Annotated in this window: 58 protein-coding genes, 5 tRNA genes and 1 pseudogene (1 of these 64 cut by a window edge); 57 read left to right on the top strand and 7 right to left on the bottom strand. The window is 52.9% G+C overall.

Features of this window, described 5'->3' with window-relative positions; genetic code table 11:
- Window positions 1-78: 78 nt before the first annotated feature.
- The gene (locus Pr1d_RS04900) at window positions 79-2,457 is read left to right on the top strand and encodes a hypothetical protein (protein ID WP_148072479.1); all 2,379 of its coding nucleotides are present in this window, start codon (window positions 79-81) and stop codon (window positions 2,455-2,457) included.
- 15 nt (window positions 2,458-2,472) lie between these two features.
- Here the strand turns inward: Pr1d_RS04900 and Pr1d_RS04895 are convergent, their stop codons facing one another.
- A complete protein-coding gene (locus tag Pr1d_RS04895; protein ID WP_148072478.1) occupies window positions 2,473-3,270 on the bottom strand; it encodes an IS5 family transposase in 798 nt (265 codons plus the stop codon).
- Window positions 3,271-3,548: 278 nt separating this feature from the next.
- Between Pr1d_RS04895 and Pr1d_RS04890 the strand changes: the two genes are divergently transcribed.
- The 20 genes and pseudogenes from Pr1d_RS04890 to fusA all read left to right on the top strand — a co-directional run bounded on the left by Pr1d_RS04890 (window position 3,549) and on the right by fusA (window position 25,671).
- A complete protein-coding gene (locus tag Pr1d_RS04890; protein ID WP_148072477.1) occupies window positions 3,549-5,276 on the top strand; it encodes a peroxidase family protein in 1,728 nt (575 codons plus the stop codon).
- Between the two features lie 107 nt (window positions 5,277-5,383).
- Window positions 5,384-6,082 carry a CHRD domain-containing protein gene (locus Pr1d_RS04885; protein WP_148072476.1) on the top strand — a complete coding sequence of 233 codons (699 nt, stop codon included), beginning with the start codon at window positions 5,384-5,386 and terminating at the stop codon, window positions 6,080-6,082.
- Complete coding sequence (locus Pr1d_RS04880) at window positions 6,082-7,875, top strand: galactose oxidase early set domain-containing protein (RefSeq protein ID WP_168205052.1); 1,794 nt, start codon at window positions 6,082-6,084, stop codon at window positions 7,873-7,875. The genes Pr1d_RS04885 and Pr1d_RS04880 overlap by 1 nt, the downstream gene beginning before the upstream one ends.
- A 148-nt stretch (window positions 7,876-8,023) precedes the next feature.
- Window positions 8,024-8,096, top strand: a tRNA-Thr gene (locus Pr1d_RS04875).
- A 143-nt stretch (window positions 8,097-8,239) separates the two neighbouring features.
- A tRNA-Tyr gene (locus tag Pr1d_RS04870) sits at window positions 8,240-8,321 on the top strand.
- Between the two features lie 83 nt (window positions 8,322-8,404).
- Window positions 8,405-8,475 (top strand) — tRNA-Gly (locus Pr1d_RS04865).
- 126 nt (window positions 8,476-8,601) lie between these two features.
- Window positions 8,602-8,674, top strand: a tRNA-Thr gene (locus Pr1d_RS04860).
- A gap of 169 nt (window positions 8,675-8,843) precedes the next feature.
- Complete coding sequence (gene tuf / locus Pr1d_RS04855) at window positions 8,844-10,043, top strand: elongation factor Tu (protein WP_148072474.1); 1,200 nt, start codon at window positions 8,844-8,846, stop codon at window positions 10,041-10,043.
- Between the two features lie 104 nt (window positions 10,044-10,147).
- Window positions 10,148-10,220, top strand: a tRNA-Trp gene (locus Pr1d_RS04850).
- Between the two features lie 95 nt (window positions 10,221-10,315).
- A complete protein-coding gene (gene secE / locus Pr1d_RS04845; protein ID WP_238476638.1) occupies window positions 10,316-10,708 on the top strand; it encodes a preprotein translocase subunit SecE in 393 nt (130 codons plus the stop codon).
- 53 nt (window positions 10,709-10,761) lie between these two features.
- Entirely contained in the window at window positions 10,762-11,562 is an 801-nt protein-coding gene (gene nusG / locus Pr1d_RS04840) for a transcription termination/antitermination protein NusG (protein ID WP_238476637.1), read from the top strand.
- A gap of 46 nt (window positions 11,563-11,608) precedes the next feature.
- Window positions 11,609-12,034, top strand: coding sequence for a 50S ribosomal protein L11 (gene rplK / locus Pr1d_RS04835; protein ID WP_148072473.1), 426 nt, complete (start codon window positions 11,609-11,611; stop codon window positions 12,032-12,034).
- A gap of 54 nt (window positions 12,035-12,088) precedes the next feature.
- On the top strand, window positions 12,089-12,766 hold the full coding sequence (gene rplA, locus Pr1d_RS04830) for a 50S ribosomal protein L1 (RefSeq protein WP_148072472.1): 678 nt from the start codon (window positions 12,089-12,091) through the stop codon (window positions 12,764-12,766).
- A gap of 52 nt (window positions 12,767-12,818) precedes the next feature.
- A complete protein-coding gene (gene rplJ / locus Pr1d_RS04825; protein ID WP_148072471.1) occupies window positions 12,819-13,334 on the top strand; it encodes a 50S ribosomal protein L10 in 516 nt (171 codons plus the stop codon).
- A 72-nt stretch (window positions 13,335-13,406) separates the two neighbouring features.
- A complete protein-coding gene (rplL, locus tag Pr1d_RS04820; protein WP_148072470.1) occupies window positions 13,407-13,817 on the top strand; it encodes a 50S ribosomal protein L7/L12 in 411 nt (136 codons plus the stop codon).
- Between the two features lie 293 nt (window positions 13,818-14,110).
- Complete coding sequence (rpoB, locus tag Pr1d_RS04815; protein WP_148076258.1) at window positions 14,111-17,827, top strand: DNA-directed RNA polymerase subunit beta; 3,717 nt, start codon at window positions 14,111-14,113, stop codon at window positions 17,825-17,827.
- A gap of 59 nt (window positions 17,828-17,886) precedes the next feature.
- Window positions 17,887-22,030, top strand: a pseudogene (gene rpoC, locus Pr1d_RS04810) (DNA-directed RNA polymerase subunit beta'); the annotation flags it as partial.
- A gap of 512 nt (window positions 22,031-22,542) precedes the next feature.
- A complete protein-coding gene (gene rpsL / locus Pr1d_RS04805) occupies window positions 22,543-22,911 on the top strand; it encodes a 30S ribosomal protein S12 (RefSeq protein ID WP_148072468.1) in 369 nt (122 codons plus the stop codon).
- A gap of 73 nt (window positions 22,912-22,984) precedes the next feature.
- Complete coding sequence (gene rpsG / locus Pr1d_RS04800; RefSeq protein WP_148072467.1) at window positions 22,985-23,455, top strand: 30S ribosomal protein S7; 471 nt, start codon at window positions 22,985-22,987, stop codon at window positions 23,453-23,455.
- A gap of 98 nt (window positions 23,456-23,553) precedes the next feature.
- On the top strand, window positions 23,554-25,671 hold the full coding sequence (fusA, locus tag Pr1d_RS04795) for an elongation factor G (RefSeq protein WP_148072466.1): 2,118 nt from the start codon (window positions 23,554-23,556) through the stop codon (window positions 25,669-25,671).
- A 17-nt stretch (window positions 25,672-25,688) separates the two neighbouring features.
- Here fusA and Pr1d_RS04790 read toward each other — a convergent pair whose 3' ends face one another.
- The 4 genes from Pr1d_RS04790 to Pr1d_RS04775 are packed head-to-tail and all read right to left on the bottom strand — an operon-like array spanning window position 25,689 to window position 30,326.
- The gene (locus tag Pr1d_RS04790) at window positions 25,689-27,362 is read right to left on the bottom strand and encodes a DUF1668 domain-containing protein (RefSeq protein WP_148072465.1); all 1,674 of its coding nucleotides are present in this window, start codon (window positions 27,360-27,362) and stop codon (window positions 25,689-25,691) included.
- Between the two features lie 56 nt (window positions 27,363-27,418).
- The gene (locus tag Pr1d_RS04785) at window positions 27,419-28,357 is read right to left on the bottom strand and encodes a DUF1559 domain-containing protein (protein WP_148072464.1); all 939 of its coding nucleotides are present in this window, start codon (window positions 28,355-28,357) and stop codon (window positions 27,419-27,421) included.
- Complete coding sequence (locus Pr1d_RS04780; RefSeq protein ID WP_148072463.1) at window positions 28,354-29,613, bottom strand: hypothetical protein; 1,260 nt, start codon at window positions 29,611-29,613, stop codon at window positions 28,354-28,356. Before Pr1d_RS04780 ends, Pr1d_RS04785 begins: the two co-directional genes overlap by 4 nt.
- Window positions 29,610-30,326 carry a PEP-CTERM sorting domain-containing protein gene (locus Pr1d_RS04775; RefSeq protein ID WP_148072462.1) on the bottom strand — a complete coding sequence of 239 codons (717 nt, stop codon included), beginning with the start codon at window positions 30,324-30,326 and terminating at the stop codon, window positions 29,610-29,612. The genes Pr1d_RS04780 and Pr1d_RS04775 overlap by 4 nt, the downstream gene beginning before the upstream one ends.
- A gap of 470 nt (window positions 30,327-30,796) precedes the next feature.
- Here Pr1d_RS04775 and rpsJ point away from each other — a divergent pair, with 470 nt between their 5' ends.
- From rpsJ to Pr1d_RS04610, 33 genes are all read left to right on the top strand, one after another.
- Window positions 30,797-31,120 (top strand): 30S ribosomal protein S10, encoded by a 324-nt coding sequence (gene rpsJ / locus Pr1d_RS04770; protein ID WP_148072461.1) that lies wholly within the window; start codon window positions 30,797-30,799, stop codon window positions 31,118-31,120.
- Window positions 31,121-31,326: 206 nt separating this feature from the next.
- Window positions 31,327-31,980 (top strand): 50S ribosomal protein L3, encoded by a 654-nt coding sequence (gene rplC, locus Pr1d_RS04765; protein WP_210417983.1) that lies wholly within the window; start codon window positions 31,327-31,329, stop codon window positions 31,978-31,980.
- Between the two features lie 47 nt (window positions 31,981-32,027).
- Complete coding sequence (gene rplD / locus Pr1d_RS04760; RefSeq protein WP_148072459.1) at window positions 32,028-32,678, top strand: 50S ribosomal protein L4; 651 nt, start codon at window positions 32,028-32,030, stop codon at window positions 32,676-32,678.
- A gap of 21 nt (window positions 32,679-32,699) precedes the next feature.
- Window positions 32,700-33,014 carry a 50S ribosomal protein L23 gene (gene rplW / locus Pr1d_RS04755; RefSeq protein ID WP_148072458.1) on the top strand — a complete coding sequence of 105 codons (315 nt, stop codon included), beginning with the start codon at window positions 32,700-32,702 and terminating at the stop codon, window positions 33,012-33,014.
- 76 nt (window positions 33,015-33,090) lie between these two features.
- A complete protein-coding gene (gene rplB, locus Pr1d_RS04750; RefSeq protein ID WP_148072457.1) occupies window positions 33,091-33,954 on the top strand; it encodes a 50S ribosomal protein L2 in 864 nt (287 codons plus the stop codon).
- A 93-nt stretch (window positions 33,955-34,047) separates the two neighbouring features.
- Complete coding sequence (rpsS, locus tag Pr1d_RS04745; protein WP_148072456.1) at window positions 34,048-34,320, top strand: 30S ribosomal protein S19; 273 nt, start codon at window positions 34,048-34,050, stop codon at window positions 34,318-34,320.
- Between the two features lie 84 nt (window positions 34,321-34,404).
- The gene (gene rplV / locus Pr1d_RS04740; RefSeq protein WP_148072455.1) at window positions 34,405-34,731 is read left to right on the top strand and encodes a 50S ribosomal protein L22; all 327 of its coding nucleotides are present in this window, start codon (window positions 34,405-34,407) and stop codon (window positions 34,729-34,731) included.
- A gap of 41 nt (window positions 34,732-34,772) precedes the next feature.
- On the top strand, window positions 34,773-35,468 hold the full coding sequence (gene rpsC, locus Pr1d_RS04735; protein WP_148072454.1) for a 30S ribosomal protein S3: 696 nt from the start codon (window positions 34,773-34,775) through the stop codon (window positions 35,466-35,468).
- On the top strand, window positions 35,407-35,817 hold the full coding sequence (gene rplP, locus Pr1d_RS04730; protein ID WP_148072453.1) for a 50S ribosomal protein L16: 411 nt from the start codon (window positions 35,407-35,409) through the stop codon (window positions 35,815-35,817). Before rpsC ends, rplP begins: the two co-directional genes overlap by 62 nt.
- A gap of 72 nt (window positions 35,818-35,889) precedes the next feature.
- Entirely contained in the window at window positions 35,890-36,105 is a 216-nt protein-coding gene (rpmC, locus tag Pr1d_RS04725; protein ID WP_148072452.1) for a 50S ribosomal protein L29, read from the top strand.
- A 50-nt stretch (window positions 36,106-36,155) separates the two neighbouring features.
- The gene (gene rpsQ / locus Pr1d_RS04720; RefSeq protein WP_148072451.1) at window positions 36,156-36,470 is read left to right on the top strand and encodes a 30S ribosomal protein S17; all 315 of its coding nucleotides are present in this window, start codon (window positions 36,156-36,158) and stop codon (window positions 36,468-36,470) included.
- A 60-nt stretch (window positions 36,471-36,530) separates the two neighbouring features.
- Complete coding sequence (gene rplN, locus Pr1d_RS04715) at window positions 36,531-36,899, top strand: 50S ribosomal protein L14 (protein ID WP_148072450.1); 369 nt, start codon at window positions 36,531-36,533, stop codon at window positions 36,897-36,899.
- A 2-nt stretch (window positions 36,900-36,901) separates the two neighbouring features.
- Window positions 36,902-37,249, top strand: coding sequence for a 50S ribosomal protein L24 (rplX, locus tag Pr1d_RS04710; protein WP_148072449.1), 348 nt, complete (start codon window positions 36,902-36,904; stop codon window positions 37,247-37,249).
- Window positions 37,250-37,322: 73 nt separating this feature from the next.
- Window positions 37,323-37,883, top strand: a complete 561-nt coding sequence (gene rplE / locus Pr1d_RS04705; protein ID WP_148072448.1) for a 50S ribosomal protein L5 — start codon at window positions 37,323-37,325, stop codon at window positions 37,881-37,883.
- Between the two features lie 61 nt (window positions 37,884-37,944).
- Window positions 37,945-38,130, top strand: coding sequence for a type Z 30S ribosomal protein S14 (locus Pr1d_RS04700; protein ID WP_148072447.1), 186 nt, complete (start codon window positions 37,945-37,947; stop codon window positions 38,128-38,130).
- Window positions 38,131-38,183: 53 nt separating this feature from the next.
- Complete coding sequence (gene rpsH, locus Pr1d_RS04695; protein WP_148072446.1) at window positions 38,184-38,585, top strand: 30S ribosomal protein S8; 402 nt, start codon at window positions 38,184-38,186, stop codon at window positions 38,583-38,585.
- A 92-nt stretch (window positions 38,586-38,677) separates the two neighbouring features.
- Window positions 38,678-39,220, top strand: coding sequence for a 50S ribosomal protein L6 (gene rplF, locus Pr1d_RS04690; RefSeq protein WP_148072445.1), 543 nt, complete (start codon window positions 38,678-38,680; stop codon window positions 39,218-39,220).
- Window positions 39,221-39,277: 57 nt separating this feature from the next.
- Window positions 39,278-39,646 carry a 50S ribosomal protein L18 gene (gene rplR / locus Pr1d_RS04685; protein ID WP_148072444.1) on the top strand — a complete coding sequence of 123 codons (369 nt, stop codon included), beginning with the start codon at window positions 39,278-39,280 and terminating at the stop codon, window positions 39,644-39,646.
- Window positions 39,647-39,803: 157 nt separating this feature from the next.
- Entirely contained in the window at window positions 39,804-40,259 is a 456-nt protein-coding gene (gene rpsE / locus Pr1d_RS04680; protein WP_148076257.1) for a 30S ribosomal protein S5, read from the top strand.
- Complete coding sequence (rplO, locus tag Pr1d_RS04675; protein ID WP_148072443.1) at window positions 40,256-40,756, top strand: 50S ribosomal protein L15; 501 nt, start codon at window positions 40,256-40,258, stop codon at window positions 40,754-40,756. Before rpsE ends, rplO begins: the two co-directional genes overlap by 4 nt.
- Before the next feature lie 58 nt (window positions 40,757-40,814).
- On the top strand, window positions 40,815-42,191 hold the full coding sequence (gene secY / locus Pr1d_RS04670; protein ID WP_148072442.1) for a preprotein translocase subunit SecY: 1,377 nt from the start codon (window positions 40,815-40,817) through the stop codon (window positions 42,189-42,191).
- A 73-nt stretch (window positions 42,192-42,264) separates the two neighbouring features.
- Window positions 42,265-42,834: an adenylate kinase gene (locus Pr1d_RS04665; protein WP_148072441.1), complete on the top strand. Its 570-nt coding sequence runs from the start codon at window positions 42,265-42,267 to the stop codon at window positions 42,832-42,834.
- Window positions 42,835-42,896: 62 nt separating this feature from the next.
- Entirely contained in the window at window positions 42,897-43,709 is an 813-nt protein-coding gene (map, locus tag Pr1d_RS04660) for a type I methionyl aminopeptidase (protein WP_148072440.1), read from the top strand.
- A gap of 179 nt (window positions 43,710-43,888) precedes the next feature.
- The gene (gene rpmJ, locus Pr1d_RS04655) at window positions 43,889-44,002 is read left to right on the top strand and encodes a 50S ribosomal protein L36 (protein WP_148072439.1); all 114 of its coding nucleotides are present in this window, start codon (window positions 43,889-43,891) and stop codon (window positions 44,000-44,002) included.
- Between the two features lie 99 nt (window positions 44,003-44,101).
- Window positions 44,102-44,485, top strand: coding sequence for a 30S ribosomal protein S13 (rpsM, locus tag Pr1d_RS04650; RefSeq protein ID WP_148072438.1), 384 nt, complete (start codon window positions 44,102-44,104; stop codon window positions 44,483-44,485).
- Window positions 44,486-44,588: 103 nt separating this feature from the next.
- Window positions 44,589-44,987: a 30S ribosomal protein S11 gene (gene rpsK / locus Pr1d_RS04645; protein WP_146447555.1), complete on the top strand. Its 399-nt coding sequence runs from the start codon at window positions 44,589-44,591 to the stop codon at window positions 44,985-44,987.
- A gap of 66 nt (window positions 44,988-45,053) precedes the next feature.
- Window positions 45,054-45,680 carry a 30S ribosomal protein S4 gene (gene rpsD, locus Pr1d_RS04640; protein WP_148072437.1) on the top strand — a complete coding sequence of 209 codons (627 nt, stop codon included), beginning with the start codon at window positions 45,054-45,056 and terminating at the stop codon, window positions 45,678-45,680.
- Between the two features lie 70 nt (window positions 45,681-45,750).
- Complete coding sequence (locus Pr1d_RS04635) at window positions 45,751-46,776, top strand: DNA-directed RNA polymerase subunit alpha (protein ID WP_148072436.1); 1,026 nt, start codon at window positions 45,751-45,753, stop codon at window positions 46,774-46,776.
- Window positions 46,777-46,826: 50 nt separating this feature from the next.
- Window positions 46,827-47,483 carry a bL17 family ribosomal protein gene (locus tag Pr1d_RS04630; protein ID WP_148072435.1) on the top strand — a complete coding sequence of 219 codons (657 nt, stop codon included), beginning with the start codon at window positions 46,827-46,829 and terminating at the stop codon, window positions 47,481-47,483.
- Between the two features lie 76 nt (window positions 47,484-47,559).
- Entirely contained in the window at window positions 47,560-48,141 is a 582-nt protein-coding gene (locus tag Pr1d_RS04625) for a putative metallopeptidase (protein ID WP_148072434.1), read from the top strand.
- 110 nt (window positions 48,142-48,251) lie between these two features.
- A complete protein-coding gene (locus Pr1d_RS04620) occupies window positions 48,252-49,139 on the top strand; it encodes a hypothetical protein (protein WP_148072433.1) in 888 nt (295 codons plus the stop codon).
- Between the two features lie 181 nt (window positions 49,140-49,320).
- Complete coding sequence (gene fba / locus Pr1d_RS04615; protein WP_148072432.1) at window positions 49,321-50,364, top strand: class II fructose-bisphosphate aldolase; 1,044 nt, start codon at window positions 49,321-49,323, stop codon at window positions 50,362-50,364.
- A gap of 81 nt (window positions 50,365-50,445) precedes the next feature.
- Complete coding sequence (locus tag Pr1d_RS04610) at window positions 50,446-51,267, top strand: DUF3891 family protein (RefSeq protein ID WP_148072431.1); 822 nt, start codon at window positions 50,446-50,448, stop codon at window positions 51,265-51,267.
- A 16-nt stretch (window positions 51,268-51,283) separates the two neighbouring features.
- Here the strand turns inward: Pr1d_RS04610 and Pr1d_RS04605 are convergent, their stop codons facing one another.
- Window positions 51,284-53,134, bottom strand: a complete 1,851-nt coding sequence (locus tag Pr1d_RS04605; protein WP_148072430.1) for a cation:proton antiporter — start codon at window positions 53,132-53,134, stop codon at window positions 51,284-51,286.
- Between the two features lie 160 nt (window positions 53,135-53,294).
- On the opposite strand from Pr1d_RS04605, the gene Pr1d_RS04600 reads away from it, so the two are divergent.
- The 3 genes from Pr1d_RS04600 (at window position 53,295) to Pr1d_RS04590 (ending at window position 55,940) form a co-directional block, all read left to right on the top strand.
- Complete coding sequence (locus Pr1d_RS04600) at window positions 53,295-54,155, top strand: EF-hand domain-containing protein (RefSeq protein ID WP_148072429.1); 861 nt, start codon at window positions 53,295-53,297, stop codon at window positions 54,153-54,155.
- Window positions 54,156-54,356: 201 nt separating this feature from the next.
- Window positions 54,357-55,655 carry a flavin-containing monooxygenase gene (locus Pr1d_RS04595; protein WP_148072428.1) on the top strand — a complete coding sequence of 433 codons (1,299 nt, stop codon included), beginning with the start codon at window positions 54,357-54,359 and terminating at the stop codon, window positions 55,653-55,655.
- A 42-nt stretch (window positions 55,656-55,697) separates the two neighbouring features.
- Window positions 55,698-55,940 (top strand): DUF6868 family protein, encoded by a 243-nt coding sequence (locus Pr1d_RS04590; protein WP_148072427.1) that lies wholly within the window; start codon window positions 55,698-55,700, stop codon window positions 55,938-55,940.
- A gap of 27 nt (window positions 55,941-55,967) precedes the next feature.
- On the opposite strand, the gene Pr1d_RS04585 is transcribed toward Pr1d_RS04590, so the two are convergent.
- A protein-coding gene (locus Pr1d_RS04585) for a DUF1552 domain-containing protein (protein WP_210417888.1) crosses the window boundary here: on the bottom strand, window positions 55,968-56,568 show its final stretch. Its footprint extends 758 nt past the window's final position; the window shows 601 of its 1,359 coding nt (coding positions 759-1,359); its start codon lies beyond the right edge, outside the window — the gene reads right to left on this strand; it ends in the stop codon at window positions 55,968-55,970.

The following is a 56,568-nucleotide window of genomic DNA, read 5'->3' as shown; positions in this document are numbered from 1 at the left end:
TGCCAAGTATGACGTCATCGCGCACAATAGTCTCGTAACCATTAGCGACTAGTGCATTCCCATTGATGGAGAGATTCAATGATGCCTCGCCCGCACTGCTCTGAGATTCTGCTCCTCTTCGCTTATCTCGCCTCACTTATATCTTCGCTAGCTCAAGGCCAAACGACTTGGGAGGGAGATGATCTCACGAATCCGGAACTTTGGAGCGCAGCGGAGAATTGGTCCAACGGGATTCCGAACAGTTCCACAGCAACAACCGTGGGAACTCCTGCCCCTACAATCGTCGATGTGGTCTCGGCCAGCGCTCAGACTTTGGAAGTTTTAGCCGGCGGCGAAATTGATATCCTGGGAGGCCACACACTCACAATCCATGGGACCACGTTAACAAATAATGGCCTCATTACTGTCAACAGCGACAACTCTACTGATTTGGCGACACTCACCTTCGGCACCCTAGGGGGCACGATTGATGGCAGTGGTGAAATCGAATTAGGTGCGATCTCCGACGATGCCCGCCTAAATAACATCAACAAAAGTAATCCAGTCACTCATCAGGCTGACCACACCATTCGGGGCGAAGGACAGATTCCTATGAGCCTGATCAACTTTGGCACGATTACCGCTTCGGAAGCCAATGGCGACTCGACAGCCGAACTTTTGATAAGAGACGGCTCCAAGACCAATCATGGCACGATTCAATCATCGCCCACCGCTACGCTGAGATTAGGCGTTAGCCTCACTCAGGGGAGTGCCGGCCTACTCATTGCCGATACCAATACCGTCTTTGTGAACAACATCATCATCACGGGAGGCACGCTGAAATCAGTGAATGGCGGTGCCTTTCAGACGACCGGAAATGCGCTGACTTTCGATAGCGTCGAGGAGCTAGATGGACAATTCATTCTCGTCTCTGGCGGCGGAACGACTGGCAATCTGCTCGTCGAAGGAGGTGGATTTACGAATAATGGCACGATTTTGATCAACCGGGACAATGTGAGTGGCTCGCAATTGAAGTTCGAAGAAACGGGTACGCTCGATGGCACGGGCGAAGTCATCATGAATTCTCCGGGGCTGGGAGCAACAATCACCTCACATGCAAATACAGTCGGCACTTTTGGGCCGAATCAAACGATCCGCGGCGTTGGGCAAATTCAAGGCGCAATCGTCAATGATGGTCTCATTATTGCCGAGCCTCGTAGTGGCGGCACCGAACTACTGTTCAATATACACCCGAAAACCAACAATAGCATGATCCGCGCCGAAGCTGGTGCCACGATTGGGATCCTCGGCTCTACGATCACTCAGGACGATGTAAGTGGCGTCATTCTGGCCAACGGGGGTACGATCAATCTCCAAGGAAGCTCCGTCATTCATGGTGGTCGCTTGGATGCCGTCGGCGGCGGCAAAGTTACTGTCACCAATAGTGCCCGCCTTGAGGACATTACGAATAACGCTCCAATCGAGATTCCGATTGGTAATAATCCGCTTAACTTGGGAGGTGCAACATTTGTCAACAACAATACGATCACCGTTCGAAGTGGCCTTCGAGTGGACGGTAACGTGGACATCAGCGGCACCGGCGAAATAATCCTCGACTCTCCTGGTATTGCGGATGTCACCGTAAACGCTGGCTTTACTGCAACGCTTGGTCAGAGCCATGTTCTGCGCCGCACAGCAGCTGGCAACGTCAGTTCCTCCCGCGTGAATGGACCGGGCACCTTCATCAACAACGGGCGAGTCGAAGGGGCCTCTGCGAGTGTGCGCTTGAATATTAACGGTCCTGTGGGTGGCTCGGGGACAATGAAGGATATCAACATTACGAACATCCATTCCCCTGGCGATCCAGGCGGGACCGCACAAGTTCCGCTTGAAGGGACCTATGAGATCAGCTTTTTCGGTCAATTGAATTTGGAACTCGGGGGCACGACCCCCGGCCTGGAGTACGATCAATTGTTTTCTACCGATCCATCCAATGTGTTCATGATCACCCCTGGTAGTACAAAATTGAACGTCTCATTCCTTCCCGGCTACTTTCCCACCAATGGAGATATTTTCACACTTGTAGACACCGCCGGCACGATCACCGGGAATTTTTCCCAGATTAATCTGCCCCCTCTCCCCTCAGGATTTAACTGGCTCGATATTTCGACTCCGCAGACAATCGCCTATCAATTCATCGCCCCATTGGCAGGTGACTTCGAAGAAGACGGCGATGTCGACGGCGACGACCTCACCCGCTGGCAAGCCAATTACTCCACGGGCAGCACCCACATGCAAGGCGATGCCGACGACGATCAAGATGTTGATGGTCGCGATTTTCTCATCTGGCAGCGGCAATACACGGGCCCCCTGCCGACTCCGGTAGCTGTCGTGCCCGAGCCCACGACTTATTTGCTACTGGTAGGAGCCATCTTTGCCATCGTCGAGATGAGGCTGACCAAGAATCTGAAGTTCTAAGAAGTCCTAACAAAACTACCAATTTAGCGATCTGAAGCAGATCAACGCTTGGGCGATTTTAATGAACGCTTCGTGGATATCTTCTCGGCGATCGTATCTGGTTTTCAGGCGTCGAAACTGATGAAGCCAACTAAGCGTACGCTCCGAAACCCAACGATAGATTCCCAATCCGCTGCCATGATCTGTATTCCGCTTTGCCAAGTGAGGTTCGATGCCACGCTCTCGAAGTTGCTTGCGATGTGGTTGCGAATCGTAAGCACGGTCGGCGTAAACTTGGTCGGGGCGCTGCCGAGGATGTCCAGGCTTCCCAGTCACTGGCGGAATGCCGTCAATCACTGGCAACAGCTGCGTCACATCATGTCGATTCGCTCCGGTAAGCGTCACGTTCAAAGGAATCCCATTGGCATCAGTCACAACGTGATGTTTGCTACCTGGCTTCGTGCGATTCGTAGGGTCTGGTCCAGTCTTTTCGCCACCCCCCATAGCACGAGCCTTGGCGCTGTCGACGGCAGCGCGCGACCAATCAATCTGATTGGCTTCTCGCAATTCATCAAGCAGCAGTTGCACCAACGCCTCCCATACCCCCGCTTCCTGCCAGTCTCGCAAGCGTCTCCAGCATGTCATGCCCGAGCCGCACTGCATCTCTTGCGGCAAGTCTTCCCAGGCAATCCCTGTCTTCAATATGAACAAGATGCCAGTGAGCGCTTTGCGATCTTCAATTGGAGGTCGCCCTCCCTTAGGCTTGGACGGTTGTTTAGGAATAAGCGGTTCAATTCGCTCCCAAAGTTCGTCAGGCACGAGGGGCTTGGCCATGGCAGATACTCCTTTGCATCGAGGTTTAGGTCTCGATGTATTCTGCCCGTCAAAGTAAAAAATACGTGTCGTTTCATGCAACTTGTATTCATTTGATCGTGCTAGCGTACCGCATGAGCAACGGCACTAGCAGACAGTTTTGTTAGGACTTCTAAGCAGAATCATATTCGAAAAGCCATCCAAGCTCACCATATTCTTTCAATCGGGACAAGTCCCGACTACACTGGAACGGAGTCGGGCAGAATCGTGTGCCTTCTTTTCCAGGGTAGAGGTTTTCCGTGAAGCGCGGGACGCAAATTCGAGCAATATCTTCCGCTGTGCTTGTGCTAAGTGCTGGATTTTCTGCGGCAGCGGTCGAGTTCCGCACGATTGATGGGACCCAGAATAATCCAATTTTCCCTGCCCAGGGAGCGGCCAACACGCGTGTAATACGTTTCGGTTATGACGCTGACTACCCTGACGACATTGGCGATGTCATTACCGAACATGATAAACCCAATCCCCGCGATGTGAGTAACTTGGTAATTGCCCAGCAGGCTACTATCTTTAACGATCGCAACCTTTCGGACTGGGTCGTCCAATGGGGCCAGTTCATCACCCACGATATGTCCCTCATCCCTGCTAGTACGGATGCGGACTTGTTGTCGACCGGTGAGGTAGGTGATTTTTCCATCCCAGTTACTGCATTAGACGACCCATTGGGCCCAGGGCCCATCTCATTTCACCGCTCTACTTTTGATCCGTCGACAGGTAACGGCGACAAGCAATCCACTCAGCAGGGAGACGTGCCGATCCCTCGTTGGCAAATCAACCTCAACACTTCTTATCTCGATGCGTCGCATGTCTACGGATCTGACTCCACAACAGCTGCTTCACTGAGAACCTTCGTCGATGGCAAGCTGGCGACTAGTGCTGGTGGGATGCTGCCAGCGGTCAATGGAGAGGGACTGTTCCTCACCGGTGACTCTCGCGCAAATGAGAACACGACTCTCAGTGCGACCCACGCCTTGTTTGTGAGGGAGCACAATCGCCTTGCCGGCCTACTCAAGGCGCGAGACGGAACGCTAAATGACGAAGAAATCTACCAATGGGCGCGAAAAATCGTCGGAGCCGAGGTGCAAGCGATCACCTACCAAGAGTTTCTGCCTGCACTCATGGGATCAAATGCTCCTTCTGCGAACGACTACTACTATGACGAAACCGTGGACGCTACCATTACCACCGCCTTTTCGACTGCGGCGTTTCGTTTTGGGCACAGTATGCAGTCGCCGAAATTGTTGCTTGTCGACAGCAGCGATGTCTTAATCGATGAGATTTCACTAGTCGATGCTACTTCTCGCAATCAGATACTGCAGAACGATCCCGCCCTGTTGGGCCTACTTCTTAAAGGACTTGCAGTCCAGGTGGCTCAGGAGAACGACGCCTACATAGTGGATGAGTTGCGCAACGTCTCCTTTGGCCCCATCGGCGCTGGGGGAACAGACTTGGCTGCCATCGATATTCAGCGCGGCCGTGATCTGGGTCTACTAAACAGCTACAGCCTCTTGCGAATTGCCTACAATCTCATTCCTTTTAGTCAGTTCCAACAGCTTACCAGTGACCCTACTACAGCTGCCGCGCTTTTGGCTAGCTATGGCACTCCCGACAATCTTGACGCCTGGGTTGCCATCATTGCAGAAGACCATCTTCCCGAAAGTAGTCTGGGATCGCTGGCACAGAAAATCATCGATAGCCAATTTCAACGTCTCCGTGACGGGGATCGATTCTTCTTTACAGGTGATTCAGACCTCCAAGACCCCCTGGTGACCGCGATTATTGACTTCAATTCTATTACGCTCAGCCGACTTATCGAACTCAATACCGGTGTGACCGGGTTGCAAGAGAATGTTTTCTTTGCAGACTCTCGGGTGCCCGAACCCGGTTCGAACCTACTACTTGGGAGTGTCGCTCTAGTCTTTTTTACTCGAGTTAATCGAAAATTTGACTCAACTGTTTTTCGCTGTTAAGGTTGAGGCACGTGGAGCTGGAGGGTTTTCGGACAATCGCTTTCTGCTTTCCGCCTCATTGCTTTTCTAGAAGGCGCACATGCTGAGACAATGCTTAGGTAAATCAAATGCAGCGAATCTGGATCTTCCTCTTTCAACTTTCATTGCTCGGACTTCTAGGAAAATCCCAGGCGCATGAGCAAAGCCACCTGGGCAGCGCAAGTGGCGGTCATGGCTACTACGCTTTTCTAGACGATTTTCATACTCATCCTTCCACGACTGAAGCTACCGGAGAGATCTTTCTCTCTCTGAATTCCGATCAAACGAGGTTGACTTACCGGATTGTTCTCGATCACCTTCTCGGTCTCAAGCCCAATGCGATTGACCGTACCGAACCTGATGACATTATTGGCATTCATCTGCACCTCCATGTGCCTGATACAATTGGACCCCACGTATTGAACATCTTTGGACTGGCTACCTATAATCAGCCCGCCGAAGAGGACGCTGACCGTGTGATCGACTACGAGAACCGCACAATCACAGGGGTGTGGGACGATGGAGACGCGACGATAGACCCCACAACTGGTCTTCCCTACTTGCCTTTCTACCCATTGACCAGCAAACCACTCACGAATTGGCTCGACACGCTCAATGAGGGCAGGCTAATGGTGGCTGTCCATACCAATGAGTCCGGTTTTCCATCCATGGCGATCCGAGGTCATATCAGTCCAATCCCTGAACCGTCATCATGGGGTCTCCTAGCGAGTGCCGTCATGCTTTGGATGGGGAGAAGAAGTAGCTTGCGACGCGGAGAAGTATTGTGATGCGAGTATGCGTTTCCAGTCTTGGTGCCCAACTTACCCTCCTCGTCTGTGTTGTGTTTGCAACTCCTCTGTATGGGCAATCATCAGTAAATGGGCAGTGGACAGACGTTTTTACATGGGGTCAGGGGGGAGGAGTTGAGGCGATTCATGTACACATGTTGCCTACGGGCAAAGTCATGTTTTGGCAGACATGGCGCGAAAGTATCGGTTTATGGGATCCCGACACGGATCAGTTTTCCAGCGCTGCTTATCCGAATCCGACTTCCTTCAACCCTTTTTGCTCGGGACATGCTTGGCTTCCCGACGGTCGACTCTTTGTTGGAGGAGGACATATCACGAACGACAACGGCCTGGATAGGGCTAATATTTATGATCCCTTTACCAATACCTGGGCCAACAATGTGCCAAACATGCCTAGCCTTTCCTCTCCGCCGTCTCCTTACACTACTGGACAGCGTGGGCGGTGGTATCCGAGCGCTACCACTCTAGGTAATGGAGATATTCTTATGCTATCGGGGGGGATGAATGGCAACTTCGATCCTGACAGCAATCCACTGCCTCAGATATATGAGTTTGAGACCAACTCCTGGCGTAGCCTGACTACGGCCTACAAGAGTTTGCCTCTTTACCCGCGCACATTCTTGACTCCCGATGGTGGAGTTGTGTCCCTCTCTAATTATGGCGACGATACAGATCTCCTTGACGTTTCAGGCACTGGATCCTGGCAATACTTAGGGGACACTCTTGACTCTAACCTGCATAACTACGGTCCGGCGGTCATGTACGATACCGGAAAAATCGCCTACATCGGCGGAGGGCACGTCCCCACGGCCAACATATCGCTATTGGATTTGACCGACGCGACTCCTTCCTGGACTTACGGCGCGGACACGATGGCTCAACCTCGTCGGCAGAATAACGCCACGATACTGGCTGACGGTACGGTTCTACTCACCGGGGGAACCTACGTTACTGGATGGAACGATCCCAACGGGCTTGTCACAGTAGCAGAAATCTGGGACCCCACTACTCAGCAAGTCACGCAAGTTGCCGAAGCTGATTCATCCATATATCGCGGCTACCATTCTACTGCGCTACTGCTCCCCGATGGCCGGGTTCTTGTGACTGGCGGAGACCACGATACCGGGGGCTTCCAACAAAACCTGAATGCAGAAATCTACTCACCTGCCTATTTATTTGCTCCCGATGGATCGCCGGCGGTTCGGCCAGAGGTTGGTTTGGCACCCTCGTCAGCCGCCCTAGGCGATTCAATTTTCGTGGAGACTCCTGACGCCGCGAGCATTACTAAAGCTCTCTGGGTCATTCCAGGTTCCGTCACGCACGCCCAGAATTGGACTCAGCGTGCCAATAATCTCGATTTCGTCATCACTGATGGCGGGCTCAACATTGATCTTCCCTCGAGCGGAAACGAAGCACCCCCTGGCTATTACATGCTGTTCTTGGTAGATGACAAAGGAGTTCCCTCCATAGCCCACTGGATACAGGCCGAACTTGCATCGACACCGGAGTTTTTCGGTGATGTTGATGGGGACCTCGATGTCGACGGGAATGATTTCCTCAAATGGCAGCGTGGCGAATCACCAAATCCGCTTGACTCGATAGAACTGGCCACTTGGCACTCAAACTACGGATTTAATGGCTCAGTGGAAGCTGTTCTCGTGCCGGAACCTATCTTTTGGGGCCTATACTGCGGGATCTTTTGCGGAGTTGGCCTCCTGAGTAGCAGGGTGCCATACAAGAATAGAACAGCAAAAAATGTCAAAATAGGGTGACTTTACCCTCTTCTGCTGCGGTGAGTGGCTCTGTGAGGGGGAGTCTGACGCCACAAGTATCTTTTTGGCGCGAAATTCGCCCTGATCGGCTTGTCACACATTCCAACACGGTTATATTAGTTGATTCGCGTAAGTTTCAAGCAGCCAGGCTAGCGTAGCTCAATTGGCAGAGCAGCTGATTTGTAATCAGCAGGTTGTGGGTTCAATTCCCTCCGCTAGCTCGTACAGTTGTGTGGGTAATTGTTTGGGAGTGGTTGTGGGCCCCAGTGGAGACTCCGTATTGAGATGCCTTTGTCTAACGATGCGGGCATGTTTTGGGTAGGTTTAGCAGGTGCAGATGGTAAGCCAGTAGGCTAGCAGATCGGGGGAGTTACCGAAGCGGTCAAACGGGGCAGACTGTAAATCTGCTGGCTCTGCCTTCGCAGGTTCGAATCCTGCACTCCCCACTGTTGAATGCGGAATGTGGATTGCGGAATGCGGAATAAAAAATGTATTCCGCAATCCGCATTCTGCACTCCGAATTCAGCTTGCGGGTGTAGCTCAATGGTAGAGCAACAGCCTTCCAAGCTGATGACGAGGGTTCGATTCCCTTCACCCGCTTTGAGTGAAAGCTATTGGCAGTTAGCGATTAGAAGTTAGTAAGGAAATATCGTTCAAGATCAAGAGTGTAAATGAGCTAACGGCACATGGCTAATAGCTAACGGCTAACAGCTAATAGCTCAAAATGCTGCTGTAGCTCAGTTGGTAGAGCACTTCCTTGGTAAGGAAGAGGTCATGAGTTCGAGTCTCATCAGCAGCTCTGTGAGGAAGTAGTTGGCTGTTAGCAGTTAGCTGTTAGTCATTAGCAAGTACAATCGTGTTGCTAGCGACTAACAGCTAATACCTAAAAGCTTTATTTGTAGGAGTTGTTTAAATAGCTCCTTTTTGTCCTAGAAACAAACGACCTAGTATTTTAGTTAGGGAGAAAAATGGCTAAGGATACATTTGAACGTACCAAGCCTCATGTGAACGTTGGTACGATCGGTCACATCGATCACGGCAAGACAACAACAACTGGAGCTATCTTGGCAGTTCAGGCGGCCAAAGGGCTCGCCAAAACAAAGTCGTATGCTGATATCGCCAAGGGTGGTACAGTTCGCGATGAAACTAAGACGGTAACGATCGCTGTTTCGCACGTCGAGTACGAAACACCGAATCGTCACTATGCACATATCGACTGTCCTGGTCACGCCGACTTCATCAAGAACATGATCACTGGTGCCGCCCAGATGGATGGTGCCATCCTGGTTGTGTCAGCTGCTGACGGCCCGATGCCTCAGACTCGTGAGCACATCCTCTTGGCTCGCCAGGTTGGTGTGCCTCGGATCGTGGTGTTCCTGAATAAATGCGATTTGGTCGACGACGAAGAATTGCTCGAGTTGGTCGAATTGGAAGTTCGTGAATTGTTGACGACTTATGGTTTCCCTGGCGACGAAGTGCCTGTTGTTAAGGGTGCCGCCAAGGCTGCCTACGACAATCCTTCGGATCCAGAGGCATCTAAGTGCATCACAGAGTTGATGGAAGCCATCGATTCCTACATTCCCGAACCCACTAGAGAAACTGATAAGCCGTTCCTGATGGCAATCGAAGACGTGTTCTCGATCGAAGGTCGTGGCACGGTAGCTACGGGTCGTATCGAGCGTGGCCAGGTCAAGGTTGGTGAGGAAGTCGAAATCATCGGTTTGACTTCAGCCCCCACCAAGACGACCTGCACCGGAGTCGAGGCATTCAACAAAACGATGGATCACGGAATGGCTGGCGACAACGTCGGTTGCTTGTTGCGTGGCGTCAAGCGTGAAGATATCCAGCGTGGTCAAGTTCTGGCTAAGCCAGGAAGCATTACCCCCCACACCAAGTTCGAGGCCGAAGTCTATGTCTTGAGCAAGGAAGAGGGTGGGCGTCACACGCCGTTCTTTAGCGGTTACCGACCTCAGTTCTACTTCCGGACGACTGACGTCACGGGTGCAGCAAATCTGGTAGGTGATGTTGAGATGTGCATGCCTGGCGACAACGCACGAATTAGTGTTGAGCTTGGTAAGCCGATTGCCATGGACGACGGAGTGCGTTTCGCCATTCGCGAAGGTGGCAAGACGGTTGGTTCCGGCGTAGTAACGAAAATTTTAGAGTAAGAAAAAGTGAGTAGGTGAGTAGGTGAGTAAGTAGTGTGTTGATTGTGTGGATGGCGTTGCTACCTACTCACTTATTCACCTGCTCACCTATCACTCTTACACAAAGGGGTGTAGCTCAATTGGCAGAGCACCGGTCTCCAAAACCGGGGGTTGCGAGTTCGATTCCCGCCGCCCCTGCATACAGGAAGTTGTGAGTTTCGGTCATTGCGGACTGTGGGTCGTGTTGTAGTGGCTCATAACGCAAGTCTCGTGGCTCGTTGGGAAAGCTTAAAGTGGCAGAGTTAATTTCAGGAATGTTCAACGCTTCGCGGTATAAGCGAAGTCAGGGCAGGATCGCCCGGCAGGTCACTTTCGCGGCCATTGCGCTGGCGTTTGCTGCCGGGGCTTGGAAGCTCAATGCGGTAAGCATCACTGATATGGGTCGCTATGTGCTTCCATTGGTGATGTTGGCGGTAGGCTCGTGGATCAGCTTTCGAATAGTCAATTTGCCGAAGTTCGCGGATTTTTTAATTTCCGTGGAAGCGGAGATGAATAAAGTGTCATGGCCGAGCCGCAGTGAATTGTGGCGGGCCTCGATGGTGGTTATTGCGGTGATTTTCTTTCTGGCGGGACTCTTGTTTGTCTATGACGCAGTCTTGAAAATAATCGCTCGACAGATTTTCTAACAGATCGAATCGATTTCAATAGCCGTCATTCTTTATAGCTTCAGGGAAACCTCGTGAGCGACGAAAACGAAAAAATCACCGACTCTCAACTCGCCGAGGAAAATTCCGTCGAGGCAGAGGATACTGTTACGGCTACTGACGACCAAGAGCAGGTGGTGGAAGATTCTTCTGCAGTTCAGCCTGAAGTGGATGAGGTAGAAGTTGAGGAGGTGAAGGAGCCCGCGGTCATAAAGAGCCCGCCCAAGAAGGAGCCTGAGCCTGAAGAGGAGATGGACCCTGTAAAACGCGCCTTGTTGCCCAAGAAGCCGGACACAGGGCCTGTTGTCATGGATTGGTATATTCTCAAGGTGCAAAGCAACCGAGAGAGATCAATCGCTGAAGCACTCAAGCGCAAGATTGCTATTGAGGGATTGGATCGCTACTTCGACGACGTGGTCGTTCCCACCGAGAAAGTTACGGAGTTTAAAGCAGGGAAAAAGAAGGTCGTTGAGCGGAAGCTTTACCCGGGTTACATCGTTGTGCATATGTGCATCAATGACGATACCTGGTTTGCAGTACGCGAGACCTCGGGGATTGGTGATTTTACTGGCTCAGCGGGAAAGCCGTCTCCCATGTTGCCGCACGAAGTGGCTCGGATAATTACAAAAGATGAGGAAGAAGTTGAGGAGTCGCCGAAGCTCAATATCAATTTCAAGATTGGCGATCGTGTGAAGATCAAAGACGGAACTTTCGAGAGCTTCGAAGGGGACGTCAATACAATCGACGAGCAAAATGGTCGCGTCAATGTGATGATCAACATTTTCGGCCGCAGTACTCCCGTCGAGTTGGAATACTGGCAAGTAGAAAACGTATAGGGCTGGTCGCATTAGCGGCCAGTAAATTAGAACCCGAGCAAAAATCATGGCAAAGCAACTAGTAGGTACCGCCAAGTTCCAGATCCCGGGTGGTCAAGCCACTCCTGCCCCTCCTGTTGGTACGTCCTTGGGAAAATATGGTGTGAACTTGGGTCAATTTGTCCAGGCGTTCAACGACAAGACACGCGAAGCTGGCGGAATGATGATCCCGGTAGTCGTCAATGTCTACAATGATCGCTCGTTTGACTTCATCACCAAGAGTCCTCCAGCTGCCGTCCTTTTGAAGAAGGCCGTTGGCTTGGCTAAAGGGTCGGGCGTTCCTCACAAGGTCAAAGTAGGAAAAATCACGCATGCCCAAATGGAAGAAATTGCCAATACGAAGATGAATGACCTAAACGCCAGCGACTTGGACAGCGCGGTTCAAATGATAGCTGGTACAGCCCGCAGCATGGGTCTCGAAATAGAAGGTTAGCCGGCCCAGCCCGCTTCAACGGGCAGTTACAAAACAAAGTAAGCGAAGCATATCATGCCAAAACTAGCAAAACGAATGAAGAGCCTGAGCGAAAAGCGTCCCCAGGCGCCTTTGCCAATTTCAGAAGCTGTCGATGTGTTGAAAACATTCGACGGAACCAAGTTTGTGCAATCAGTAGAGATTGCCATGCGGTTGGGAGTCGATCACACGCAGGCTGATCAAATAGTCCGAGGTTCGATAGTTCTGCCCCATGGAATTGGAAAAGTGCAGCGAGTGATTGTCTTTGCCAAAGGTCCCGCAGCGGATGCAGCTCGTGAAGCGGGAGCAGACGAAGTGGGTGACGAGGATCTGGCAAAGAAAATACTTGGGGGTTGGACCGATTTCGATGTCTGTATTGCGACTCCGGACATGATGAAAGTCGTCGGTCCGCTAGGGCGAGTTCTGGGTCCGAGAGGTTTGATGCCTTCACCGCGCGCTGGGACGGTGACTCCCGATGTTGCCAAGACCATTGGCGAATATAAAGCAGGGAAGGTTGAATTTCGTAACGACAAGGGTGGCAACGTTCAGGCGATCGTGGGCAAGATGGATTTTGAGGCCGAGAAGCTGGTTGAAAACATCCAGGCCTTTGTGAACACAATTTTGAATTTGAAGCCGTCGTCATCAAAGGGTACTTACGTAAGGTCAGCCCACATTAGTGGTACCATGAGTCCCAGCGTCCCGTTAGCAGTCTAGCCTCGAATCCCTTCCTGGAATTAATCCTCTAAAATCCAATTAAGCAAGTGCCATGAGCAAGTACGTAAAAGATTTGATCACTGACGAATTAAAGAGCCGTTTCGACGGCGTCACGGATGCTTTGTTGGTAGATGTTGTGGGTATGGAAGCGAACAGCAACGTTGAGCTACGCAAGCAATTGCGACAAAAGAACATGCATCTGCTGGTCGTGAAGAATAGTTTGGCGCGACGCGCAACCGATGGGACGGCGCTAGCTCCGGCTTTTGAAGGGTCCGAGGGGACTTTGGCGCTTATTTGGGGCGGCGAGGATGTCGTTTCGCTTGCCAAGGAAGTCACCCGCCTGGCAGAGGATGCCAAGTATAAGCCCTTTGCCCCTAAGGGTGGCGTGATGGATGGTGCCAAACTGACTGCCGATGATGTTAAGGCTGTCAGCAAATGGCCAAGCCGTGAAGAACAGCTCAGTATTCTACTGGGTCAGATTCTAAGTCCTGGAGCAACGCTTTCTGCTCAGTTGCTGAGCCCAGGCGCCAAGCTTGCCAGTCAGGTGAAAAAGAAGAGCGAGGAATAGTTTTCCAGTCAACAACAAGTCAGCGAATTTTGGGCCGACGGGCCCTCCTATAGCGAGAAAGGATAGATAGATATGAGTGATGAAGCAGTAGCAGAGGTTTCTGCAGCAACCAAAGAGATGGGCGACAAGATTGTCGCGTTGACCCTTAAAGAAGCCAAGGAATTGAGCGATTACCTGAAGGACACCTACGGTATTGAGCCAGCTTCCGGTGGTGGCGTGGTCATGGCAGCCGGTGGCGGAGATGCTGGCGGTGCTGCCGCAGCTGAAGAGCAGACGGAATTCGACGTCGTGCTCGAAGCCGTTGGTGGAAACAAGATCGCGGTCATCAAGGTCGTGCGAAGCGCGACTGGCTTGGGTTTGAAAGAAGCCAAGGATCTCGTCGAGGCCGCTCCTAGCAAGGTCAAAGAAGGTGTTTCCAAAGAGGACGCGGAAAAGGCCAAGGCCGAGTTGGAAGGGGCTGGCGCTACAGCCGCGATCAAGTAGATAAGTTCAAGCGGAGCATAAGCCCGTTGTGTCCTCACTAATTGAGGGTCCTCGGGCGGTTCGCTCTGCGCGATTTCGTAGCGAATTCCCAAGAACGAATTCCTGGTACCAAGGGGAGGAAATGGCAGCGATAGCACGGAGAGTTGTCGACCGCTGTTTTCACACAAACGCATCCCAGTGCGTTTCCCTTGGTTTTGCTCGGCGTCACATGGTCCGCCTGCCGCTCGTCGGTGGCACGGCGTGCTGTTGTCGCTTTTTTCACAATCACTCGTGATATCGGAGCAGCCCGCCCTATGGCAGTCCCGGCCCAACGACGCTTGCAGACTGATTCCGTCCGCGCCTTCGGCAGTGCCCGAATTGGCTACGACATTCCCGACCTCACCAAAATTCAAACCGAATCTTATGCACGGTTCCTTCAATATGACGGAACTAGCACCATTGCGCGCAAAGATGACGGTCTGGAAGGTGTATTGCGTGAGATCTTCCCCATTGAGAGCTACGACAAGACGATTCGCCTGGAGTATCTCCGCTATGATCTAGGGAAGCCACGCTACAATCCTGCGGAATGTCGCCAATTGCGTTTGAGCTATGGGCGCCCCTTCCGGATCTGGCTCCGTTTGGTGAAGGATCAGCCGGTAGAGGAAGAAGTCTACCTGGGTGATCTGCCTATCATGCTTGGTGGTGGCGAGTTCATTATCAATGGTGCTGAGCGCGTCGTCGTGAGTCAGTTGCATCGCAGTCCTGGTATCGATTTCGTATCCGAACTTGATGCAGGTGATCGTCGCATTCATAGCTGCCGTGTTATTCCTGAGCGTGGTAGTTGGATCGAACTCAACACGACCAAAAAGGATAGCATCACAGTCCGAATCGATCAGAGCGGACGGTTCTCCGCGGTAACCCTACTGCGCGCCATGAGCCCCGAGCTCAGCCTGGATGCTGACATTCTTAAGCAGTTTTACGAGACCAGCAAGCAGAAGATTGTCGACGGCCGCAGCGCTGCCAAAATTGAAAGTCAGATTGCCGTAGGCGACATCGTCTATCCTGTCGGGAGTGAACGAGCTGGTGAAATCATTATTGAAGGTGGTCAGCGAATCACCAAGAATATCGCCGAAGTAATCTGTACTTCCGGCGTTAAGAGTGTTGAGGTGATGGAGCTACCGAAGACTCCTCACTTGCTCAACGCGATGGCAGACGACAACACGTCGAGCCATGAAGAAGCTCTCTTGAGGATTTATCAGCGCCTGCGACCAGGTAATCCCCCGCAGCTGGAGAAGGCACGCCAACTTTTCAACGAGAAGTTTTTCGATTCCAATCGCTATCGGTTGGGACGCGTGGGCCGCTTCCGGATGAATCGTAAGCTCGGAATCAATGTTCCGGAGACCGATATGGTCCTTCGTCCTGAGGATCTGTTGGCTGCAATTCGTTACTTGTTGGGTCTGGCTAGTGGCGACAAATCAGTAGAGGTCGACGATATCGACCACTTGGGGAATCGTCGATTGCGGACGATTGATGAACTGGCAAGCGATGAAATCCGCAAGGGTTTTCTCAAGCTACGTCGCACTGTCCAAGAGCGGATGAGTCTCAAGGACGCCGACGATATTACTCCACGAAGCCTCATCAATCCCAAGAGCATTTCGGCAGCGATTGATTATTTCTTTGGCCGGGGTGAGCTCTCTCAGGTTGTCGACCAAACGAATCCGCTGTCAATGTTGACCCACGAGCGTCGTTTGTCCGCCTTGGGCCCTGGTGGTTTGAATCGCAAGCGTGCTGGCTTCGAAGTGCGTGACGTACACATTTCGCACTACGGCCGTATTTGCCCGATTGAAACGCCTGAAGGTACCAACATTGGCTTGATTTCTAGTCTGGCCATGTATGCCTCCGTGGATGAGTATGGGTTCTTGATTACTCCATATCGGAGAGTGAAGAGTGGAAAGCTCACAGACGAAGTTGTTTGGTTGCGAGCAGATCAAGAGTCTGACGCCTATGTTGCCTCGGCTGACGTGCCTGTCAAAGACGGCATGATTCAGGGCGATACAGTGGTGGCTCGTTACAAGTCAGACTTCGTGCTCGTGCCGATCGATCAGATTGAATTTACCGATGTGGCTCCCAGCCAAATGATTGGAGTCTCGGCAGGCTTGATTCCGTTCCTGGAGCATGACGACGCCAACCGTGCCTTAATGGGCTCCAATATGCAGCGTCAAGCAGTGCCACTTCTGCTTGCTGATCCTCCGGTGGTTGGTACGGGGCTAGAGCGTGACGTGGCTCGCCACTCCGGTATGCTCGTAAGAGCAGGGCACAAGGGTTCGGTGACTTACGTCGATGCCGATCGCATCGAAATTGGCCCGGAAGTACACCATATGCGTAAGTTCGTTGGCCTCAACGAGCGGACTTGTCAAAACCAGAAGCCGCTGGTTCGTGTTGGTGACAAAGTGGAAAAAGGGGATGTGATTGCCGATGGTGCTGCCACGTTCAAAGGTGACTTGGCTCTGGGGCGCAATGTGCTTGTCGCTTTCATGTCCTACGAGGGCTACAACTTTGAGGACGCGATCATCATCAGCGAGGAGTTGGTTCGTAATGACACCTACACGTCAATTCACATCGAGGAGTTCGATGTTGAGATCCGCGAAACCAAGCTAGGCCGCGAAGAATTTACTCGTGACATTCCAAACGTCAGCGAAAAAGCTCTCCGTAATCTCGACGAAAATGGCATTGTGCAAATTGGCACCTATGTCGAACCGGGTGACATTCTCGTAGGTAAGGTGTCTCCGAAGTCCAAAACAGAGCTGACCCCTGAAGAGAAGCTATTGCATGCCATTTTCGGTCGTGCTGGCGAGGATGTGAAGAACGATTCTCTTGAAGTGTCATCAGGCATTGAAGGGATCGTAATCGACACGCAGAAATTCTCGCGCAGGATGAGCTTGGCTGAGGAAGAGCGCAAGCTCTTTGAGAAGTCTCTCAAGACTGCCGAGAAAGAAGGCAACGAAGAGATCGCTGCCAAATTTACCGAGATGGTGCTTGAGATCGAAAAGGTTCTTCAAAAGAAGCTTACCGATGAAGAAGGCAATGAGCAGATACACAACCAAGAGCCGCAGTTTATTGCTGATCTTGCGAATCGTTTCCGCTTAGACGCAATCGAGATTCGCAGTCCACAGCGACAGAAGGATGTCGAAAGGGTTTACAAGACCATGTGGCCGGCTGTCGAGGAAGCCATCGATCAGCGTGATCGCAAGCTCAACTCCATGAAACGGGGTGATGAACTTCGCAGCGGTGTGTTGCAAATGGTGAAGGTTTACATTGCCACCAAGCGGGTCATCTCCGTCGGCGACAAAATGGCTGGTCGCCACGGAAACAAGGGTGTGATTTCGAAAATTCTGCCCATCGAGGACATGCCTTTCTTGGAAGATGGCACACCGATTCAGATCATGCTCAATCCGTTGGGTGTTCCGAGTCGTATGAATGTCGGCCAGATTCTGGAAACGCATCTCGGTTGGGCCGGTGCCAAGCTCGGCTTCCGGGCGATCACGCCGGTTTTCGATGGTGCAACCGAAGAGCAGATCAACGACTGCTTGGAAGAAGCCGGTCTTCCTCGCCATGGTAAGGCTAAGCTTTTCGATGGTCGATCGGGCGAGAGATTTGAGCAAGAAACCACGGTGGGTTACATCTACATGCTCAAGCTACATCACTTGGTCGACGACAAGGTCCATGCCCGGAGTACTGGCCCTTACTCACTCATCACACAGCAACCACTGGGCGGCAAGGCCCGCTTTGGTGGCCAGCGATTTGGTGAAATGGAAGTGTGGGCGTTGGAGGCCTACGGTGCAGCCTACATCCTCCAGGAGTTGCTCACGGTCAAGAGCGACGACGTTGAAGGCCGCACGAAGATTTACGAATCGATGGTTAAGGGTGAAAACACGTTGCAAGCCGGCACGCCTGCGAGTTTCGATGTGCTGACAAATGAAATTCGTGGCCTGGGCCTGAATATGCAATTGGAAAAACGGCAACAGTTGTAGGAAGATCTGGATTGCAAATTGCAATTGTATGATTTGCAAATTTTCCTTCGAGGACAAATATGAGTAATATTCTAGAGAGTTCGAATTACGACCGTGTCAACGATTACGGTTCGGTGAAGATCAGCCTGGCTCGCCCCCACGACATCCGCAGTTGGTCGTTTGGCGAAGTAAAGAAGCCGGAGACGATTAATTACCGTACCTACCGACCTGAGAAGGACGGATTGTTTTGCGAACGAATCTTTGGTCCAGAAAAGGACTGGGAATGCGCCTGCGGCAAATACCGCGGCATGAAATATAAGGGCATGATCTGCGACCGTTGTGGCGTCAAAGTGACGCACAGCCGCGTTCGCCGCAAGCGGATGGGTCATATCGAGTTGGCCGCTCCTATCGTGCATATCTGGTTCTTTAAGGCCATGCCCAGTCGACTGGGCAGTCTGCTAGCCATGAAGACCTCTAGCTTGGAGAAAGTGGTTTATTTCCAAGACTACGTGGTAGTGGATCCGGGTGACACGCCCCTAAAACCACAACAGCTTCTTACCGAAGAAGAGTATCGCTCAGCGCGTGAGCAGTACGGCGAAACTTTTGACGCCGACATGGGTGCCGAAGCGATTCGTAAATTGCTGAACGGACTTGATCTGGTAAAGCTTTCCGCTGATCTGCGAGTTGAGCTTAAGGAAACAGGCTCAAAGCAAAAGGCCAAAGACCTGATCAATCGACTCAAAACGGTTGAAGCAATCCGCGACAGCGACAACAAGCCGGAATGGATGGTGTTGGACGTCATCCCTGTGATACCCCCCGACTTGCGACCTTTGGTGCTGCTCGACAGTGGCAATTTTGCTACGAGTGACCTCAACGATCTCTACCGCCGCATCATCAATCGCAACAATCGGTTGAAGAAGCTGGTGGACCTCAATGCTCCCGAGGTGATCATTCGCAATGAGAAGCGAATGTTGCAACAATCGGTCGACTCACTTTTCGACAACAATCGATGCAAGCGTCCTGTCTTGGGTTCCAGTAATCGCCCGCTCAAATCGCTTACTGACATGATCAAAGGTAAGCAGGGTCGGTTCCGCGAAAACCTGCTTGGCAAACGGGTCGATTATTCTGCACGTAGCGTGATTGTAGTCGGTCCTCGCCTGAAATTGCATCAATGTGGACTTCCCAAGAAGATCGCATTGGAGCTCTTCCAGCCGTTTATTATTCGTCGCCTGAAAGAGTTGGGGCATGCTGATACGATCAAATCGGCTAAGAAAATGCTCGAACGCAAAGATGACGAAGTTTGGGATATTCTTGAGGAAGTGATCACGAATCATCCAGTATTGCTCAATCGTGCTCCGACACTTCACCGCATGGGTATTCAAGCTTTCGAGCCGACTCTTGTGGAAGGGAATGCAATCACGTTGCACCCCTTGGTTTGCAAGGGTTTTAATGCCGACTTTGACGGGGACCAGATGGCGGTCCATTTGCCGCTTTCCATTGAGGCCCAGGTGGAAGCTCACACGCTGATGATGAGCACTCACAATATCTTTAGCCCGTCTAACGGGGCTCCGATTATTAGTCCGTCGCAAGACGTCGTTATGGGAAGCTACTACCTGACGATGGGCGTTCCCGATTCGAAGGGTGACGGCATGGTGTTCAGTTCCTTGGAGGAAGTGGAAACGGCTTATTCTTCCGGGAAGGTAGGAACTCATGCTGCGATTAAAGTCCGCTTGCCGCTCTATCGCTGTCTGCGAGAAGAGCGTGGCAACGATAACGCCTATGGAGCCAGAATCGATACGACGGTCGGTCGAGTCATTTTCAACATGATTCTCCCCCGGGGCATGCCTTTCTACAACGTCGCCATGCGATCGAGTGAATTGGCGAAGGTCATCTCCGACTGCTATGAGTTCGTCGGTCGCCGTGCCACGATCGAATTGCTCGACGACATGAACCAGCTCGGATTCCGTCAGGCAACACTTAGTGGTCTATCGTTCGGAACGGACGATTTGATTACTCCAGAGTCTAAAGGGCGTATCATTGCTGAAGCTGAAAAATCAGTCATGAAGTTCAACAAGCTCTTCCAACGAGGTGTGATCACCGAAGTGGAACGCTACAACCAGGTACTCGATGCCTGGACCCATGCTCGGGAACAAATTACCGCAGAGATGATGGCTGGATTGGAGAGCGATTTCCGCACCGATGGATACGTGAACCCGATCTTTTTGATGGCACACTCCGGTGCTCGTGGTGGTGTTGAGCAGATGAGACAGTTGGGTGGGATGCGTGGTCTGATGGCCAAGCCGTCCGGCAAGATTATCGAAACTCCAATTAAGGCGAATTTCCGCGAAGGACTAACCGTACTTGAATACTTCAGTAGTACTCACGGTGCTCGAAAGGGTCTCGCTGATACGGCACTCAAGACGGCTGACAGTGGTTATTTGACTCGTAAGTTGGCTGACGTGGCTCAGAATGTGGTCGTTACATGTCATGATTGTGAGACGACTCAGGGAATCACGAAGGGAATCATCTATCGCGGCGAAAAAGTGGAAGTGAGTCTGGCCGAGTCCATCAAGGGCCGGGTGAGTCGCGCTAACATCGTCAACCCGATTACCGACGAAGTGATCGTGGCGGAAAATGAGATGATCACTTCCGATATCGCCCGTAAGATCGAAGAGCTTGGCCTGGAGAAAATCCAAGTTCGTAGCCCCATGACTTGTGACGCGAATTTGGGTGTTTGCCGTTTGTGTTACGGCATGGACCTCTCAACCGGTTCGATGGTTGAAGAAGGTATGGCCGTTGGTATCATCGGCGCGCAGAGCATTGGCGAGCCTGGAACTCAGCTTACGATGCGTACCTTCCACATCGGTGGCGTGGGTCAGCGTGATGTTGAAGACAGTGACATCAAGGTCAAGAAGGGTGGTATCGCGAAGTTTGCTCGGCTGAAAGCAGTAACTAACGATGCCGGCAATCTGGTTGTTCTTGCCCGCAATGGTGAGATCGCACTGGTGGATGATCGCGGCCGCGAAGTCGAGAAGTATGAAATTCCGGCTGGTGCGGTGATTCGCGTGAAGGAAAACGCACCCGTCGAACCGGGCGCGACCCTTTGCGAATGGGATCCACACAGTATCCCCATTGTAGCCGAGACAGGTGGTAAGGTCCGCTTCGAGGATTTGGTTGAGGGAGAAACTATTCGCGGTGAACTCGATCCGAGCGGTAAGAAACGCTACGTCATCATGGAGCACAAAGGCGATTTACACCCACAGGTCGTCGTTGAAGATCCAACAGATGGCAAGATTCTCGACTTCTACTACATGCCCGAACGTGCTCACTTGGAAGTAGACGAAGGTCAGGTTATTTCGCCAGGTACCTTGGTTGCCAAGACACCTCGCGAAGCGTCGGGTACGCAGGACATCACAGGCGGTCTGCCTCGTGTTACCGAGATCTTTGAAGCCCGGAAGCCACGGGATCCGGCAGTTATCGCCGAAATTGATGGTACGGTAGAGATTCTCGGCGAGAAGAAGCGCGGCAAGCGCTCGATTATCGTCCGTAGCGAAACAGGCATCGAGCGTGAGCATCTTGTCACGCATAGCAAGCATTTGCGTGTCCATGCTGGTGACAAGGTTCGTGCCGGAGAAGCCCTCGTTGATGGTCCCTTGGTGCCGCACGACATTCTGCGTATTTCGGGCGAAGAAGCTGTACATCAATATCTGACTCGCGAAATTCAGAATGTTTATCGAAGTCAGCGCGTGGAGATCAACGACAAGCATATCGAGATTATCGTCTCGCAGATGCTTCGTAAGGTACGGGTCGAATCGCCTGGCGACACAGACCTACTGCCCGGCAGTGTGATCGATAAGTTCGATTTCCGTCAGGCGAACGACGCGATTTCCCAATGCCTGCGGATAACCCATCAAGGAGATAGTGAATACGCCGAAGGAGCAATCGTACCGAAGGATGTTCTCGAGCAGGCCAATGCCCAAATCGAGGCTCTGGGTGGTGATTTGGCCAAGGGTGCCAAGCCCAAGATGGCCACCGCAAGTACACAACTCTTGGGTATTACGAAAGCATCCGTTCAGAGTAGCAGCTTTATCTCAGCGGCCAGTTTCCAAGAAACGACCAAGGTTCTCACTGAGGCAGCCTTGGCGGGTAGGACTGACTACCTGGTTGGCCTGAAAGAGAACGTAATTTTGGGTCACTTGATCCCAGCTGGTACTGGTTTTCACACGGTGCAAGAATCCGAAGTGCGAATTCACCCCGAGGCCCTCGAGGCCTTGGCAGCCGAGAAGGAACGTGTGTTGGAGCGTTCGTTCCCCTTGTTGGATTCAGCTCTCCAGGCTCGCAGCGGCGATTCGACGCCCACCAACGGCGAAGACCGAGAGACGCCACCTGGTGAACCTGTTTACCAGAGCGAAGCCCCTTCAGGACTCGATGCACTATTGGGGACCCCCGAAGAGTCTCCTGCCAGCCCCGGTGGGACTCCCACTCCCCAGCCGTACACCGGCCCGTTGAGTGATGACGATCCGATGGCAGGTTATGGTGAGCCGAAGCCAACGGATTCGCAGGAGAATGAATAAGTCATGAGGGGCAGCCATCTCTCCGCAAGTGAATCTAATGGGGAACTTGGCTGTCATAACAGGCTGGAAGCTTGTTTCATGCAACGGTTGACACCGCCAGCAGGTGCGGTAAATTGATTGGTTCACTACATACTTTAGCCAGCCCCTATAGAAGGCTTGTCGATGCCCACGATTAACCAACTCGTTCGCAAAAACCGCAAGAAGAAGCGCAAGTTTAGCAAGTCGCCGGTCTTGCAGCAGTGCCCGCAAAAGCGTGGTGTCTGCCTGCAGGTGCGTACGATGACCCCCAAGAAGCCAAATTCCGCCCTCCGGAAGATTACCCGTGTGCGTCTTTCCAATGGAAAGGAAGTTACGGTCTACATCCCTGGCGAAGGTCACAGTCTCCAGGAACATAGTATCGTGCTTGTGCGAGGTGGCCGGGTTCGTGACCTGCCAGGTGTGCGCTATCACGTGGTCCGTGGTGCTTTGGACACACTGGGTGTCGTTGGCCGCAAACAGTCTCGCAGCCTCTATGGCGCGAAAAAGAGTTAAGTAAGCCGTTAGCTTTTAGCATTAAGCTATTAGCCGTTATAGAAGAAACAATTCACCTAATAGCTGCCTCACTATGCCCCGTATTACCGCTAGTCGCAAACAACTAAAACCTGATCCACTTTATGGTTCGCTTCTCGCTGGGAAGTTTATCAACTGCATCATGCTTGATGGCAAGCGTAGCATCGCTCAAGGTGTGTTTTACGATGCCTTGGAAATCATTCGCGAGCGCGTGCCAGGTGAGGAACCGATTGATGTTTTCACTCAGGCTATAGAGAATGTGAAGCCGGCTATCGAAGTTCGCTCCAAGCGAGTCGGTGGTGCTGCGTATCAGGTGCCCATGCAAGTGGGTCGTACACGGCAGCAGTCGTTATCGTTCCGCTGGATCCTTTCGGCCGTTCGTGACAAGAAGGGTCGGCCCACGGCACAAAAGCTAGCTGATGAATTGGTCGCCGCCTACAATCGTGAAGGGGCTGCTATGACCAAGCGTGAAAATGTCCACCGCATGGCCGATGCCAACAAGGCATTTGCTCATTTCGGTTGGTAAGTTAAGAGATTTGGAGCTAGAGATTAGGGGCTAGGGTGTCGCGAGCATCCCAGCCCAAAGTTTCTAGCTTTTTTTCTGCGCGGAAGAACCAATTAATCATGTCCACGGCTCTCTCCAAAATTCGCAACATCGGGATCATTGCCCACATTGATGCTGGCAAGACGACTGTCACCGAGCGGATGTTGTTTTGCAGCGGTGCGAAGCATCGCGCTGGCGAAGTGGACCGCGGTACGACCACGACCGACGACGATGCCGAGGAAGCCGAGCGGGGAATCACGATCTACTCGGCATGTGTGGCGTTCCCTTGGAATGACGTCCTTGTAAATCTCATCGACACCCCCGGCCATGTCGATTTCACCGCAGAAGTGGAACGCAGCTTGCGCGTCCTCGACGGGGCCGTCATTGTCTTCAGTGCCCGCGAAGGAGTCGAGGCCCAGAGCGAAACCGTCTGGCGTCAGGCCGACAAATATAAAGTTGCCCGCCTGGCGTTCATCAACAAGCTCGACCGCGAAGGGGCCGACTTCGAGTCGGTGTTTAGCGACATTCGCACCCGGCTTCATGCCCGCCCGGTGGCGATTCAGATTCCTGTCGGTTTGGGCCCTGCCCATGTCGCGAATCCGTTTCGAGGGATCATCGATTTGGTGACTATGAAGTTGCTTACCTTTCCCGAAGGGAAAGAAGGACGCAAATTCATCGAGGAGGAAATTCCTGAAGAGCTTCACGACATGGCCGCCATGTGGCGTGAGGATTTGCTCAGCGAGCTCTCTAACTTCAGCGACCAACTCATGGAGCTTGCTTTGGCGGAAGCGCCGATCCCCGTGGATTTGCTTCGAAAGGTTTTGCGTGATGCGACGGTCCACCTGCAGATTCAGCCCGTGGTGTGTGGCTCCGCACTGCATGGCATCGGCGTGCAGCCGCTACTGGACGCGGTGGCTGCCTACCTACCTAACCCAGCCGAGGTCCCACCGGTGGAGGGAATTGACCCCTCGGGAAAATCCGATCAACACCGCAAGTCGCACGCCAAGACCGACGAAGAACCAGTCAAGGTGATTCGCAAGCCAGACCCTGCCGAGCCATTTTGTGGCCTTGTGTTTAAGGTGCTACCGTTCAAGACGGGCGACCTCTCTTGGGTCCGGGTTTACTCGGGCGTCCTCAAGGGAAACAGTCGGGTGCTAAACGCCACGCGCGACAAGAAGGAAAACGTCGCTCAGCTCTGGCGGATTCATGCGAGCAAGAAGGAAGAGCAACTCGAATCGACCCAGGCGGGCGACATCGTGGGCATCATTGGCCTGCGCGACTCGGTCACTGGTGATACGCTGTGCGACACCCGTGCACCGATCGTGCTCGAATCCATCGAGTTTCCTGAGACGGTCATCTCGATGGCCATCGAACCAGAGAGCACGGCCGACAAGAAGAAACTCTCCGATGCACTCACGATGCTTCGAAAGCAGGATCCCACCTTCGCTGCCAGCGAAAACGAAGACACCGGCCAAACTCTCATCAGCGGCATGGGCGAGTTGCATCTGGAGGTGATTCAGCATCGCTTGCAGCGCGACTTCAAGCTGAACGTGAAAGTTCATAATCCTCGAGTGAGTTACCGCGAGACAATCGACCACAAGGCCGAGGCCCTTGGCGAATGCAACCGGCTCATGAACGGAGTGCAGCACATCGCAGGGGTTCGGCTACAAGTTGAGCCTTTCGATTCCCCTACGGGTGCCCCTGTGGTCACCAATTCGCTCGACCACGGCCTGCCGCACGAGATGCTGACGGTCGTACTGGAGGAATTAGAAAACGCCGCGCAAGGTGGCGGGCTCTTAGGTTTCCCTTTAATGCGAGTGAAGGCGACCCTCTTAGGAGGCGAGGTCCACGAAACCGCCAGCAGCGAAATCGCGTTCCGCACCGCAGCCAACCTGGCTTTCGACCTCGCTCTGCGCGAAGCGGGGATCGTCCTTCTAGAGCCAATCATGCGATTAGAGGTTTCCACCCCTGACGATCACGTGGGCGATCTCATCGGCGACCTTCAACAACGCCGGGCGATCATCCACGACCAAGAGGCTCGCTCCGGCCGCACCGTCATCCACGCCGAGGCCCCACTCGCCGAACTCTTCGGCTACTCCAGCGCGATGCGGAGTCTAAGCCAAGGCCGCGCAAGCTGCTCAATGGAACCCAGCACCTACAACCGCGCCCCCGAAGACGTGCTGGCGAAATTTCTGTAACCCCGCTCGCTAAGGATTCAATCGACCTTCAGCACTTCAATCTCTTTGAGATGCCCATCCATCATTGACGCCCCCGCGATGGCGAGTAGGCCTCCCTGGTCATCAGGCATGATGCGGTGGAAGAAGCGGGGGGTTTCCAGTTCAGTGACAGCTTTCCACTGGCCTGCGGCATCCGTCAGTCGATAGAGCGTGCCGTCGGTTCCAGAAACGTACAGGCCGGAATCAAGCCCCCAAGCTGCAACGCCGAAGCCTTGCATGTCGTCGCCGGGCATCTTGGGCCCCTCCTGCCAAGAACTTGTCTCGGGATCAAAAGAGTAGACGGTCTGTTGGATCAAACCAAAATCGTCCATACCCCCCAAGACCCAAACGCGACCCTGCCAGCTAGCCATAGCCAGAGCCCGCCGCTGGAATGGAGGAGCCGGCAGCGGTTTCCATCGCCCGTTGTCACCATCGGCCATGTCGTAGACGAGTGCCTCGGTTTGCCATTCTCCTTCGCGATCCCCGCTGAGAGTCCATCCTCCCACTACGTAAATCTTGCCGTCGAGTGCAATGGCATCATGGGAAGATCGTGCAGCCGGGAGCGACGGTAAAGCTGTCCATTGTCCGGTTGCAGGATCGAATCGGGCGAACTCATCTACAGAGTGGAGGTCATCTTCTTCTTTCCTGGAGTTTTGTGCATCCAATCCCCCAACCCGATACAAGTTTCCCCCGCAACTCACCAAAGCTAGCCCTTGCAAGGGAGTTTCCATTTCCAATGACTCCCATTCGGCGGGCTGCGATAGATTAAGCCGCGCAAAAGCTTGAGAGAGATTCTCTTTGGAATGTTGGTGTGCTTTTCCTGTGTGACCACTATAGACGTAGAGCCAACCGTCATTGACTGCGGCCCCAAAGCTGGAAATGGCCTCGGGTAGTGGTGGGCCAAAGGAGAGAGTTGTGTCTTTGGGTTTCTTAGTCACGGAAACTTTCTTGGCCGGGGTCGCTGAATCGCCACTCGGATTGAATTCGAGTGTCAGCGTAGCATAGTTCGCCTGCCCTTTGAATTTCTGCCCAGCGAATTCGCCAGTCTTGTCCTTCTCCGAGTGGCTAGTCATGAGCCCTATGGTTCCCTTCTTGGAGAGTACAAAAAATACCTGCCCCTCGGCGTCGGTGGTTTCATCGGTACTCTCTCCTTCGGAATCGATCAGCGTCACCGTGGCATCGGCCAGCGGTTTGCCTTCCCAAAAGACCGTGGCGGCCAGTCCTCCAGGTTTGTTTTCGGGCACAATATTCAGCTTCAATTCAGAGGAAGGCGTTACGCCTGCAAACTTGCCGTCGGCTGGTGGCAGAAGATGCTGCGAGTAGTAACACAGCATCGAACCTCCATAGATCCCATACTCGCGAACCGTTTCGATAGAGGCAGTCTTGCCCGCAGGAAGCGGCATCTCCAAACCGACATAGTCATCCGTTTCACGTTCCGCAGACGTCAACTTCTCGCGCTTCCCCTGGCCGGCATTCGCAAACACTTCAGCACCCGCGATCGGCTCAGGAAGATGGTAGTTGCGTTCTTGAGGGCTTTCGCCGAAAAAGAGCAAACCCGTGCGGGTCTCCCCGGCGGGCTCCGAGTCGAGCCACAAGAAATGGGCAGAAGCGGACGAAGCCGACAGGCAAACGACCACCAATAATAGAGTCAACAACGAACACTGCTTCAACATGACAACACCTTCTGGTGAGTAAAAACAAGCCGACGACGCTTGTCGTCGACGGGAGACTAAAATGAATGGTCGAGTTCGCCGCCGGCGCGGGTAACGAGTGCTCTGCGAATTCCTGGTTCAACCTCATCGCGAAGAAATCTAACACTCCCATCAAGCAAAGCGAAATGAACGCCGCCAGGATGATCACTCCTGTAGGTACGATTGCTATCAGGGGCAATGAACTGTTTAGAGTTGTTGTAGAGATGAGGGTTTTCAGCGGCCATATGGCCCCAGGCCTTAAGCCAATAGCTATCAGCCCAGGCAAAACCAGTCATTTTACCAAAGGTGACGATTCCCGCAGATGAACATGGAGCCTCCATTTTATCGGCGAAGGCGAAATTAGTTTCACCAACCAAAAGAGTGTGCGAGGTGCCGTCGGCGATGTCTTTCATCCCCAGGTTATATTCATCGAGTTCGGCGGGTTGGGCGAAAGCACCATCATTGAGCTGATAGTAGTCCGAACGTGTCGAAATCATGTAGCTCCCGGGAGCAAGTAGTTCACCACAGTCACTTCCCACGGAGTAATTGGGTGGGCTCAGCGACGGACACATGAATACGTCAAAGGGAGCAGTTGTAATCGGCAGGTTCTCGGGCGAAGCAACGGATTTAGTTAAATCATACTGAGCAGACATGCTCGTTTGTTCGAGATAAGGTAGCAGCAAGACAAACGTACTGCCCAGGTTGCTCGTCGCGCTACCACCCACCTTCGGTGGTGGGAGGTGCTTGTGGGCGTCGTGAAAGTTTTGAGTTGCGATGCCGACCTGACGTAGATTATTCCGGCAACTGCAACGTCGCGCAGCTTCGCGAGCGGTTTGGATTGCGGGAAACAACAAGGCAACCAACACGCCGATGATCGCAATAACAACCAACAGCTCCACAAGAGTGAAACCACGTCGCGCAGCAATTGTAATGCGAGTATCGCAGTTCTGGTAGCTGGAATGCTTGGCCAAGGTCATTGCCGCTCTCCGGTTAATGGCATCCTAGAAGTGAGGTTCATAATGACACCGAATATCACTAGCATTAGTGAAGTAGGCTCGGGTACAGAAACCATAAAAGATGGTGTCGATGTGTCTAGGGTGGTAGCAGTCGAGTTCGTGCCGTAATGTAGCTGCCAGTCGCTGAGGTCATCGGCGCCCAAGAAGCTATTCGAGCCCCCTCGCTGCCAAATCAAGAAATCTCGGCCATCGACATCCTCATCACTATCGAAATCACCCGGCTGGTTCTGTTCGATGATCGAGTAATCGATCTGCAGCGTCGCCGCCTCGGCTCCCCCAATATTATGACCGACTGCTTCTTTCAGAAACCACTGAGGGTATTCGCTAAAACCGCCTGTGCCAGGCTGCGAAGCCGCGTGTAGAGACGAAACCGCAAACGCCAAAGATCCGTTGGCCAGCGATTCTTGCAGGTACTGCTCAACACCCACCTCGGCCAGATTGATCTCAAAAGTAAAGATCGTGTTGTTGGCGACGGGGTCTCCATGGACAAGCCCAGGTACCTTGCCAATGGCCCAAGGAGCGGCATCGAAGGGAGAAGCCGTGTTGCCCACTGCCGTCGCACTATAGCCCCCGGTGATATTGTTAGACACGTCCACATATTGCCCTGGGTCGCTGCTGTTCCCGGCAAGTGGATAGGCAATATACCCAGCGGCGGTGTAAGGGAAATCGCCCTCCGAAAGCAAAAGGTCTTCGGGGTCGTTTGGGCCGAAGTCAAAATCAGTATACCCTTGGGTTAAGCCCACGCCGAACAATTCGATGGGGCGTGCCACGCTCCAGCTTCCCCCCATGGCTTCTGTGAGGGCAGCAACTGGCGTTTCGGGAGTCTCGCTATATTGGATCGGTTCTGTCCCGAACGAACTATTTCGCAACTTGAGCGTCATCGTGACCAATTCAATCTCGTAGGAAGTCGCTGGTAAACCGGGAGAGATGTCACTCGATGTGTCGAAGGCAATGATGTTGGAAGACCGACGGGCCGGATCCGCAGCAGTTTCCGGCACGAACTGATTGCCATCGAGCGCAAATTCTCCGCGAAAAGTCGGGCCCGTACCTCGGATTCCAGGGTCTGTATTAAACTGGTAAGACCACAGATCGAAGTCAGGGGCAGCCCAAGTTGCGGAATCTGCCCTTGCCGGATTTGCCATCAAGACAATTAGCCCTGCGGCTAGCATTTGAGCTGGTCGTAAATGTCGCTCGATTTCACGCAACACAGAATTCATCCAACCGCTCCGAGCAGAAGATTGCGTCGACGCAGCAGGACTCCCGCGCCTGCCAATAATCCAAGCAATGCTGACGAAGGCTCGGGAATTCTTTCTGGGAAAAACCCAGAGGGCTGAATTGCTGTATCGATGGAGACCTGGTCGAGACTCAACATGGCTTCGACGGCACCAAAGTTGAGTGTGAGGTCCGTAACGTCTGGTCCCACACCATCGCCGTAGTTGGCATAAGACACTTGGAAGAGGAATTGATGCTCTACCGTAGCGCCACGGCCAGGAATTTCCACACGGGATAACTCGTTATGCTTCACCGGCGCGAGCGAATTAAGAGCGAGACTGCTCACATCTAGTTCCGTACCACCGACCTTTATCTGCACCAGAGCGGTGAGGTCGTAACTCGGAATATCCTGCTCAGGGATCGTGACGACGAATTGGGCGGCCGAAGCAGCGCCGTAGATGTTTCCTGAACCCAATGGCAAGGCTGTCCCCGTGGTTTCCGTGAGCGATGCCGTACCACTTGGGTTGATGTTACCCACGTCGGGCGTGCTGTCTGTGGGGTAAGAGTCAAAGAAATCCCAATGTTGGTAGGTGGTATTCACATCGCCACGGTTCCAGGACTGTGGGGCGGCAAAATCCGCATTGGCGGGGGTGGTGATTGTCAGTGAGAATAGCCCAAAAATTAGGGCATACAGCGTTCTTGTGAGCATTTTCGTCATGAGCAGGTAAATTCCGGGTGCTTAGAATAAAGGGCTTATTAAATTGATACTGACTCTCAACAGCAATAACATAGCGATTATTTAACGCACTACAAGTGCGAAAAATGAGAATTGCGAATCTTTTTCTGATTGCGCACAGGCTTGAGTCGGCGGTTAGATTTGCGATGGAGCGCAAGGCTTACGCCGTCCCGCTCGCCAATGATTCTCGGCGAGCGGGTGGCAAATGCCCCCTGTATGTTTACTGCTGCCAATCGCATTCGCCTTGCGACAAAGTTCACCCACTCACCCCAGCTGTTAGGGTCGCATCGCTGCACCAAAGAATAATTCTGAATCTCTCGTGTTGAGCCCATTGACCCATTATCGGTTCTGATCTAAAATCTGCGATTCGCCACAACACATTGTCGTCAGTGTGTTCGAGCGAATTTGTTCTTTGATATTTGGGTGTCGAGTCCTGTTGGTGGGGAATAAGCGTGGCCGCTGCTAAGGAAGTTATTCGTATTCGGATGGAAGCCTACGATCACTCGGTCTTGGATCAGAGTGCCCTGGAGATCGTGGACACTGCTAAGCGCACCAACTCCGAGGTGCATGGCCCTATACCGTTGCCAACGAGGATAGAGCGTTACACCGTTTTGTCCGGTCCTCATGTCGACAAGAAGGCGCGTCAACAGTTTGAGATTCGAACCCATAAGAGACTGATCGACATCGTCCAGGCTACGGCCAAGACCATTGAAGCCCTCAACAAGCTAAGTCTTCCTGCGGGTGTCGATATTAAGATCAAGGCTACGACAGCCTAAGAAAAAAACAACAATTCCTATCCGGATAAATCTGGGTAATTTACATGCAACGGATGTTGCGTAGGTAAGCCTCGCTGCGGTGAGTGTCTCCTGCGGCAGCGGCAAACTGACTTCGGACCAATACTGCGACAGCGGATCATTGTCTAGGGATCACTTACATGGCTAAAGACGAAAAAGTTGTCGGAATACTGGGTCGGAAGATCGGTATGACCCAGATTTTTGATGAATCTGGCCAGTCAGTGCCCGTGACCATTCTTCAGGCTGGGCCTTGCGATGTTCTTCAGGTCCGCTCAACCGACCGCGATGGCTATGAGGCTGTTCAGTTGGGCTACCTCGATAAGCCTCGTCGCCTGGCCTCCCGCGCGCAACGTGGGCAGGTCGCGAAATTAGACAGTAAGCGCAGTAAGAAGCGTGCTGCTGCTGGCGTGGAATTGCTCGCTAAGGCCAATTGTGAGCCCAAGCGATATATTCGCGAGATTCGCGGGCCTGCTGGCGACCTTGATGTGGGTGGTCAGGTAAGTGTCGACGCATTTCAAGGCATTGCAACCGTAGACGTCGTTGGCACCAGTAAGGGGCGGGGTTTCTCGGGTGCTATGAAGCGTCATAATTTCGCAGGTCAGAGGGCAACTCACGGCGTGAAGAAGTGTCATCGCCATATGGGAGGTACCGGTTGCAGTGCGACTCCAAGTCGTCTGATGAAGGGTGTGAAGATGCCTGGCCAGTATGGTGCAGCACGTTGCACGGTTCGCAATCAAAAGATCGTGCGGATCGACGCAGAGAACAACTTGCTTTTGGTTAAAGGTGCCGTGCCCGGGCCCAACGGTGGGTATGTCGTAGTCAAGAAAAGTAACAAGCTATAGGACGGACTTGTCGCTTCAGCGGCTAGTTGTAGTTGGATTAAGAGACAATGCCAAAACTAACTGTACACGATGCAAAAGGTAAAAAGGTCGGCACCTACACTGTCGAGCCGACCGATTTCGCTCCGCGCATCAATAAGCAGCTTTTGCACGACGCGGTCGTAATGTATCAGGCCAATCAGCGGCAAGGTTCGCACCAGACCAAGACTCGCAGTATGGTCGCAGGTACGACCAAGAAGCTGTACCGACAAAAAGGCACTGGTAATGCCCGTGCCGGGTCGAGGCGAAGTGGTATCCGGACTGGTGGTGGGCATATTCACGCCATTAACAATCGCGACTACTCGTATTCGCTTCCCCGCAAGGCATTGCGTTTAGCTACGCGAATGGCGATCGCCTCGAAAATTAGAGATGATGAAATCACGTTGATCGACAAGCTGGAGTTTTCCGAGCCAAAAACCCGGGAAATGGCCGGTGTGCTCGGTCACTTGGGTTGTCAGGGTGAGTCGCTTTTGATTGCGACGGCGGGTTACTCACCGAATGTATATAAGAGTGCGCGAAACATTCAGAAGGTTTCTGTGTCGCCTGCCGCGGAGTTAAATGCCTTGAGTGTATTGTCCGCCCGCAGGTTGGTGATTACCACCGAGGCCCTCGACCAATTGAAATCAAATGCATCAGCCAATGGTGCAAGCAAGCAAGATTAGTCGCTTAAGTAAGATAAGATTATGCCCAGACATATTCCCCAAGCAACGAGCATTATCCTTGAACCGCACCAGGTGATTTTGAAGCCATTGGTTACGGAAAAGGGTATGCATCGATCGACTCGCAATAATGCCTACGCTTTTGAGATCAATCGCTTGGCTACCAAGCAGGATGTGAAGCGAGCCATCGAGGAGCTGTTTGAGGTGCGTGTTTTGAAGGTGCATACGCAGAACCGAAAAGGAAAGCCGCGGCGCACGAAAATGCATCTCGGTTATACGAAAGACTGGAAAAAAGCCATCGTGACGCTCGACGACGAGCATCGAATCGAATTGTTTTAAGATAAGGCGCGAGTCGTGAGTTGCGAGTCGCGAGTTTCATGGCTCGCAACTCTCAACTCGAAGCTCGCAACTAATTATGGGTATCCGAAAATACAAGCCGACTACACCTGGCCGTCGCGGAGCGTCGGTGAGCGATTTCGCAGAGCTTACTCCAGGCGCAAAGCCAGAGAAGAGCTTGTTGCGTCCGAAGCCAAAGAAGGGTGGTCGCAATAATCAGGGGAAGATCACGACACGCCATCGGGGTGGCGGTCACAAGCAGCGGTATCGCTTGATTGATTTCCGTCGCAATAAGGACGGCGTTCCCGCTAAGGTGGATTCGATTCAGTACGACCCCAATCGTTCAGCTCGCATTGCCTTGTTGCACTACGCCGATGGTGAGAAGCGATACATTATCGCACCGGATGGCTTGAAGCAGGGTGATAATGTGCAGAGCGGATCTGAGGCTCCTGCCAAGGTGGGGAATTGTCTCCCGCTGGCCAAGATGCCGCTGGGAACAGAGGTGCATAATGTTGAGTTGCGTGAGGGTCGTGGGGGTGTGCTGTGTCGCAGTGCTGGAACCCATGCCACACTGATGGCTCGTGAGTCGGATTGGGCTCAAATTTCGCTGCCCAGTGGTGAAATTCGCCGTATTCCTTCTGCATGTCGGGCCACTGTTGGCACGACGAGCAATGGCGATCACAGCAGCATCGTATTGGGTAAGGCGGGTCGCAAGCGCTGGATGGGCCGTCGACCTCACGTGCGAGGTACAGCGATGAATCCGATCGACCATCCCCATGGTGGTGGTGAAGGTCGCACCAAAGGTGGTCGTCACCCAGTGAGCCCCGAGGGTCAGAGTGCCAAGGGTGGAGCTACACGAAGTCGTCGCAAGGCATCCAATAAGGCGATCATCCGTCGGCGTAAGAGTCGTCGATATGGTCAATTGAAATTACCGAAAAACTAAAGAGAGGTGTTGGTCGTTAGTCATTAGTAGTTGGCCAGAATAGGTTACGCAAATATTTACTAACGACTAACGGCTAATAGCTAGAGGCTAACTATGAGTCGCTCACTGAAGAAAGGTCCTTTTGTCGATCCCAAACTCTACATTAAGGTCGACAAGCAAAATGACTCGGGACGCAAGGAGCCGATCACGACATGGGCTCGGGCGTGTACGATCATTCCTGAATTCGTGGGCCACACATTCATGGTTCACAACGGCAAGCAACACCTCAAAGTGTTTGTTACAGAAGATATGGTCGGTCACAAGTTGGGTGAGTTTTCTCCAACGCGAAATTTCCGTGGCCACGGTGGCAAGGGCGGCAAGAAATAAGGGAAGCTGTTAGCTATTGGTCGTTAGCTTTCTAGGAAAAGCTTTCTCACTAACAGCTAACAACCAACTGCTAAGAGCTAAAAAATGGCATACACAGCAACACATCGACATGCCCGCATTAGTGCAACAAAGGTTCGTCCCTTGGCGCAATTGATTCGCGGCAAAAAGGTTGACGATGCACTGTCCATCCTGCGTTACCAGCCCCAGCGAGGGGCGAGGATGTTGGAGAAGGTGCTCAAAAGTGCCATGGGCAACGCCGAAGACCTTCGGGCGCCCAATTTGGGTGGCCTGCGTGTTGTTGATGCCCGCGTAGATGGAGGCCCCATGTTCAAGCGGGTCCGACCTCGCGCCCGAGGTATGGCACACATTATCAAGAAACGTTTCGCACACATCCACGTATCAATCGAATAACACTCGACGGACTGGTTCGCTTGAGCGACCAGTAAAAAAACATGGGTCAAAAAGTCAATCCAATTGGTTTTCGCACAGGCATCATGCTGGGCTGGAAGAGCCGCTGGTATGCCTCGAAGAAAGAGTTTTCGGATCTGTTGGTCGAAGATCATAAGATTCGTAAATTCGTGCACCAAAAATACAAATTTGCCGGCATCCCCAAGGTGGAGATCGAGCGGACTCGCGACGAAGTGAAGGTGATCTTGTTTGCTGCTCGTCCGGGTGTGATTATCGGTCGCAAGGGGCAGGAAGTCGAGCAATTGCAAGACGAATTGCAGGCCCTGGTGGGTCGGCGGATCAACATTAAGATCGAAGAAGTTTCTCGCCCCGAGTTGCAGGCGCAGCTTGTGGCCGAAGACATTGCCGAGCAGCTAGCCAAGCGTTCGAGTTTCCGCCGTACGATGAAACGCTCGATCGAACAGACAATGGAAGCGGGAGCCAAGGGCATTAAAGTGCAACTGGCTGGCCGCTTGGGTGGTGCTGAAATGGCCCGCCGTGAAAAGCAGATTTCCGGATCGATTCCGCTAAGTACCTTGCGGGCAAAAATTGACTACGGATTTGTGGAGGCCAAGACGGCACAGGGTCATATTGGCGTTCAAGTTTGGATTAACCAAGGTATGTACGAGGACGAGATCGATGGCGCTGATGCCCAAGAGGGTCAAGCACAGAAAAAGCCAAAGAGGTCGTATAAGAGGTAACGCCACCCGTGGAAACCGTGTCGTCTTCGGCGAATTCGGTTTGCAAGCTATGGAGGGGGGGTGGATTAGTGCCCAGACGATCGAGGCAGGACGTATCGCCGCACAGCAGTATGTGCGTGGTGAAGGAAAGCTGTATATACGCATCTTCCCTCATAAGTCGATTACATCCATTCCTTTGGAAACGAGAATGGGAAAAGGCAAAGGAGAACCCGATTTCTGGGCGGCTGTAGTCCGACCGGGAACTGTCCTCTACGAGGTATCGGGCGTGACCGAGCAGGCCGCGCGTATTTGCCTGGCCCGCCTGGCACACAAGATGCCCATCCGTGTTCGTATGGTGAAAAGGACCTAGTAATTAGGTGCTAGCGATTAGCTGTTAGTAAGACACAGCTAAAAGCTAACGACTAACAGCTAATAACTAACAATGACTAAAGCCAAAGAATTACGCGACATGAGCGATGAGCAGCTAGAGCTGACGCTCAATGAAGCCGTAGAAAACCTATTCCGTTTTCGTGTGCAGGCCCAGACAGATCGTCTGGATGCCCCCAGCGAATTGCGGAAGCAGCGCCGATTGATTGCTCGAATTAGGACCATTCAAACCGAAAGAGCGAGCTCGGCCGTTGCGGAAACCGCATCATAAAACCAAGTGCAGCAACTGCAAATTGTTCGCCGATAGCTGAGAGCTAACAAATGCCAAAGAAACAACTAATTGGTGTCGTAACCAGTGACAAGATGAATAAGAGTCGACGCGTGGAAATTGGCCGTCTGGTCAAGCACCCCAAGTTCGGCAAGTACATTCATCGTCGCACGGTTTGTCATGTCCATGATGAGAACAACGAATCGAACTTGGGAGACACGGTCGAGATCATCGAGTGCCCCCCCAAGTCCAAGCTCAAGCGCTGGGATTTAGTGCGAGTTGTGGCTGAGAACCAGCAGGTGGATATTGTCGCAATGCGTGCTGCCGCCAAGCTGGAACAAGCAGCTGCCGAGGATGGTCAGAATTAGTTCAGAATCCCGTCAGTCGTTATTAATATTTATTAATCCAAGTCGTTAGAGGCTTAAATCATGATCCAGATGCAAAGTCGCCTTGCCGTGGCCGACAATACCGGCGCCAAGGAAGTGATGTGTGTCAAAGTATTGGGAGGAAGCCGCCGGCGCTTTGCCCATCTGGGTGACGTGATCGTTTGCAGCGTGAAAAGCGTTATCCCAGGGAGTGACGTTAAGAAAAAAACCGTGGTTCGAGGAGTCATCGTCCGGGCAAAATACCCAACGCGACGCTCCGACGGCAGCTATGTGCGATTCGATTCGAACGCCGTCGTGTTGATCGACAAAGACAACAATCCACGCGGCACGCGAATTTTCGGTGCGGTAGCTCGGGAACTACGCGAGCGGAAGTTCATGAAAATCGTCAGCCTTGCCAACGAGGTCATATAGCTATGTTGATTCGTACCGGAGACAACGTTGAAGTCATTGCTGGCGCCGATCGCGGCACCAAGAGCCGTGTGATTCAAGTCAACCGTGAAACGGGTAAGGCTTTGGTTGAGAACGTCAACCGTGTTTATAAGCACGTGCGTCGTAGCCAGAAGCATCCCCAGGGTGGTCGGCTGAGCAAGGAAATGCCCGTACAATTGTCCAATTTGTTGTACGTCTGTGAGTCCTGTGGCTCACGAACTCGCTTGGGAGCCCGGTTCAGCGATGCGGGGGCCAAGGAACGCTTTTGCAAGAAGTGCAATGCAAGTGCAGGTGAAATTTCGCCCGCTCACAAAGGTCACGCCAAGAAGTAAAGAATTCGCCTGCGGCTAAGTCGCGGCCAGTAAAATCCAGCTCGTATTACAAGTAATTAAGAACGATCGTCCCATGTCAGCTCGCTTACAAGAACAGTATCAGAAAGAGATCCTTCCCGGCCTGGCTGAAAAGCTTGGACGGAAGAATCCTCATTCCCTGCCTAAGTTGCAGAAAATAGTTGTCAGTATGGGTGTAGGAAGCGCCATTTCTGACAAGAAGCACATGGAAGACGCTCTTTCTGCACTAACTGAAATTACTGGCCAAAAGCCAATGGTATGTCGGGCACGAAAATCGGTGGCGGCGTTTAAACTCCGCGAGGGATCGCCTATCGGTTGCAAAGTGACCTTGCGAGGTCAGCGAATGTACGAGTTTCTGGATCGCTTGATCTCGATCGTTCTTCCTCGTGTGAGGGACTTTCGCGGGCTCAATCCCAAAGCATTTGACAGACAGGGCAATTACAGCCTAGGGCTCAATGAACAGTTGGTATTTCCAGAGCTCAATCCAGATAAGTATACCCGGCCGCAAGGGATGAATATTGCCTTGTGTTGCTCTACTTCGTCAGACGATGAATCGCGCGAGATGCTGAGTAGTTTTGGTATGCCGTTTCGAACCGAAGAAGAAAAGCAAAACTAGAAAAGTTATTGATTCTCCCACTTTTTAGAATCAACGAATCATTGAAAGGACTGCAAGTCACGTGGCAAGTAAATCGAAAATCGCAAAGGCCGAACGAAAGCCAAAGTTTTCATCGCGGATCGAATCGCGTTGCAAGCTATGTGGCAGGCCGCGCGCCGTTTATCGTAAATTTGGCATCTGTCGTATTTGCTTCCGGAAGTTGGCGGATCGAGGACTAATTCCCGGCGTCAAAAAGGCCAGTTGGTAACAAGCTTTTATTTAGAGTGTGAAAGTACAACCCTGTAGGGGGACCAGAAGACTATGATGACCGATCCAATTGCCGACATGCTCACACGCATTCGCAATGCAGTTTGCATTGAGCGGCCTGTCGTCGAAATGCCTCATTCCAAGGTAAAACGCGGCGTTGCCGAAGTGCTCAAGCGTGAAGGTTACATCTGGGATTGGCGCGAGGAAGATGCCTCCAATACCCCGGGATCTCAGCTGTGTATCGACTTGAAGTATGGTCCGAACGGCGAACGTGTCATCCGCCATATCAAGCGGGTGAGTAAGCCTGGTCGACGTGTTTATAGTCGCGCCACGGAGTTGCGTCCTATCCTCAACGGTTTAGGGATTTCGATCATCAGCACCAGTCGTGGGGTGATCAGTGATCGTGAAGCACGCCAAAAGAATCTGGGCGGCGAAGTATTGTGTGAACTATGGTAAGGAAGGTGTTACCTATTAGCAGTTAGTAATTAGCCAGAGGTTGGCTGCAATTACTTCCTAATAGCTAACGACTAATAGCTAAGAGCTTAATAATGTCCCGAATCGGAAAAAAACCAATTGCTGTTCCTTCCGGAGTCAAGGTAGGCGTTTCGCAGCGCGAGATTACTGTCGAGGGAAAACTTGGCAAGCTCGTGTGGTCGCACCGCCCCGAAGTGGCCGTAGAAGTGGCGGAAGATGGCAAAGAAGTAAACGTTACTCGCAAAGAAGAGAATCGTGAAGGTCGAGCCTTGCATGGTCTGACTCGCGCCCTCATTCAGAACATGGTGGTGGGTGTCTCCGAAGGCTACGAGAAGAAACTCGAGATTCACGGAGTCGGCTACCTGGGTGCCATTCAGAACAACGTATTGCAGTTGCGAGTTGGCTTCGCCAACGAGATCCAGAAGCCAATTCCTGCAGGCGTGGAAGTTACTTGCCCGGATCAAACGCACGTGGTGGTTCGAGGCATAGATAAGCAAAAAGTCGGGCAATTTGCAGCCGAAGTTCGAGCTGTACGGAAACCGGAGCCTTACAAGGGCAAGGGGATTCGCTACGAAGGTGAGCAAGTGCGGCGCAAGGCAGGTAAGACGGCGAAATAAGTTTGGAGCCGAGCCTCTTCAGAGACAGGCATACAAAATAGCACAACGAGAAAAACCATGGACCATAACAAAGCACTCGGCAAGCAACGTCTGCGTCGGACCTATCGTGTTCGTAAGCGCGTTCGTGGTACCGAAGACAGGCCCCGCCTGTGCGTCAATCGTACCTTACGTCACATTACGGTGCAGGTGGTTGACGATGTTGCTGGAGTTACCCTGGCAAGCGCTTCGACAAACGACAAGTCGCTGGCAAAGAGCCTGAAGTATGGTGGCAACTGTGCTGCCGCCGAAGCGATTGGAAAGCTGATCGCCGAGCGGGCAACAGCTAAGGGCGTGAAGGAAGTCAGTTTTGATCGTGGTTCGTGCAAGTACCATGGTCGTGTAGCAGCTTTAGCCAACGCAGCACGTGAAGCCGGATTACAGTTTTAATAAAGCAACCCGGTGGCGTAAGCCTCTGGTATGCGTAACCCACTAACTCGCAAGCAAACACAAACCAAATACCAATTTCTGGAGTAAACCTATCGTGGCTGGTCCCGGTCGAGGAAGACAAAAAAAAGAAGATGATGGCCCACGCGCCGGCGAGCTGATGGAAAAGGTCGTCAAGATCAAGCGCTGCTCCGCTGTGGTCAAGGGCGGTCGCCGTTTTAGCTTTGCAGCGATGGTGGTTGTCGGCGATGGCAACGGCAAGGTCGGCTGGGGCTATGGCAAGGCCAACGAAGTCCCTCCCAGTGTTGAAAAGGCTGTGAAGGAAGGTATGCGAAGCATGGTAACCGTGGCCCGGCAGGATTCCACGATTCCCCATGTTGTCAAAGGGCATTACGGTGCCGCACGAGTGATTCTGGTTCCTGCCTCTGCTGGTACAGGTGTGATCGCAGGCTCGGCAGTGCGTGCCGTCTGCGAAGCTGCCGGCATCCATGATATTCTCACCAAGAGCTTTGGGTCGACGAATCCTGTCACTTTAGTGAAGGCGACCTTGGGTGCTTTGGAACAATTGCGTCCCCAGGTAGATGTAGAACGCTTACGCGGAGTGACACTGTCATGATTCTCAACGATGTCCATCGCGGCATTCAAAAAAACAAGAAACGCAAACGTTTGGGTCGTGGCCCAGGCAGCGGACACGGCAAGACCGCAGGTCGTGGCCACAAAGGCCAGGGCTCTCGTTCGGGAGTGTCAAGTCTCTCCATTTGGGTGGGTGGCATGACTCCGCTGGTGCGCCGTGTTCCCAAGCGAGGTTTTCATAACCAATTCGGCCTAGAAGTAGCCGTCGTCAATGTTGGACAGCTAGATAAAGCTTTTGCTGCTGGTGAGGAAGTCACCCTTGAAGCACTGGAAGCCAAGAACCTGGCCAAGGGACGGTTCGATCTGTTGAAGGTGCTGGGCGATGGTGAATTGACGAAGAAGTTAAAAATCCATGCTCATCAGTTCAGCAAGTCTGCGATCGAAAAAATCGAGAAAGCTGGGTGTGAGAAGGTTGTGCTTCCGGGGAAGACACCAGTCGCTGTAAAACAACGGGCAAAAAGGCAAGCGAAAAAGTCCTGAAATTGGTCAGGTTGAAATTATCCAATCTGCAATTTTCAATTCCGATTAGGATGGAGCTATGTGGGAAAAATTTCGCGTCATTTGGCAGATTCCGGAGTTGCGCCGGAAGATTTTGCTCACACTGGGCCTGTTAGCCATCTATCGACTTGGTTTTCAGATTCCGCTTCCAATTGTTGACCCTGTCAAAGTGCAGGCTTCGGCCACGAGTGGTCAATCCGGTGGCATGACCGATGTGCTGCAGCAAGTAGCCGTCTTTAGTGCTAGCCAACTTACCCAAGTAACAATCTTTGGCTTGGGGATTATGCCGTACATTTCTGCCTCGATTATCTTTCAGCTTTTGGGGAGCGTTTATCCGCCGTTGGAAGCTTTGCAAAAAGAAGGGGAGGCCGGCAGGAAGAAAATTAACGAATACACGCGCTACGCGACCGTCTTGATCTGTGTTATTCAAAGCTGGGTCTACGTGAATGCGTACATTGTCCCTATGCAACTGGTAGATGCTGCGTATCTCAATCCCGATACCGGCTCGCTTATGTTTAGCTGGAAAGTGGTGGCCGTACTTACCATGACGGCGGGCACCGTGTTCTTGATGTGGATCGGCGAACAGATCGATGAATTTGGCATCGGCAACGGTATCAGCCTCTTGATCATGGCAGGTATTTTGGCTGCCATGCCTGGTGCTGGATATGAACTGATCAAGCAAGCCTCGCTGGAGTTGGGTGGTGGTGCAGGTGGAAAGCTGGGCATTGAACAGTTGCTCATGTTGGCGGTCATGTTTGTCGCTGTCGTGGCGGGAGTGGTCTATATCACTCTCGGACAGCGGCGGATCCCCATGCAGAGTGCCAAGCATGTGCGAGGTCGCAAAGTTTATGGCGGTACGCGGCAGTATCTCCCTCTCAAAGTGAATCAGTCCGGCGTTATGCCGATTATCTTTGCCAGTAGCTTATTGATGTTGCCGGCCCTGATATTCACTCAGTTGAACAATATTCCTTGGAAAGCAGATGGCTTGTGGGATAACTTCTTCAGCTGGGCTAGCGATGCCTTCTCCCGAGATTCGTTGACCTATGTGCTGTTTTATGTCGCACTGATCTACTTTTTCTGCTATTTCTGGACCGCGATTACTTTCAATCCAAAAGACGTAGCAGACAATCTCAAGAACTACGGTTCTTTTATTCCCGGCTATAGACCAGGAAAGCGAACCAGTGATTATTTGGAAAAGGTGATGTTCCGCATCACCTATGTTGGTGCGGGATTCTTGGCCCTGGTGGCTATTATTCCGACAGTAATTTCGACTTCAATGGGAGTCCCCTATCGCTTGGCGAGCTTCTATGGTGGAACGGGACTTCTGATTGCCGTGAGTGTAGCTTTCGATTTAGTGCAAAAAATCGACAGTCACTTGGTTATGCGTAACTACTCGGGACTGCTAGAAAAATCTTAGGCGGCTGGCCGACCGAACTGATGCTAAACTACTGCGCGATAGTCGCGTGATATTCTGGGGACCTGAGTTTGTCATGCGGATTGTTTTTATTGGGCCGCCGGGTGCTGGCAAAGGGACTCAGTCCGTGCGGCTAGCAAAGCATTTGAATGTGCCCCCTCTCTCGACTGGTGCCATGCTTCGAGATGCCACCGCCAAAGGTACAGAACTTGGCATCGAGTCGGCCAAGTTCATGAAGCAAGGAAAGCTTGTTCCTGACAAGCTGGTGGAACAGATTCTTTTTCAACGGTTGGACGACCCCGATTGCGCCGAAGGTTGCATTATCGATGGTTTTCCTCGAACCGTGCCGCAAGCTGAAGCACTGGATCAGTGGCTTGCTGAGCGGCGGAGTCCCCTGGAGATTGTTCTGGAACTTTATGTTCCGTTCGAAGAATTGCAACGCAGACTAGCAGGGCGAGGCCGTGCGGACGACTCTCAAGAGGTCGTTAAGAAGCGATTGAGGGCTTACGATGACCTTACCCGCCCGTTATTGGATTACTACCAAGGTCGCAGCAAGCTGCATAGAATTGATGGTTTGGGTAGTCCTGATGAAGTCTTTGGACGCATGCTTGCCGCAATCAAAAGCGTAGAGCCCATTCAGGGATAACGACGCACAGGATTTTTGTAAGGAACGTTGGCTCCCGGCCAGTGTGGAGCGATATTTCTCCCATGATTCACCTCAAATCGCCACGAGAGATTGGTTTAATGCGCCAAGCGGGTTTAGCCGTTTGGAAGGCGCATCAAATAGCTGGCAAGATGATCGGGCCTGGTGCCACCACAGCTGAAATCGATCGCGCTGTAGAAAAGCACTTTTCCGATCTCGGTGCTACTCCCTTGTTTAAAGACTACCCGAATTCGGTCAAAAATAAAAAGCCTTTCCCTGCAGTTACATGTATGTCGGTGAACGAGGCTGTTGTCCATGGCATCCCTAGCAACCGTCCCCTGCGTGAAGGGGATATCGTAAGTATTGACACAGGATGCAGGCTCAACGGGTGGTGTGGCGACGCCGCCAAGACCTATCCCGTCGGCCGTGTAAGTCCCGAGGTCCAGCAGCTACTCGACGTGACCGAAAGGGTTCTGGACTTGTCAATCGAATTGATGAACGAGAAAAGCTATTGGAGTCAAATCGCCGAGGAGATGGCCCAATATGTGGCTGATCATGGGTTTTCGACCGTTGAATGTTTTGTAGGACATGGCATCGGGCGTGAAATGCACGAAGATCCTCAGGTCCCAAATTATTCGAGTCGTTCCTTGCGTGGAAGTGCAGATTTCCGGATCGAGCCAGGCTTGGTCATTGCAGTGGAACCCATGGTCAATATTGGCACGAAGAAGGTAAAAACCCTTCGGGATCAATGGACGCAGGTGACTACAGACGGAAAATTCAGTGCCCATTTTGAGCATACCGTAGCGATCACACCCGATGGCCCCACTTTGCTAACCATCGCCCCAAGTCCAGCAGAACGGAAAGAAATTGCCGTTTGATCCGGTGGCTAGGTGCAAATCCCCCGCAATTGCCCAATCCACCAGCGAAAAAACCTTTGCATGGCCCGTGTGAGGCCTTGAAGAGACGCACCGAAAAGGGCTATATTCACATGTTTCGCCAGTGCCCAACGGTCGCAGCGGGAGCCCCAATCTTCTAGTAAGAGAAGTAGAGATTAGTGATGAAAGTTCGAGCCAGTGTCAAATGTATGTGCGCTAAGTGCAAGGTGGTACGCCGACGAGGTGTAGTCTACGTTGTCTGCTCGAATCCTCGCCACAAGCAACGCCAGGGTTAGTAGACGGTTGGTCTAGCTGGCAATCGGCGAGCTTCATGTGTTTGGCTATTAAGTATTGTTGTCTAAGAACAGTTCGCGTTTTTTTGAAGTGAGTGACAGATGCCTCGTTTGTTAGGTGTAGATATTCCGACGGATCGCCCGACCGTGATTTCATTGACCTATCTCTATGGAGTCGGTCCAAAGATCGCCCGGGAGTTGTGTATTAAGGCGGGGATCGATCCACAAGTGCGGGCACGTGAGTTGGGCGAAGATGAAGTCGCACGATTGGCGGCTTTGTTAGACAAAGATTACGTCGTCGAAGGTCAACTGCGACGCCAGACAAGTCAGAATATTTCCCGGTTGCGTGACATCGCCAGTTATCGGGGGCTTCGTCATCGCCGAGGTTTACCCGTACGTGGTCAGCGGACCAAGACCAATGCACGCACACGCAAGGGTCCCAAGAAAACAGTTGCCGGTAAGAAGGGTGTTAAGGATCTTCGCTAAGCGAGGCTTTTAACATTTCTGTTTTGCCTTCGGCATTTTTCGAATTGCTGCGGGCACCTAAGTTTTTTTCGATCAAACCATATCGTTCGGAGTTCGCCTACCAGTGGCCAAGCAAGTCAAGACAAGCAAAGTAAAAAAGAAAACGGTGCGTCGCAACGTTACCGTCGCGTTTGCTCATATCAAGGCAACGTTCAACAACACCACGGTGACAATCACCGACACCAAGGGTGATACCCTCTGTTGGGCGAGTGCAGGTACAAGTGGGTTCAAAGGAAGTCGCAAGAGCACTCCTTTCGCCGGTCAGAGTGCTGCCCAGCAAGCTGCCGAAAAGGCCAAGAAATTTGGCGTCAAGGATGTTGAAGTCAAGGTCAAAGGACCCGGTAGCGGGCGAGAGAGCGCGATTACTGCTTTAGAAGCAGCGGGTCTCAAAGTTAAATCAATCGAAGACGTAACGCCATTGCCACACAATGGTTGTCGACCACGTAAGAAGCGTCGCGTGTAATAGCGACTGCAGTTATCAAAGAAACAAAATTTTTCATCGTCTCCACAGCAGTCAAAGATTTAATCCATGGCTAGATACACAGGTCCAGTTTGCCGCCTATGCCGCCGCGACGGCATGAAGTTGTTTCTCAAGGGATTCCGGTGCGATTCCACGAAGTGTGCGATCGATCGTCGGCCCAATCCTCCAGGTCAGCAACTCTCGCGTCGAAGCAAGCTTACTGATTACGGAATTCACTTGCGTGAAAAGCAGAAAGTGAAGCACTATTACGGCGTGCTAGAGCGTCAGTTCCGTCGCTACTTCGAGAAGGCCGTACATTCCAGGGGAAACACTGGCGATGCTTTGCTGGGTTTTCTGGAGCGTCGTTTGGACAACGTCGTCTACCGTATGGGCTTCGGTGCCAGTCGCAGTGCGGCCCGCCAGTTGGTCAATCACGGTCACGTGACGGTTAATGGTCGTCGCTGTGATATTGCCAGTAGCATGGTAAATACTGGCGACGTGATCCGTGTCAAGAATCGAGCCAAGAGTTTGGATCTTGTTCGTGGCGTTTTGGCAGAGCATGGTCGGGACGTTCCTGACTTCCTTTCTGTTTCCGCCGGGGACATCCCCGAAGGAATCGTGAGCCGCCTGCCGGTTGCTGAGGATGCCTCGTTGCCGATTCAGACACAGTTGATTGTCGAATTGTGCTCGCGCTAGTCTGCAATTGCCCCCAAACAAAAACACATCAAATTACATTTTCCGCTACATATTTGAGTAGAGGTTTCTTATGCATATTCGCTGGCGTGGATTGGAACTACCAAGCAAGGTAGTTTGTGAAGTCGAATCACTCTCGGCTACTTATGGCAAGTTTATCGCTGAGCCTTTTGAAAGAGGCTTTGGCTCGACGGTTGGTAATGGCCTCCGTCGCGTGCTGCTCTCCAGCCTGGAAGGTAGCGCCGTGACGCAGATCAAAGTGCACAACGCACAGCATGAGTTCACGACGATCCCGGGTGTACTGGAAGATGTCACGGATATCGTGCTGAATATCAAGAGCTTGGTGGTCAAGAATTACAGCGACACAACCAAGGTTCTTCGAGTCGAACGCAATACCGCGGGCGTGGTTACTGCTGCCGATATTGAAACCGATGAGTCGGTTGAAGTGATCAACAAGGATCTTGTGATCGCCAACCTTACCGACGACGTTCCTTTCATCGTGGAAATGGTTGTCGAGAACGGGCGAGGATATGTCTCCGCCACCGAGCATGGAGAAAACATCCAAGAAATCGGCATCATTCCCATTGATGCGATTTATAGCCCTGTTACCCGAGTGCGTTACTCCATTGAAGAAACTCGCGTTGGTCAAAAGACGAACTATGACAAACTGGTTCTTGAAATTCAAACAGATGGCAGCGTGAATCCTGAGATGGCAATGATTGAAGCTGCCAAGATCTTGCGAAAGCATCTCACGCCATTCGTTCAGTACACCGAATTGGGACCCCAAGTTCATGCACCTTCTCGCGGCGGGAGTCCTGGAATGGGTCTCGATTCGGCGCTTGAAGCCATGTTTAACATGAGCATCGCTGAACTGAACCTGTCAGTGCGGGCGAGCAATTGCTTGGAAGCTGAGCATATCTTGTTTGTGCGGGATTTGGTTTCGAAAAACGAAGATCAGTTGCTTGAGGTTCGCAATTTTGGGGAAACCACGTTAGCCGAGGTTCGTCAGAAGCTGCGTGACCTTGGTCTCCACCTGGGCATGAGGGTTCCTCCGTCTCCCAGCAGTAGCGTCTCCAGCATGACCAGCACAAACATCTAATTCACCCGCTAACCAACCAGGTTGACATAGCAAAATCGGCGATCTGAAAAATGAGACATCGAAATAAAGGCCGTAAACTCGGTCGCAATCCGAATCATCAACGTGCCTTGCTGCGGAATCTGGCCAGTGCCCTGATCCTCACTGAGCGTGATGCAGAGTTTGACGACAATGCACCCAAGGTCAAGGGCCGCATCGTCACGACGATCGCCAAGGCCAAGGAAGTCCGTCCGCTGGTGGAGAAGTGCATCACGATAGCTCGTCGGAGTCTCGCAGCACAGGAAGCGGCAGCCGAGCATAGCACTTCCGCAGATCGTGGTAGCGAAGAGTGGAAAAGTTGGCGAACGAGCGACCGCTGGAACGCCTGGGCCAACGCCATTGCCCCCTCCGTGACCGCCCGGCGCCGTTGCATTCAACTCCTCGGTGACAAGCAGGCTGTGAGCATTTTGTTCGATGAAATCGCTCCTCGCTTCGCCGACCGACCTGGTGGCTATACCCGCATTGTACGCCTCGCACAGCCTCGTTTGGGTGATGCCGGTACGCGAGCAATCTTGGAGTTTGTCGGGGTTCGTGATCGTGTCGTAGAGCGGAGCGAACGTCCTTCGTTTGACGATTCCCCTGCCGAATCGGCTCCGGCCGATGAGGTTGCTGAATCTGCACCGGAATCAGATTCTGCCGGGGCCGTTGAAGAAGAGCAAACTGCTGAGTAATTCGAACGTTGGCCGACTCACCGAGTCGGCAATTCTCGACTCCCACCACGGCGGGTAAACTCAGAGTCGGACAGCGATGGAAAGCCCTCGTCCAGGATTCGATTTCACCTTTGCGATGCGCCAGCTCTGCGACGATATGGCCGAGCGTCTGCCCGAGCTCAACCACATCGACATGCGTCGGGTTGCCATTAGCGTTAGCCAGACACGTCAGGATGTGTCCCATGGCATGTACGCTTCGCTCACGCCGCTGCGATTCGAGTCAGGGGAAAAACGCAAAACAATTCGCGGCGTCGATTGGGAAGTACCTCCGCTCTTGGATGACCAAGGCATTGAGTACCTCTACCTCTTGAGTTTCTACCTCCCTCGGTTTCAAAATACCTCACTCGAAGAGAAGCTTGCGACAGTAGTCCACGAACTGTGGCACATTGGCCCTGGTTTTGACGGTGACCTCCGCCGCCATGCCGGCCGCTACTATGCTCACGGCCCTTCCCAACGCGACTATGACGCTCATGTGGCGCGTCTCGCCCAGGCATGGCTGGTGCGCAACCCCCCTGCCCACTTGTACGAATTCCTCTCCCTCGATTTCAGCGAGTTGATAGCAGAATACGGCCAGGTTTTTGGCAGCCGATGGCCTGCTCCGCAACTGGTGCGCTGCTAGCACAACCAGTTTCCATTGACTCAAGCAGCAGCGATTTCTACAGTTTTCGCCTCTTCTACCCCTTTTCATGAAACCAGTTATCGCTCCTGCAACCACAGGTCGGTCTCGTTATGCCTGCTGAGCAAAAACGGCGACATTGGATTCCGCGCATTTCAGCGTGCGCGCTCGCGCTGTTGGCAATTACGCTTACAGGTTGTGGAGTTGTGCTAAGCACCGCGACGGTTTCCGATCCCCAGAGTATTCTCCGCGCAATTAAGACGGCACCAGATCAAGTGACGCTCGAGATTTTTCAAGTACGGATCCCCTCGGAGGATAAGCAACTTTTCGGCGAAGTATGGCAAGCAAGTGACGAACAGCGGCTCGACATCGATCTTCGCAACGAACTGATTAGCAACGGGTTTCGAGTCGGGGTTATCAACGGTGCCCTACCCGATGCGCTCTCCCGCTCACTGAATTTGCAGAGTGAAATGCCCGAGGAAGAAATCAACCGAATCATCACCGGCGAGAACGCCGCCCCGCGCATTGTGCGAAGAGTTCTCCAACTCAATCGCCGCGAGCACGCCACCATCCAGGCCTCGGAGCTGCAGGACCAAGCGGACGTATTCATCAATTCAGAGAATGGACTCCAGGGCCGGACTTACGAGCAGGTGCAAGGGGTTTACAGGATGGAAGCGGAGTCCACTCCAGGGCAGAAAGTGGCGATCAAGCTCACTCCAGAACTGCAGTATGGAGATCTCAAGAATCGCTACACCGGCAGTGATCAAGGGATTTTGTTGATGACCACCTCTCGGGAGCGAAAAGTGTTCGATGAGCTGAAGATCGATGTCGATCTGGCATCCGGAGAGTTTTTGGTCCTCAGTGGCATCTCAGATTCTAACTGCAGTCTGGGAAGCGCTTTTCACGCCTCAAAGCAATCTGGAGCAGCGGCGCAAAAGCTGGTGCTGATCCGACTGCTCCAGGTCCCTCGGAGCGAAATCTTAGCGGACGCGGCACTCTGATACGGATTCAATCGGTCGGCTGGCGTGATTTCCGTCGCCTTTCTCCGACTCCAATATTCAAGACATCTTTGATTCTCTCACCCCCTCCGCCAGCCCCCGCTGATTTGCTACAATGCGGCGGTAGGCCGAACCATACATAATGCCGCTTGAGCGGCTCAACTAAGACCTAGGAGTTTCTGTTATGCCATTGGTACCCATGCGACTGTTATTGGATCACGCCGCCGAGAATGACTACGGCTTGGCAGCCTTCAACGTGAACAATATGGAACAGATTCAGGCGATCATGGAGGCAGCCCAAGAGACCGACTCGCCTGTGATTGTCCAGGCCAGTCGGGGAGCCCGCTCCTATTCGCAGGACAACTACCTCCGCCACTTGATGCTCGCCGCTGCCGAGCTGTACCCAAGCATTCCCATCGTCATGCACCAGGACCATGGCAACAGCCCCGAGACCTGCAAGAGCGCCATCGAGAACGGTTTCACGAGCGTCATGATGGATGGTTCGCTGGAAGCCGACGGCAAGACTCCTGCCGACTACGACTACAACGTGAAGGTCACCAAGGAAGTAGTCGAATCAGCCCACGAGCAGGGAGTGTCTGTCGAAGGTGAACTCGGCTGTCTCGGTTCGCTCGAATCAGGAGAAGGCGAGCAGGAAGATGGCCATGGAGCAACCGGCACACTCACTCACGATCAGCTATTGACCGACCCTGACGAAGCCGAGCGATTTGTTGCCGAGACCGGAGTCGACGCCTTGGCTGTTGCCATCGGTACCAGCCACGGGGCATACAAGTTCACGAGCAAGCCGACGGGCTCCGTGCTGGCAATGGATCGTATAGAAGAGATTCATCGCCGTCTGCCAAACTGCCATCTCGTGATGCATGGCTCTAGCAGCGTTCCCCAAGAGCTGCAGGATATCATCAACAAGTACGGTGGTGAGCTCAAGCAAACATGGGGCGTGCCTGTCGAAGAAATCCAGCGCGGCATCAAGCATGGTGTGCGCAAGATCAATGTCGACACCGACAATCGCTTAGCAATCACGGGTGCGATCCGCAAGGTCTTGATGGAAACCCCCGAGAAATTTGATCCCCGCGATTACCTCAAGCCTGCCCGTGAAGCGATGAAGCAGGTCTGCGTCGCTCGGATGGTCAGCTTCGGCCAGGCAGGCCAGGCAGGAAAGATCAAACCCGTCTCGATCGACAAGTTTTCCAGCTTCTACGCCGCTGTGTAGCATTACTCGAAAAACTCCCAAGCCGGACCGCTTCGCGGTCCGGGCTTGAGAGGAATTCATGCAAGGATCGCGGAGGCTCCCATGATTCGTCGCGAGGTTGTCTTTGCCGACGGCGTGCCGCAATGGCTCATGATTTCCCAGGTGGAACATGCTCGCCTGAGTGGCTGTTTGGCGGAGTTGTGCTTGGAGCAGTTTGGTGCCTCGGTGCCTGAATCCGAGGGCGAGACACTCGAGGTCGTCCGTCGAGAGTTGCTTCAGGCGATCGTCCATCACGACGATGGCTGGCTAGCATGGGAAGCTGAACCGCCGCTCGACGATAAAACACATTGCCCGCTCTCATTCGACGAACTTTCGGCCGAAGATTCCATCAAGATATGGACAGACTCAATTCAAGAAGTTAGCACTTTTAGTGATTTGGGGGCCTGGGTCGTAGCTGGCCACTTCAGCGCGATCCTGGTAGCTTCCGAACACCATATGGCTCACCCACTTGCCAAACCCTGGCTGCAGAAAACTTCCCAGCAACGAAGCGAATGGTTTGCAAATTGGCATCGCCAGAACGAGCGAGTTCATACACTCGGACTCGCCGGCGAGGCACTCAAGTGGCTTCAGTTATTCGACGTCCTAAGCCTGTGGCCATGCATGCTTTATCCGGTTGCTGGTGAAAGAGCTACGAAAGCACCCGAACCCTTCCGCACTGCGGAAGACTGGATTCTGGTGCGTGAGATACGCCCTGCGAGCGATGCTTGCCAGCAGATCGTCTTTGATCCATGGCCGTTTAAGCAACCTGTAGAGACGATGGAAGCCGCTGCCCAATTGGCACCAGTCCGCGAATACGGATCATCCGCAGAATTACTCGCCGCATGCCAACCGATTACTGCACGATGGGAATTGGTGCAAGGTTAGCCGGCAAGTGCAACGCCTACTCCTCTTCCACTTCATCTACCAAGGCAATAATTTTCTGCCCTGCCTGGGGAGTCATTTCAGTTTCGTTCGTCGCTACCAGCAGTTTGCCCGCCGTGTCGATGCGAAATAGCACCAAAGCCGATTCACCGTAGCGATCAACGAAGTCGGTGAAAGTGAAGTCTTCGCTTAAGAGGGTTGACTTGACTTGTTGTCCGCTATTGAATCGCTTGGTCAATTCATCATAGGTAACCGGTTCGGCAAACAAGATACGACCCTTGCGGTAGGTTGCTTTGCGTTCGTTGTTTCCATTGGATATCTCTCCCGTAGCAAGCTGATACACTTCCGACCTGCCGAATCTTTCTGCATATGCCATCGCAGCCAGAGTATTTACTTCGTCATTCGGAGTCATTGCCAGCATTCGCCCAATGCCACCAAGATCAGTCTTCTCACGCACCAGTTCACTACCGATGCTCGCAAAAATGACGGGAAGCCCTGCCATGCGGGCGGCTGAATTGTTTCGGGGATTGGTGTCCACGACCATCACGGCAATTTCTTCTTTCTTGAGTGCCTGGGCGATCTCTCGAACTGCCGGCGAAGCCCCCGCAAACAGAACGCCTTGTGGGTTTTGACGTGAGAGTCCCAGTCGTCGAGCTAGCCAGGAAAGCGGCAGGCCATAGACGATCACCGTGATTACTATCACGAGAAAAACCGTGAGGACAAATCGGTTGGCTTCCTTCGCTAGCGGATCATCGGGACCCAGAACACGAACGATTTCCAAGGCAAACAGGGAACTCACCGCGGCGGCGACGATTCCCCGTGGATGCATCCAGGCGAGCAACAGACGCTCCGACCAGGTAAGCGCGCTTCCGACGGTCGAAATTAGAACGGCTAGTGGTCTTACGACAAGAATCAACAAAGCCACGAAAGCTATGCTGCGCCAACCCAGCATCTCCAAAGCCTGCATATCTACTCTGATACGGGCAGCAAGAACGATGAAAAGCGTCGAGATCAGCAAAGTCCGCAGATTCTCTTTGAATTCGGCAATGTGCCTGATGGGGACACTATGCTGATTGGCAAGAATAACTCCGAGCAAGGTAATCGTGACCAGCCCTGATTCATGCTGCAGTTGATTCGATAACGCAAAGACCAACATCACCAGTGCCAGGACGAGTGGATTCTGCAAGAAATCAGGAACCCAGTAGCGCCGCAGCATTTGCAGGATGAGTACCGCCGTTAAGCTGCTCAGCACGAGTGCCGTCAGCAAGGTCAGTCCCAGACTGGCAAGCGAATCGCTGGCGATGCTTCCCGAGGATCTATGCAGAATCAGTTCAAAGACAATTGCTGCCAGGACGGCCCCGATAGGGTCGTTGACGATTCCCTCCCATTTCATCAACGAACCGATGCGTTTGGCGGGTTGAACTTGCCTCAGTAGCGGCATGACTACCGTAGGGCCACTGACGGTAAGCAAGGCCCCCAACAGCAGCGACATCTCCATAGAAAAGCCAGCAACTCGATGAGCAAACCACGCAGTCAAAAGCCACGTCACCACGAGGCCGAGGCTCACTAGCCGGAATACAACGGCGCGGACTCCTTTGATTTCACGAAAATCCAGACTCAGGCCCCCCTCAAAGAGAATGATTCCTACTGCCAGAGAAACACAGGCGAAGAACAATTCCTGATTGGGGCCTGATCGCAAATCCGTGAACTGCCCCAACGCAAAGCCAAAAATCAGCAGCAGTACAATCGCGGGGAATTGAAGCCGCCAGGCTAGCCATTGCGCGATGATACCCAGGGCCAATATGCAGGCGATGTAGAGGGAATATTCCATGGTCGTGTCTCGGCGGGTGAATACTTCTTGAGCAGCCATTCTAAGCAATGGAGCGCGGCTGACGATAGCAACTCCAAAAGTAAGAAAAGCACGAAGCTGAGCGAAACCTTGGGCCAGAGCCGGAGTTAAATCCCTTAGGGTCGATAGATCGGCTATCGAAGAAAACAGTCACTTTTTCACCTAATAAGGAGAACAAACCATGCGAGCCAAGACACTATTCTTATTGGTAGCTTTCCCGCTCATTTCGACCGGGATCGCCAACGCGCAGCCCGAAGGCGATAGACCGGACCGCCCCCATCGTGATCCGGAAATGCGTCAGAAAATGCTCGAAGAATTCGACGCCGACGGTGACGGTAAACTCAATGACGAAGAGCGCCAGCAGGCACGCGAAACTATGCGTGAACGTCGCGGAGGCCCCGCTGGACAAGACCGTCCTGGTCGCGGAGGACCTCAAGGGCGACGCGGACGAGGCGGTGAAGGTCGTCCCGATCCCAACGAATTGTTCGACGAGTTTGATGCAAATGGTGACGGTCAACTTAGCCGTGAAGAATTCATGAAGCTCACCGAGTCTCAACGTGGCCGCCGTGGAGGTCCTGGTGGTGGTGGAGGTCCTGGTGGTCCTAGAGCTGATCGTGCTCCCCGGCCTGATGCACCTGAAGGTGCCAACAGACCACGCCGCCCTGAAGGTGACGGACCGCCACCACGCCGAGCCGACTCCGAGGGACCCCGACTACGAGATGGTGCTGACCGTGCTCCGCTTCAGAACCAAGTAGACGGCCCGCCTCGAGCTGGGCGCGGACCAAGATTCGGTCCTGGTGGCCCTGAGGGTCGACCGGACCCCAATGAGGTATTCGATCGATTTGACGAAAACGGCGACGATCAACTCAGCCGTGAGGAGTTCATGAAACTCACGGACTCAATGCGCCAAAGCATGTCCGAGAGAGGCCGCCGGCCAGGTGGTCCCCGCGGCGAAGGGTTTGGCCCGCCAGATAGAGATAGGCCTGGACGTCCCGAGCGGCCAGAACGACCCGCTCGTCCACCCCGTCCGGAGTCCGAATAGACTTGCCATCGAACCGGTCCTGGCGTCATTTGCCCCCAGCAGGCGCCAGGGCCGATATCCTAGAATGACCAATTCTCAAGGTCCGATGACCAATGTGAATTGGAGGCTGAACTCACTGGTCATTCTTTTTGCCGCTCTTATCTCGTGTCAATTTCTGGCATAATGGAGGGATTGCCCGACAATTCTTCCTGATGCCCTGCTATGACTTCTCTACACGCCGATCGTTATTGCATCCTGGGTGCCGGCACTTCGGGGTTGGCCGTGGCGAAGAATTTTCTGCAGCGGAGTATCCCTTTCGATTGCCTGGAGCGAGAGGACTCGATCGGAGGCAACTGGTGCTACGGCAAACCAGCCAGCAGCGTCTACGCTTCGACGCATACAATCTCGTCCAAGCAGCTCACCGAGTACACCGATTTCCCCATGCCGGAGGAGTACCCCGAGTTCCCCGACCACAAGCAGGTCTACGCTTATCTTCAAGAATACGCCCGGCACTTCGGTCTCTCTAAGCACATCCAGTTCAACACGACGGTTGAGAGAATCGAACCGACCGCGACCAACTGGCACGTTACTCTTGCCAGTGGCGAAACTCGCACCTACCGCGGCGTAGTCATCGCTAACGGCCACAATTGGGATCCCCGTTTTCCAGATTTCCCCGGCGCGTTCAGCGGTACATCGCTGCATTCGAGCGAGTACAAGACTCCCGACGTGCTCACCGGCAATCGGGTGCTTGTCGTCGGCTGCGGTAATTCTGGTTGTGATTTGGCTGTCGAGGCTGCAATCCATGCCGCCAGTGCATTTCACAGCATCCGTCGTGGCTACCCGATCCTGCCTAAGTTCTTCAAAGGCAAGCCCATCGACCAATGCGGCGAAACCTTGCTCCGTTGGCGGATTCCTCTGCCGCTGCGACGTTTGGCGGCCAAGCTCGTCGTCCGTTGGGTACTCGGCCCGCCGGAACTCGTCGGCCTGCCCCGCCCCGATCACAAACTCTTCGAGACTCACCCGGTCATCAATTCCCGACTGCACGACCAGATCGCCCACGGCAATCTGCGCGAAAAACCGAATGTCGCAGAACTCGCTGGCCATACCGTGCGATTCGTCGATGGCACTTCAGAGCAAATCGACGTGATCCTCTACGCCACCGGATTCAAACTGAGCTTCCCCTTCGTCGACCGCAAGGAACTCAATTGGCGCGACGGCCGCCCCAACTTGTATCTAAATATCTTTCATCCCGAGCGAAACGACCTCTTCTGCGCCGGCCTCATTCAGCCTGATAGCGGTCAATGGGGACTGGTTGACTACCAGGCACAGCTAATCGCCAATTATCTCGTATCGCAAGAGAAGAATTCCCCAGCAGCCTCGCGGCTCAACAAGCGAAAGCGAACCTCGGTCAATAGCTGGCAAGGCCGAGGAACGTACCTCGATTCACCACGCCATCGGGTCGAAGTAGAGCATTTCGGTTATCGGCAAGAATTGCGGAAGCTGATCGGGGAATTGGCTTGATAGAGCCGCCTAAATAGAATTCATTTCAAAGGAGCCAATCATATGACTTTCGAATCCACCCAATCCTTTCTCGGTTGGTGTACACTCATCAATGTGGGCCTACTCACGTGGTGGTTCTTAATGTTTTGGCTGGCCCATGATTGGATCTACCGCATACACGGCAGACTATTCAAGATCCCGGTCGAGACGTTCGACGCAATTCACTACGCCGGAATGACGGCGTACAAGGTGGGAGTTTTTTTGTTGAATCTTGTGCCGTACCTGGCGCTGGCGATCATGCGGTAGGGTGGGCACCGCCCACCCTACAAAAAATCACACATCCCCCAGTCGACCTGTGGAATCGCCGAACCGCTGCAAGTCGGTCACCCCCATTCGATCCGCCAGTGAGAGATACAGATTACAGAGCGGCTTGGAACCGTGATGCTGATAGCGGCCTGGAGTGAGCTCGCCTCCGCCGTGCCCCGCTAAAATAATCGGCAGATTGCTATGCGTGTGGCGATTGCCATCTGCGTTGCCACTGCCGTAGACAATCATCGAATTGTGCAGAAGCGAATTCCCATCAATATCGGGTGTGTTCTGTAGCTTATCGAGGAAATTAGCGAATTGCTCAACATACCAGCGATCGATCCGAGCGATTTTCTCTATTCGCTCAGCATCGTTCTGATGGTGCGATAGATCATGATGTCCCTCTGGAATTCCGATGTGATCAAACGAACGGTTACTCCCATCGTGTGCCAACATAAGTGTTGATACGCGTGTTAAGTCCGATTGAAACGCCAAGAGGAGCATGTCAAAAGTGATGCTCACATGTTCTGCGAAATCCGCTGAGATGCCTGCCGGAGCATCGATCTGCGGGACGTTGGTCGCGGAAAGGCGCTCAGCTCTTTCCAATCGCTGCTCGATCTCACGCACC

The organism is Bythopirellula goksoeyrii (assembly GCF_008065115.1).
In the GTDB taxonomy this organism is placed as follows: Bacteria; Planctomycetota; Planctomycetia; order Pirellulales; family Lacipirellulaceae; genus Bythopirellula; species Bythopirellula goksoeyrii.
This window is presented reverse-complemented; position numbering and strand designations above follow the sequence as displayed.

Coding starts and splice junctions, on each gene's coding strand:
- rpsS (WP_148072456.1), top strand. CDS start 34,048: ATGAGTCGCTCACTGAAGAAAGGTCCTTTTGTCGATCCCAAACTCTAC.
- Pr1d_RS04885 (WP_148072476.1), top strand. CDS start 5,384: ATGCAGCGAATCTGGATCTTCCTCTTTCAACTTTCATTGCTCGGACTT.
- rplP (WP_148072453.1), top strand. CDS start 35,407: ATGGCGCTGATGCCCAAGAGGGTCAAGCACAGAAAAAGCCAAAGAGGT.
- Pr1d_RS04780 (WP_148072463.1), bottom strand. CDS start 29,613: ATGAATTCTGTGTTGCGTGAAATCGAGCGACATTTACGACCAGCTCAA.
- rplD (WP_148072459.1), top strand. CDS start 32,028: ATGCCAAAACTAACTGTACACGATGCAAAAGGTAAAAAGGTCGGCACC.
- rplV (WP_148072455.1), top strand. CDS start 34,405: ATGGCATACACAGCAACACATCGACATGCCCGCATTAGTGCAACAAAG.
- Pr1d_RS04665 (WP_148072441.1), top strand. CDS start 42,265: ATGCGGATTGTTTTTATTGGGCCGCCGGGTGCTGGCAAAGGGACTCAG.
- rpoB (WP_148076258.1), top strand. CDS start 14,111: ATGGCAGTCCCGGCCCAACGACGCTTGCAGACTGATTCCGTCCGCGCC.
- Pr1d_RS04610 (WP_148072431.1), top strand. CDS start 50,446: ATGATTCGTCGCGAGGTTGTCTTTGCCGACGGCGTGCCGCAATGGCTC.
- rpmJ (WP_148072439.1), top strand. CDS start 43,889: ATGAAAGTTCGAGCCAGTGTCAAATGTATGTGCGCTAAGTGCAAGGTG.
- Pr1d_RS04630 (WP_148072435.1), top strand. CDS start 46,827: ATGAGACATCGAAATAAAGGCCGTAAACTCGGTCGCAATCCGAATCAT.
- rplA (WP_148072472.1), top strand. CDS start 12,089: ATGCCAAAACTAGCAAAACGAATGAAGAGCCTGAGCGAAAAGCGTCCC.
- rpsQ (WP_148072451.1), top strand. CDS start 36,156: ATGCCAAAGAAACAACTAATTGGTGTCGTAACCAGTGACAAGATGAAT.
- fba (WP_148072432.1), top strand. CDS start 49,321: ATGCCATTGGTACCCATGCGACTGTTATTGGATCACGCCGCCGAGAAT.
- Pr1d_RS04625 (WP_148072434.1), top strand. CDS start 47,560: ATGGAAAGCCCTCGTCCAGGATTCGATTTCACCTTTGCGATGCGCCAG.
- rplJ (WP_148072471.1), top strand. CDS start 12,819: ATGAGCAAGTACGTAAAAGATTTGATCACTGACGAATTAAAGAGCCGT.
- Pr1d_RS04900 (WP_148072479.1), top strand. CDS start 79: ATGATGCCTCGCCCGCACTGCTCTGAGATTCTGCTCCTCTTCGCTTAT.
- rplB (WP_148072457.1), top strand. CDS start 33,091: ATGGGTATCCGAAAATACAAGCCGACTACACCTGGCCGTCGCGGAGCG.
- rplR (WP_148072444.1), top strand. CDS start 39,278: ATGGACCATAACAAAGCACTCGGCAAGCAACGTCTGCGTCGGACCTAT.
- Pr1d_RS04880 (WP_168205052.1), top strand. CDS start 6,082: ATGCGAGTATGCGTTTCCAGTCTTGGTGCCCAACTTACCCTCCTCGTC.
- rpsL (WP_148072468.1), top strand. CDS start 22,543: ATGCCCACGATTAACCAACTCGTTCGCAAAAACCGCAAGAAGAAGCGC.
- Pr1d_RS04600 (WP_148072429.1), top strand. CDS start 53,295: ATGCGAGCCAAGACACTATTCTTATTGGTAGCTTTCCCGCTCATTTCG.
- secY (WP_148072442.1), top strand. CDS start 40,815: ATGTGGGAAAAATTTCGCGTCATTTGGCAGATTCCGGAGTTGCGCCGG.
- rpmC (WP_148072452.1), top strand. CDS start 35,890: ATGACTAAAGCCAAAGAATTACGCGACATGAGCGATGAGCAGCTAGAG.
- rpsH (WP_148072446.1), top strand. CDS start 38,184: ATGATGACCGATCCAATTGCCGACATGCTCACACGCATTCGCAATGCA.
- Pr1d_RS04895 (WP_148072478.1), bottom strand. CDS start 3,270: ATGGCCAAGCCCCTCGTGCCTGACGAACTTTGGGAGCGAATTGAACCG.
- Pr1d_RS04605 (WP_148072430.1), bottom strand. CDS start 53,134: ATGGCTGCTCAAGAAGTATTCACCCGCCGAGACACGACCATGGAATAT.
- Pr1d_RS04595 (WP_148072428.1), top strand. CDS start 54,357: ATGACTTCTCTACACGCCGATCGTTATTGCATCCTGGGTGCCGGCACT.
- Pr1d_RS04590 (WP_148072427.1), top strand. CDS start 55,698: ATGACTTTCGAATCCACCCAATCCTTTCTCGGTTGGTGTACACTCATC.
- tuf (WP_148072474.1), top strand. CDS start 8,844: ATGGCTAAGGATACATTTGAACGTACCAAGCCTCATGTGAACGTTGGT.
- rplN (WP_148072450.1), top strand. CDS start 36,531: ATGATCCAGATGCAAAGTCGCCTTGCCGTGGCCGACAATACCGGCGCC.
- rpsE (WP_148076257.1), top strand. CDS start 39,804: ATGGAAAAGGTCGTCAAGATCAAGCGCTGCTCCGCTGTGGTCAAGGGC.
- Pr1d_RS04635 (WP_148072436.1), top strand. CDS start 45,751: ATGCATATTCGCTGGCGTGGATTGGAACTACCAAGCAAGGTAGTTTGT.
- rplL (WP_148072470.1), top strand. CDS start 13,407: ATGAGTGATGAAGCAGTAGCAGAGGTTTCTGCAGCAACCAAAGAGATG.
- rpsM (WP_148072438.1), top strand. CDS start 44,102: ATGCCTCGTTTGTTAGGTGTAGATATTCCGACGGATCGCCCGACCGTG.
- rpsC (WP_148072454.1), top strand. CDS start 34,773: ATGGGTCAAAAAGTCAATCCAATTGGTTTTCGCACAGGCATCATGCTG.
- Pr1d_RS04775 (WP_148072462.1), bottom strand. CDS start 30,326: ATGACGAAAATGCTCACAAGAACGCTGTATGCCCTAATTTTTGGGCTA.
- rplC (WP_210417983.1), top strand. CDS start 31,327: ATGACCCAGATTTTTGATGAATCTGGCCAGTCAGTGCCCGTGACCATT.
- rplX (WP_148072449.1), top strand. CDS start 36,902: ATGTTGATTCGTACCGGAGACAACGTTGAAGTCATTGCTGGCGCCGAT.
- rplF (WP_148072445.1), top strand. CDS start 38,678: ATGTCCCGAATCGGAAAAAAACCAATTGCTGTTCCTTCCGGAGTCAAG.
- rpsG (WP_148072467.1), top strand. CDS start 22,985: ATGCCCCGTATTACCGCTAGTCGCAAACAACTAAAACCTGATCCACTT.
- rplK (WP_148072473.1), top strand. CDS start 11,609: ATGGCAAAGCAACTAGTAGGTACCGCCAAGTTCCAGATCCCGGGTGGT.
- fusA (WP_148072466.1), top strand. CDS start 23,554: ATGTCCACGGCTCTCTCCAAAATTCGCAACATCGGGATCATTGCCCAC.
- rplW (WP_148072458.1), top strand. CDS start 32,700: ATGCCCAGACATATTCCCCAAGCAACGAGCATTATCCTTGAACCGCAC.
- Pr1d_RS04620 (WP_148072433.1), top strand. CDS start 48,252: ATGCCTGCTGAGCAAAAACGGCGACATTGGATTCCGCGCATTTCAGCG.
- Pr1d_RS04790 (WP_148072465.1), bottom strand. CDS start 27,362: ATGTTGAAGCAGTGTTCGTTGTTGACTCTATTATTGGTGGTCGTTTGC.
- map (WP_148072440.1), top strand. CDS start 42,897: ATGATTCACCTCAAATCGCCACGAGAGATTGGTTTAATGCGCCAAGCG.
- rplO (WP_148072443.1), top strand. CDS start 40,256: ATGATTCTCAACGATGTCCATCGCGGCATTCAAAAAAACAAGAAACGC.
- rpsD (WP_148072437.1), top strand. CDS start 45,054: ATGGCTAGATACACAGGTCCAGTTTGCCGCCTATGCCGCCGCGACGGC.
- Pr1d_RS04785 (WP_148072464.1), bottom strand. CDS start 28,357: ATGACCTTGGCCAAGCATTCCAGCTACCAGAACTGCGATACTCGCATT.
- rplE (WP_148072448.1), top strand. CDS start 37,323: ATGTCAGCTCGCTTACAAGAACAGTATCAGAAAGAGATCCTTCCCGGC.